This window comes from Bradyrhizobium sp. NAS96.2 (assembly GCF_001908235.1).
Taxonomy (GTDB): domain Bacteria; phylum Pseudomonadota; class Alphaproteobacteria; order Rhizobiales; family Xanthobacteraceae; genus Bradyrhizobium.
The window spans coordinates 1-41,836 of sequence record NZ_LGHK01000040.1 but is presented as its reverse complement, the minus strand read 5'-3'; the positions used below and the strand labels follow the sequence as shown (position 1 = coordinate 41,836).

Annotated in this window: 43 protein-coding genes and 4 pseudogenes; 19 read left to right on the top strand and 28 right to left on the bottom strand. The window is 62.6% G+C overall.

The features are described 5' to 3' along the window. Positions 1 to 268: 268 nt before the first annotated feature. The gene (locus tag AC628_RS10875) at positions 269 to 751 is read right to left on the bottom strand and encodes an MmcB family DNA repair protein (RefSeq protein WP_074126838.1); all 483 of its coding nucleotides are present in this window, start codon (positions 749 to 751) and stop codon (positions 269 to 271) included. Positions 752 to 959: 208 nt separating this feature from the next. On the opposite strand from AC628_RS10875, the gene AC628_RS10870 reads away from it, so the two are divergent. Next, a complete protein-coding gene (locus AC628_RS10870) occupies positions 960 to 2,078 on the top strand; it encodes a vWA domain-containing protein (protein ID WP_074126837.1) in 1,119 nt (372 codons plus the stop codon). 111 nt (positions 2,079 to 2,189) lie between these two features. After that, positions 2,190 to 3,881 carry an alpha-amylase family protein gene (locus AC628_RS10865; protein ID WP_074126842.1) on the top strand — a complete coding sequence of 564 codons (1,692 nt, stop codon included), beginning with the start codon at positions 2,190 to 2,192 and terminating at the stop codon, positions 3,879 to 3,881. Here AC628_RS10865 and AC628_RS10860 read toward each other — a convergent pair. Both AC628_RS10860 and AC628_RS46105 read right to left on the bottom strand, forming a co-directional pair. Further along, positions 3,878 to 4,156, bottom strand: a complete 279-nt coding sequence (locus AC628_RS10860) for a DUF3459 domain-containing protein (protein WP_245321129.1) — start codon at positions 4,154 to 4,156, stop codon at positions 3,878 to 3,880. The two genes, AC628_RS10865 and AC628_RS10860, sit on opposite strands and share 4 nt — an antisense overlap. 1,424 nt (positions 4,157 to 5,580) lie before the next feature. Further along, a pseudogene (locus AC628_RS46105) lies at positions 5,581 to 5,709 on the bottom strand (DUF3606 domain-containing protein); the annotation flags it as partial. 197 nt (positions 5,710 to 5,906) lie between these two features. Between AC628_RS46105 and AC628_RS10845 the strand changes: the two are divergent. Together AC628_RS10845 and AC628_RS42775 are read left to right on the top strand one after the other, a co-directional pair. Next, positions 5,907 to 6,866: a sensor histidine kinase gene (locus AC628_RS10845; protein ID WP_074126836.1), complete on the top strand. Its 960-nt coding sequence runs from the start codon at positions 5,907 to 5,909 to the stop codon at positions 6,864 to 6,866. Positions 6,867 to 7,523: 657 nt separating this feature from the next. Then, the gene (locus AC628_RS42775) at positions 7,524 to 7,754 is read left to right on the top strand and encodes a hypothetical protein (RefSeq protein ID WP_143201544.1); all 231 of its coding nucleotides are present in this window, start codon (positions 7,524 to 7,526) and stop codon (positions 7,752 to 7,754) included. A gap of 351 nt (positions 7,755 to 8,105) precedes the next feature. Here the strand turns inward: AC628_RS42775 and AC628_RS10840 are convergent, their stop codons facing one another. Together AC628_RS10840 and AC628_RS10835 are read right to left on the bottom strand one after the other, a co-directional pair. Next, a complete protein-coding gene (locus tag AC628_RS10840; RefSeq protein WP_074126835.1) occupies positions 8,106 to 9,977 on the bottom strand; it encodes a diguanylate cyclase domain-containing protein in 1,872 nt (623 codons plus the stop codon). A 257-nt stretch (positions 9,978 to 10,234) separates the two neighbouring features. Further along, positions 10,235 to 10,771 (bottom strand): hypothetical protein, encoded by a 537-nt coding sequence (locus tag AC628_RS10835; RefSeq protein ID WP_143201543.1) that lies wholly within the window; start codon positions 10,769 to 10,771, stop codon positions 10,235 to 10,237. Between the two features lie 41 nt (positions 10,772 to 10,812). Between AC628_RS10835 and AC628_RS45785 the strand changes: the two genes are divergently transcribed. Next, complete coding sequence (locus tag AC628_RS45785; RefSeq protein ID WP_283806551.1) at positions 10,813 to 10,935, top strand: hypothetical protein; 123 nt, start codon at positions 10,813 to 10,815, stop codon at positions 10,933 to 10,935. Between the two features lie 541 nt (positions 10,936 to 11,476). On the opposite strand, the gene AC628_RS42770 is transcribed toward AC628_RS45785, so the two are convergent. Further along, a complete protein-coding gene (locus AC628_RS42770; RefSeq protein WP_143201542.1) occupies positions 11,477 to 11,770 on the bottom strand; it encodes a hypothetical protein in 294 nt (97 codons plus the stop codon). Positions 11,771 to 12,205: 435 nt separating this feature from the next. Between AC628_RS42770 and AC628_RS42765 the strand changes: the two genes are divergently transcribed. Continuing rightward, complete coding sequence (locus AC628_RS42765) at positions 12,206 to 13,027, top strand: SCO family protein (protein WP_143201541.1); 822 nt, start codon at positions 12,206 to 12,208, stop codon at positions 13,025 to 13,027. On the opposite strand, the gene AC628_RS42055 is transcribed toward AC628_RS42765, so the two are convergent. The 6 genes from AC628_RS42055 to AC628_RS10805 are packed head-to-tail and all read right to left on the bottom strand — an operon-like array spanning position 12,972 to position 20,018. Continuing rightward, a complete protein-coding gene (locus AC628_RS42055; protein WP_083632770.1) occupies positions 12,972 to 14,066 on the bottom strand; it encodes a hypothetical protein in 1,095 nt (364 codons plus the stop codon). The two genes, AC628_RS42765 and AC628_RS42055, sit on opposite strands and share 56 nt — an antisense overlap. Next, positions 14,063 to 14,590 (bottom strand): c-type cytochrome, encoded by a 528-nt coding sequence (locus tag AC628_RS10825; RefSeq protein ID WP_074126841.1) that lies wholly within the window; start codon positions 14,588 to 14,590, stop codon positions 14,063 to 14,065. Before AC628_RS10825 ends, AC628_RS42055 begins: the two co-directional genes overlap by 4 nt. Next, complete coding sequence (locus tag AC628_RS10820) at positions 14,590 to 15,120, bottom strand: DUF3341 domain-containing protein (RefSeq protein WP_074126833.1); 531 nt, start codon at positions 15,118 to 15,120, stop codon at positions 14,590 to 14,592. Before AC628_RS10820 ends, AC628_RS10825 begins: the two co-directional genes overlap by 1 nt. Then, positions 15,113 to 16,468 (bottom strand): NrfD/PsrC family molybdoenzyme membrane anchor subunit, encoded by a 1,356-nt coding sequence (gene nrfD / locus AC628_RS10815; protein WP_074126832.1) that lies wholly within the window; start codon positions 16,466 to 16,468, stop codon positions 15,113 to 15,115. The genes AC628_RS10820 and nrfD overlap by 8 nt, the downstream gene beginning before the upstream one ends. Next, on the bottom strand, positions 16,465 to 19,365 hold the full coding sequence (locus AC628_RS10810) for a TAT-variant-translocated molybdopterin oxidoreductase (RefSeq protein WP_074126831.1): 2,901 nt from the start codon (positions 19,363 to 19,365) through the stop codon (positions 16,465 to 16,467). Before AC628_RS10810 ends, nrfD begins: the two co-directional genes overlap by 4 nt. Continuing rightward, complete coding sequence (locus tag AC628_RS10805; protein ID WP_074126830.1) at positions 19,362 to 20,018, bottom strand: cytochrome c3 family protein; 657 nt, start codon at positions 20,016 to 20,018, stop codon at positions 19,362 to 19,364. Before AC628_RS10805 ends, AC628_RS10810 begins: the two co-directional genes overlap by 4 nt. A gap of 116 nt (positions 20,019 to 20,134) precedes the next feature. Here AC628_RS10805 and AC628_RS10800 point away from each other — a divergent pair, with 116 nt between their 5' ends. Genes AC628_RS10800 through AC628_RS10780 form a run of 5 tightly spaced genes read left to right on the top strand, consistent with a single transcriptional unit; the run spans position 20,135 to position 23,977 of the window. Then, positions 20,135 to 20,488 (top strand): hypothetical protein, encoded by a 354-nt coding sequence (locus tag AC628_RS10800; RefSeq protein WP_074126829.1) that lies wholly within the window; start codon positions 20,135 to 20,137, stop codon positions 20,486 to 20,488. A 40-nt stretch (positions 20,489 to 20,528) separates the two neighbouring features. Then, positions 20,529 to 21,467, top strand: a complete 939-nt coding sequence (gene coxB, locus AC628_RS10795) for a cytochrome c oxidase subunit II (RefSeq protein WP_074126828.1) — start codon at positions 20,529 to 20,531, stop codon at positions 21,465 to 21,467. Continuing rightward, positions 21,464 to 23,068 carry a cytochrome c oxidase subunit I gene (gene ctaD / locus AC628_RS10790; RefSeq protein WP_074126827.1) on the top strand — a complete coding sequence of 535 codons (1,605 nt, stop codon included), beginning with the start codon at positions 21,464 to 21,466 and terminating at the stop codon, positions 23,066 to 23,068. Before coxB ends, ctaD begins: the two co-directional genes overlap by 4 nt. Then, a complete protein-coding gene (locus AC628_RS10785; protein ID WP_074126826.1) occupies positions 23,061 to 23,705 on the top strand; it encodes a cytochrome c oxidase subunit 3 in 645 nt (214 codons plus the stop codon). The genes ctaD and AC628_RS10785 overlap by 8 nt, the downstream gene beginning before the upstream one ends. Beyond that, positions 23,702 to 23,977 (top strand): cytochrome C oxidase subunit IV family protein, encoded by a 276-nt coding sequence (locus tag AC628_RS10780; protein ID WP_074126825.1) that lies wholly within the window; start codon positions 23,702 to 23,704, stop codon positions 23,975 to 23,977. The genes AC628_RS10785 and AC628_RS10780 overlap by 4 nt, the downstream gene beginning before the upstream one ends. Before the next feature lie 2 nt (positions 23,978 to 23,979). Here the strand turns inward: AC628_RS10780 and AC628_RS10775 are convergent, their stop codons facing one another. From AC628_RS10775 to AC628_RS10755, 5 genes and pseudogenes are all read right to left on the bottom strand, one after another. After that, the gene (locus AC628_RS10775) at positions 23,980 to 25,209 is read right to left on the bottom strand and encodes a c-type cytochrome (RefSeq protein ID WP_074126824.1); all 1,230 of its coding nucleotides are present in this window, start codon (positions 25,207 to 25,209) and stop codon (positions 23,980 to 23,982) included. Beyond that, on the bottom strand, positions 25,202 to 26,980 hold the full coding sequence (locus AC628_RS10770; RefSeq protein WP_074126823.1) for a GMC family oxidoreductase: 1,779 nt from the start codon (positions 26,978 to 26,980) through the stop codon (positions 25,202 to 25,204). Before AC628_RS10770 ends, AC628_RS10775 begins: the two co-directional genes overlap by 8 nt. 3 nt (positions 26,981 to 26,983) lie before the next feature. After that, the gene (locus tag AC628_RS10765; protein ID WP_245321128.1) at positions 26,984 to 27,679 is read right to left on the bottom strand and encodes a gluconate 2-dehydrogenase subunit 3 family protein; all 696 of its coding nucleotides are present in this window, start codon (positions 27,677 to 27,679) and stop codon (positions 26,984 to 26,986) included. A 166-nt stretch (positions 27,680 to 27,845) separates the two neighbouring features. Beyond that, positions 27,846 to 28,455, bottom strand: a pseudogene (locus AC628_RS10760) (cysteine hydrolase family protein). Positions 28,456 to 28,567: 112 nt separating this feature from the next. Further along, complete coding sequence (locus tag AC628_RS10755) at positions 28,568 to 28,771, bottom strand: CsbD family protein (protein WP_074126821.1); 204 nt, start codon at positions 28,769 to 28,771, stop codon at positions 28,568 to 28,570. A gap of 176 nt (positions 28,772 to 28,947) precedes the next feature. Between AC628_RS10755 and AC628_RS10750 the strand changes: the two genes are divergently transcribed. The 8 genes and pseudogenes from AC628_RS10750 to AC628_RS10715 all read left to right on the top strand — a co-directional run bounded on the left by AC628_RS10750 (position 28,948) and on the right by AC628_RS10715 (position 35,895). After that, a complete protein-coding gene (locus AC628_RS10750) occupies positions 28,948 to 29,436 on the top strand; it encodes a YciE/YciF ferroxidase family protein (RefSeq protein ID WP_074126820.1) in 489 nt (162 codons plus the stop codon). 11 nt (positions 29,437 to 29,447) lie between these two features. Beyond that, positions 29,448 to 29,984, top strand: coding sequence for a DUF4142 domain-containing protein (locus tag AC628_RS10745; RefSeq protein WP_074126819.1), 537 nt, complete (start codon positions 29,448 to 29,450; stop codon positions 29,982 to 29,984). 106 nt (positions 29,985 to 30,090) lie between these two features. Further along, positions 30,091 to 31,299: an MFS transporter gene (locus AC628_RS10740; RefSeq protein WP_083632768.1), complete on the top strand. Its 1,209-nt coding sequence runs from the start codon at positions 30,091 to 30,093 to the stop codon at positions 31,297 to 31,299. 184 nt (positions 31,300 to 31,483) lie between these two features. After that, positions 31,484 to 31,787: pseudogene (locus AC628_RS45215) on the top strand (plasmid stabilization protein). Positions 31,788 to 31,856: 69 nt separating this feature from the next. Next, positions 31,857 to 33,644 (top strand): thiamine pyrophosphate-requiring protein, encoded by a 1,788-nt coding sequence (locus tag AC628_RS10730; RefSeq protein ID WP_074126818.1) that lies wholly within the window; start codon positions 31,857 to 31,859, stop codon positions 33,642 to 33,644. Positions 33,645 to 33,771: 127 nt separating this feature from the next. Continuing rightward, positions 33,772 to 34,524 carry a DUF72 domain-containing protein gene (locus AC628_RS10725; protein WP_074126839.1) on the top strand — a complete coding sequence of 251 codons (753 nt, stop codon included), beginning with the start codon at positions 33,772 to 33,774 and terminating at the stop codon, positions 34,522 to 34,524. Between the two features lie 198 nt (positions 34,525 to 34,722). After that, on the top strand, positions 34,723 to 35,385 hold the full coding sequence (locus tag AC628_RS10720) for an MgtC/SapB family protein (protein WP_349510110.1): 663 nt from the start codon (positions 34,723 to 34,725) through the stop codon (positions 35,383 to 35,385). A gap of 78 nt (positions 35,386 to 35,463) precedes the next feature. After that, positions 35,464 to 35,895 carry a CBS domain-containing protein gene (locus AC628_RS10715; protein WP_074126816.1) on the top strand — a complete coding sequence of 144 codons (432 nt, stop codon included), beginning with the start codon at positions 35,464 to 35,466 and terminating at the stop codon, positions 35,893 to 35,895. A 205-nt stretch (positions 35,896 to 36,100) separates the two neighbouring features. Here the strand turns inward: AC628_RS10715 and AC628_RS43885 are convergent, their stop codons facing one another. From AC628_RS43885 to AC628_RS10670, 11 genes and pseudogenes are all read right to left on the bottom strand, one after another. Further along, the gene (locus AC628_RS43885; protein ID WP_168193346.1) at positions 36,101 to 36,256 is read right to left on the bottom strand and encodes a hypothetical protein; all 156 of its coding nucleotides are present in this window, start codon (positions 36,254 to 36,256) and stop codon (positions 36,101 to 36,103) included. A 67-nt stretch (positions 36,257 to 36,323) separates the two neighbouring features. Continuing rightward, on the bottom strand, positions 36,324 to 36,551 hold the full coding sequence (locus AC628_RS10710; RefSeq protein ID WP_074126815.1) for a DUF6894 family protein: 228 nt from the start codon (positions 36,549 to 36,551) through the stop codon (positions 36,324 to 36,326). A 14-nt stretch (positions 36,552 to 36,565) separates the two neighbouring features. After that, positions 36,566 to 36,733 carry a hypothetical protein gene (locus AC628_RS43880; protein WP_168193345.1) on the bottom strand — a complete coding sequence of 56 codons (168 nt, stop codon included), beginning with the start codon at positions 36,731 to 36,733 and terminating at the stop codon, positions 36,566 to 36,568. A 58-nt stretch (positions 36,734 to 36,791) separates the two neighbouring features. Next, a complete protein-coding gene (locus tag AC628_RS42760; RefSeq protein ID WP_143201539.1) occupies positions 36,792 to 36,971 on the bottom strand; it encodes a hypothetical protein in 180 nt (59 codons plus the stop codon). Positions 36,972 to 37,372: 401 nt separating this feature from the next. Next, positions 37,373 to 38,716, bottom strand: coding sequence for a PQQ-dependent sugar dehydrogenase (locus AC628_RS10700; protein ID WP_074126814.1), 1,344 nt, complete (start codon positions 38,714 to 38,716; stop codon positions 37,373 to 37,375). Then, positions 38,706 to 39,188, bottom strand: coding sequence for a DUF2231 domain-containing protein (locus tag AC628_RS10695; protein WP_074126813.1), 483 nt, complete (start codon positions 39,186 to 39,188; stop codon positions 38,706 to 38,708). Before AC628_RS10695 ends, AC628_RS10700 begins: the two co-directional genes overlap by 11 nt. 93 nt (positions 39,189 to 39,281) lie before the next feature. Then, positions 39,282 to 39,611, bottom strand: a complete 330-nt coding sequence (locus AC628_RS10690; protein ID WP_074126812.1) for a four-helix bundle copper-binding protein — start codon at positions 39,609 to 39,611, stop codon at positions 39,282 to 39,284. 9 nt (positions 39,612 to 39,620) lie between these two features. Then, positions 39,621 to 40,181 (bottom strand): type 1 glutamine amidotransferase domain-containing protein, encoded by a 561-nt coding sequence (locus AC628_RS10685; RefSeq protein ID WP_074126811.1) that lies wholly within the window; start codon positions 40,179 to 40,181, stop codon positions 39,621 to 39,623. Between the two features lie 83 nt (positions 40,182 to 40,264). Next, entirely contained in the window at positions 40,265 to 40,468 is a 204-nt protein-coding gene (locus AC628_RS10680) for a hypothetical protein (protein WP_074126810.1), read from the bottom strand. A gap of 66 nt (positions 40,469 to 40,534) precedes the next feature. After that, positions 40,535 to 41,620 carry a YihY/virulence factor BrkB family protein gene (locus AC628_RS10675; RefSeq protein ID WP_074126809.1) on the bottom strand — a complete coding sequence of 362 codons (1,086 nt, stop codon included), beginning with the start codon at positions 41,618 to 41,620 and terminating at the stop codon, positions 40,535 to 40,537. Between the two features lie 2 nt (positions 41,621 to 41,622). Beyond that, positions 41,623 to 41,836: pseudogene (locus tag AC628_RS10670) on the bottom strand (hypothetical protein); the annotation flags it as partial.

The following is a 41,836-nucleotide window of genomic DNA, read 5'->3' as shown; positions in this document are numbered from 1 at the left end:
CGAGACCTTGGAAACAGCGATCGCAGACGCCTTCCACACCTTCACACCGCAAGAATGCTCAAACTACTTCCAGGCCGCGGGATATGGTTCAGCGTGATCGGAATCTGCTCTAGCCATCCTACAAGCACGTCCCCCGTCATCCTGAGGTGCGAGCGGAGCGAGCCTCGAAGGATGAACGGCCCGGCTTGTGGCCGTGCACCCTTCGAGACGCGCTACGCGCTCCTCAGGATGACGGGTCGAGTGCTTGAGGATGAACGGATCACTGTCCCTAAAACTCGTGCCCTTGTGGATCGACCAAGCGGTTGATCCGCTGTGCCGCCGCCATCGCAAAGCGCACCGTCATCACCTTACGCGTGGCCGCCGGCAGGCGATGCTCCGGCGCCTCGCAATGCAGATGCGCGCCATAGGCGTCGGCGATGATCAGGCCGGTGTCGGCCGGGAAGATCTCGCACGGCAGATCCTGCGTGAAGGCGAAGAACAGCCGGTCGCAATGCATCCGGTAGTCCTGCCATTTCTGGTCGGCGCGCAGATCCTCGAGCGATGACTTGATCTCGACGATCCAGATCTCGCCGCGCTCGTTCAGCGCCACCAGATCAGCCCTTCGGCCGGACGGCAGCGGCAACTCGCTGATGCAGGAAAATCCCAACGATCGAAGGAGCCTCGCGGTGCCGCGTGCGATCGCAAGCGCGGTCTCCGACTGACGTCGGTCGGGCGCAGGCACGAGCGCGATCTGGCGGGCGGGTGACTCCATCCAAGGAGATTAACCGATTCCATCGAGCATGATCCGGAAAAGTGGAATCCGGTTTTCCGTCAAGATCATGCTCGCAGGAATAGAGCCCAACGGCAGCGCTGGAATCGGCCGCAAATTCGCGAGGAAGCCGCCTTGATTCCGGCCTCAAGCCACCGCGAAGCCGGTGGAACCTGGGTTCCGAGGGACGAAACCACTGCAGGAGAGACCCATGCGGTCGCGCATCACACTTCGCTCGTTCGTCTTCGCTCTCGCAACCCTGCCGCTAACAGCCGGACTGTCCTCGGCCATCGCCAAGCCCGTGGTCGAGGTCGCCTTCGTGCTCGATACCACCGGCTCGATGGGCGGATTGATCGAGGGCGCCAAGCGCAAGATCTGGTCGATTGCTACCGCGATCGTCGATTCCAATCCCGACGCCGACATCAGGATGGGCCTGATCGCCTATCGCGACATCGGCGATGACTATGTGACGAAGAAGGTCGAGCTGACCCGCGACATCCAGGACCTCTACGCCAATCTGCTGGAATTGAAGGCGCGCGGCGGCGGCGACTGGCCGGAGAGCGTCAACGAGGCGCTCGACGTCGCCGTCAACAAGATGCAGTGGACGCAAGGACGCGACGGCACGCGGATCGTGTTCCTGGTCGGCGACGCCCCGCCGCACATGGACTATGCGCAGGACACCAAATATCCGGTCACGCTCGCGGTCGCCAAGCAGCGCGACATCATCGTCAACGCCGTGCTCGCCGGCAACGCGCAGGATACCGAGCGGGTGTGGCGCGATATCGCGCAGCACGGCAACGGCGAGTTCATCCCGATCCCGCAGGATGGCGGCCAGATCGTCACCATCGAGACGCCGTTCGACGAGGCCATCATCATCCTGCAGCGCCAGATCAACGGCACCGTGATCCCCTACGGCCCGCGCGCGCTGCAGAAGCGCACGGAATCCAAGACCCAGCAGCTCGCAAGCGTCGCCGCGGCCTCACCGGCCCGGGCTTCGGAGATGGCGAGCTTCATCAACAAGCGCGCCAGGCTGACGTCGGAGGCGGTGACCGGAGACGGCGACCTCGTCGCCGACGTCGCGGCGGGCCGCAACGAGATCACCAAGGTCAAGGAGGAGGACCTGCCCGACAACCTCCGCGCCATGAAGCCGGAGGCACGCAGCGCCGAGATCGACAAGCAGATCGCCCAGCGCAAGGCGCTGAACGAGAAGCTCGCCGCGCTGGTCGCCAAGCGCGACAAATATGTCGCCGAGCACCGCAAGAGCGCGCCGAAGGCGTCATCGTTCGAACGCGCCGTCGAGGATACGCTGAAGGCGCAGATCAGGCAGTAGCAACACAGCTTGGAGTGTCATCCCGCAGCTTGCGGGATGACACTCTGGCAGGAACCCGTCGCCGCCTCGCCGCTTATCTTCCGGCCCTCGCCGGAGAGGATATATAGCCTGATGATCGACGACCTCTGGTACAAGAATGGCGTGATCTATTGCCTGTCCGTTGGCACCTACATGGATGCCAACGGCGATGGCGTCGGCGATTTCGGTGGCCTGCTGCGGCGTCTGGATTACCTGGACGGGCTCGGCATCACCACGATCTGGTTGATGCCATTTCAGACTTCGCCCAACAGGGACGGCGGCTACGACATTTCAGACTATTACGGCGTCGATCCGCGCTACGGCACGCTGGGAGATTTTGTCGAATTCACCCATGGCTGCCAGCAACGCGGCATTCGCGTGATCATTGACCTCGTCGTCAATCACACCTCGGATCAGCACGCCTGGTTCAAGTCGGCACGGAGCTCGAAGGACTCGCCCTTCCGCGACTGGTATGTCTGGTCGGACAGCAAGCCGGCGAACGCCAACACGGGCATGGTGTTTCCCGGCGTTCAGAAAACGACCTGGACGCACGACAAGCAGGCGGGCGCCTGGTACTTTCATCGCTTCTACGATTTCCAGCCGGACCTCAACACATCGAACCCGCACGTGCAGGCCGAGATCCTTAAGATCATGGGATTCTGGATCCAGCTCGGCGTCTCGGGATTCCGCATGGACGCCGTGCCATTCGTGATCGCGACCAAGGGCGCATCGGTGCGCAAGCCGATCGAGCAATATGACATGCTGCGATCGTTTCGCGAATTCCTGCAATGGCGTCAGGGCAACGCGATCATCCTCGCCGAAGCCAACGTGCCGCCCGAGACGGATATGGAGTATTTCGGGCGCGACGGCGACCGCATGCAGATGATGTTCAACTTCCACGTCAATCAACATCTGTTTTACGCGCTGGCATCGGCCGACACAAAACCGCTGGCGAAGGCACTGACGGCGACCAAGCCACGGCCCGCGACCGCGCAATGGGGCCTGTTCTTGCGCAATCACGACGAGCTCGACCTCGGCCGCCTCACCAAGGCGCAGCGCGAGACGGTCTTCAAGGCATTCGGTCCGGACAAGAGCATGCAACTCTACGACCGCGGCATCCGGCGGCGCCTTGCGCCCATGCTGGGCGGCGACAGGCGGCGCCTGGAGCTCGCTTACAGTCTGATGTGCACGCTTCCCGGCACGCCCGTAATCCGCTACGGCGATGAGCTCGGCATGGGCGATAATCTCGACTTGCCGGAGCGCACTTGCGCACGCACGCCGATGCAATGGTCGACCGAGCCGCACGGCGGCTTTACCGAGAGCGATCGGCCATGTGTGCCTGTGATCGACGAGGGTCCCTATGGCTATGAACACGTCAACGCAGCCAAGCAGCGCCGCGATCCGAATTCGATGCTGAACTGGACCGAGCGCATTATCCGTATGCGCAAGGAAGTCCCCGAGATCGGCTGGGGAGACTTCAAGGTTATTAGTACCCGAAGTCCTGCCGTACTGGTCATTCGTTACGACTGGCGTAACAACTCGGTATTGTTCGTGCATAATTTCGCGGAAAAGCCGCTTGAGGTCTCGTTCAATGTCCGGCTGCCTGACGACGCCGGCAATCTTCTCGTGAACCTCCTGACCGAGGATCACAGCCGCGCCGACGATACCGGGCGTCACAAGCTCCTGATCGAGGCCTACGGCTATCGCTGGTACCGGGTCGGCGGGCTCGACTACCTGCTCAAGCGCAGCGACATTGACACCAACGAGCCGCGCGCAGCACGTTAGTCGTCCTGATACGGCCCCAAGATCACGCCCTCGTTGGAGCGCAGGTCGAGGACGCCTTCGATCTTTTCGCCCTGTCGGTCCATGAAGGTCGACAGCAGAACCTCGTTGCTGAAGCCGATCGCGCTGGAGGAGACCGACGCGCGGGCTGCGCCGAAATTCAGCGCGATCATGGCGACGCCTTCGGCGTTACGCCGCCGGTAGAGCAGGACATCGCCATGCGCCGTTACCGGCTCATAGCTGCCATGGACGAGCTGCGGCAGCATTCGCCGCAGCACGATCAACGCCTTGTAGAGATTGAGGATCCATGCCCTGTCCGCCTCGAGGCTTGCGACGTTGTCGCTTGCAAAATCCGGCGCCAGCGTGCGCGGGATGCAGCCCGCTCGGCGTCAGCACGGCGATCGCAACGATATCCTTTCGTGCCAGGAACTCATCCATGTCGTAGTGGGCCGCGACGGAGAACTTCCCTGCAACCGCGTCAGCACGCGCGGATCGGGGTCGCAGACCGCAACCAGGCTAGCTCCCTCGATGTGATTGCCACCCAGGAGATCGGAACGACGCTTGGCGATACGCCCGCGGTGACTCGAGTACTACAAGAGCGGGACCTTTGTGAGAATGAACCAGGCCGGAAAAGATCTGTTCGACTAAAGTCGATGGTCTACAATTCACATAGTGAAATGACCACCCAGTCGACAGGGAGCTCAATTGGCGCATTGCACTAGCCAATCGGGGCACACGATGAACAATGCCGAACTTGCTATGCAAGCCAGGTTCCTCGTTCGAATGGGAACCAAGGGCTAGATGGTCTATGACCGAGAACGGAAGGTTCCTGCGCTGCTAAAGAACGGCGATCTGGCGGAGAAACTCACGAGGGAGCGGGCCGAATTCGTAAAGTGGCATCTCCTGATTCAGGAAAGCCAGCGCAAGGCTCAATAATTCGACAGAGAGACTGACCGCACCTATTTTTCCCAGAGGTTAGGAGCGCGATGGCAAGACCGTGCGCGTCAGCTCCAAGTCCGGGCTCGACTGGACCTGGCGCTTCCCTTAGATCGTCGATAGCGCGCTGCAGCTGAAGGCGCACGGAGCCTGGCTCTGTCCGGAGATTTCGTCCAGGACGCCGGTTCAGGAATCGACGGCTAACGTGGCTTCGCAAATCCGCCGCAAGATACCTAGGCGCGTTATGGAGGGGCTGGTAGGCTTTGCCCTTGCGAGGAAGGCAATAGTGATAGTTTATTTTTCGTGCCGAGGCTGCGGCGCTGTTTATTCTGCGATCCAAAAGCGGGGGCCCCCTCACGTGATCAATTCTGGCCTCTTTAGCTGCGAACGTTGCGGGACCGTCATACATCATTGGTCGGGGATCTATGGTTATGGCGACTGGAAACGCGTCGGGCATGGAGGCGATGGAAAAGAAGCGCTTCGGTAGAACGGCCCCAGCGCCAGGATAAACGCCGAGGCCGATCTTTGTCCCATCTCTTCACTAGAGCGAGACTTAAACCGCGCTGGTCTCCCCTCGTGCCCAAAAAAGGCTCCAGCGAGGGACTGTGCTGGAGCCCTAAGATAGCCGGAACCGCTGAGCCTCGAGGTGAAACGCTGAGGCCATTCCACCCGTACAACCACCTGAGGTCAGCCTTGTTCCTTGCAGCTGTTCGAGCAGTTCCGGCCGGGTATCGGCTCCGCTTCTTCGCCGCGGAGCCGAGTCGACGCGCTCAACGCGCTTCCGGCTGTTGCCGACTTTCTTGACAGCCTTCTTCACCGACGCAGCGGATTTGCCGGTCTTCTTGCTAGCTTGGCGTGAATGCGCTTGGACTCGCACCTCAGCTCCTCCACTGATCGCGTAGTGGCGTTACCTCTTGGATTTCTGCTGGGATTTCTTTCGAGACGAACCCACGCTTTGTTGAATCGTTCCTAGGGCGCAGGTCGAATGCTGGCGCAGCGGCAAGACTCGTCTGCCTTTAGTCTGGACACAGCAGGCGCAGGCGCTGGTGTCATGCGACAGGAACACGTCGTCTAACTGCTTCGTTGCCTTGCATGGACCGGCTTCTGGTTCGTTTCATGTCCGTTACGCCCAGATACCCGATCTGGGCACGGTATCTTTTGAGCCTGGGGCTGGTCGGCTTGGCTTTCGTCACGAAGCTGCTGCTGGATGACCAGTTGAGGCCCCATCCGCTGGTGTTGTTCATTCCAGCCATTTTCCTGGCCTCAGTCATCTTCGATCGCGGCTCCGGCTTCCTTGCCACTGGCGCGAGCGCCGCGCTGGCCCTGCGATACTTCATGCCGCCGCCTCTGAGCGCCGAGGTCCTGCCGCTGTTGATTTTCCTGGCAAGCGGACTGTGCATCGCGGCCGTGACGGAAGCCTTGCGCACCGCCTTGGAGAAGCACTCGGAAGCGAAAGCCTATGCCGACGTGCTGCTGATGGAGCTGGCGCATCGGACCAGGAACGATCTCGCTACGATCATGTCGATCCTGCGGCTGCAAGCGCGATCGGACTCCAATCCTGCCGTGCAGGCGGCGATCACCTCGGCCTTGGCGCGCATCGAGGTGGTCGCGAAGGTCCATGACAGCCTGCGCCACACATCCGTTAATAGCACGGTCGATCTCGCGGCCTATCTGCAGGCGTTGTGCGGAAGTCTCGCGGACTTCCACCGGGGTTTGCGCCCGATCGCGATACGGGTGACTAGCGACGAAATCGCCGTGAAGAGCTCCCAGGCTGCGTCGATCGGCTTGATCGTCAACGAGCTGGTGACTAACGCCTTCAAATACGCATTTCCGGACGGACGATCGGGCACCGTGGAAGTCGATGTCCGGAGTAGAAGCGAGCAGGTAGCGATCACGGTACGGGATGATGGGATCGGATGCCCGGCGGAGGCCAAGGGCGGCTTGGGGACGCGCCTGATCAACCTGATGACCGCGCAGATGAAAGGCACCATGACCAGGACGCCCATGGCGAAAGGTTGCGAGGTGGAAGTGGTGGTCGCCCTCGAAGACTGATCACGGAGGTTCGCGGATTGCCAGCGGTCGGCTGGCCTTCCGCAACTGCGCGACCGCCGTCACCAGTTGAGTGAACGGCTTCTCCGAAGAACGCTCCTGGGCACACCCAGGTGCCAATTTGGGGCGCACGACCTGCAGGGCCGGGCCCGCTCGGTCGAAACGAGGACCGCCCCTCGAAGGCCGGGGTCGCTGCGCTGGCCTACCGATCGATCCATCCCGGACTTTTGCTGGCGGGGCACGGCCGATCGTGCGAGCGTTGTCTTCCGAAGGCGGGATCAGGATTTCGTCGACGCCCGCACCAAGCTTTCGATCCATCTGCGGGCCGCCGGCTCGTTCGGCGCGCCGTCGCATTGCGCACAGACGTATCTTGTCCTCCGGAGCCAGCCTCATCAGGCACGGCTATCACAGCCTGCCGCACAAGGCGCACGCCTTTCGAACCGGACACAACAACGCCATCTGACTTGCCCTTCGCAACGAGGTTGGGATCTCGAGCGGCCACAGCGCACGAGGATCGGAAGGCAGGCCGCAAGAAGTCGCGCGCCAGCCGATTCGAAAGCCGACTGGCCGATGGTTCGGCGATTTGCCAGCGCACCTATCGACTTCGCGCTCCGGCTGAGATCAAATCCAACACGCGGTACTCGTACGAGTGGGGGCACTTTGAACCGGCTGTGGAAATTTATTGAACAAGGCCCTACTGGCGAAGGGCAAGGCCGAAGCGCATACGCTTTCGAAGCAGCGATTTTGCCGGCGCCCGCCGCCGGCATGAATTGGCATGCCGTCGCAGATTTCAGTGCCGCGGAAGAGCTGCTCCGGGATCCCGGCCTAAAAGCGGTTTTCAAGACGGCTCTCGATAACGGGTTCGCGGTGCTCTCCCAGGCCAAGGATTAGCTGCGCTGCAGCACCGATTTGCTTGATTATCAGTGGCTAAATGGAGCAGGCGAATACGGCGGACCCGGCGCCTACGAGTAGGAATACGATGCGCCTTACCGCTGGGGCGGCGGTTACACCACGCCTAGTATTCGCACCATCCGCTTGCTTTATAGCTATCGGCGCGCCCTGCGGAAGGTCGGCGCGCGGCCGCGTACAGCTGGACAAAATGACACACCCGGCTGAGCGGACGACGCGCAATGTCCGGATAATTTATCCGACCTTCGAATCCCCGCGCCAACAAGGTCGCGATCGACGTCACAGGTTCTCTCCCCAAATTCTCAATAAAAGCCTCATTTCCTGGATTGCTTTTCAAGCTCGTATCGATGTGGGCCAGGCGATCACCTGTCCTGACATTACGAGCCGATCGCGTCCGCACTCCTTGGCGGCGTAGAGTGCCTTGTCCGCGGCCTCGATCAATGACGCGCAATGTAGCTTGTCGCTGGCGGGCAGGTGTGTTGCGCCGCCAAGGCTCAAGGTGATCAGCCTTGAAGGCGGGTTGAGCGCGTGCAGGATACCAAGGTCGCGAATCGCCTGCCGGATTCGCTCGCCGACCTGCGCGCAGCCTGCTGCGTCGGTGTTCGGCAACAGTAAGGCGAACTCCTCGCCGCCATACCGCGCCGCCACGTCCGCGGGGCGCCGGGCCTGCTCGCTCAAGACTCTGGCGACGGAACGAAGACAGCCATCGCCGGCTTGGTGTCCGTACTGGTCGTTGAATTTCTTGAAGTGATCGACATCCAAAAGCAGCAGCGACAAGGGCGTCCCCTCGCGTTTGGCCCGTTCCCACTCTGATTCTAGCTGCTCGTCGAAATGTCTGCGGTTAGCCAGGCCCGTCAGGCCATCCGAACTGGCGAGAACCGCGAGCTTGTCTTCCAGGTCCTTGTGCTCTGTCATGTCGCGCGAGATAGCCACCACGCCGTCAATCTCGCCGCTCTTGGGATTGCGGGTCACGCGCAGGGCGGTTTCCAACCAGATCTCACCCTTCTCGCGATGCCGATTGCGATAGATGATCCTGGCCTCTTCGGCTTGGCCGGTCCGCAAGAAGGAGACCGTCTGCTCAACCTGGGGCAGGTCGTTAGCATTGACGCCGGCGAGAGCCGGGGTGTCCAAGAGCTGGTTGGGTGCCCAACCAAGAAGCCGAGAGCTTGATGGCGAAACATATCGGATTCGTCCCTCAAGGCTTATGCGCGTGACCATGTCTCCCGAGTGCTCGGCAAGGAGGCGGAAATCCGCTTCCTTTGCACTAATCGCCGCCGCCATTTTCTGGCCTCGCCGCAGCTGGCGCACCAGCAAGAGGCCTGCGCTACCGAGTGCGCCGATGAGAGCCACGACCACAGCCATGCGCGACAGCGCTGCCCTGCGCCAAGGGGCCAGCACGTCATCCTCGGATTGTGTGGCGACGACGATGACGGGGTAGCGATTACTCAGCTTGTAGAAGCTCAGGCGCTGGACATCGTCCAGAGGCGATCTGAAATAATAGGCCCCCTCAGCAGGCCGCTCCCGGAGATTCCTGAAGAGAGGAGCGCCGGACAGGTCGCGGCCCGTGTAGCTGCCGTCATCGGGGCTCCGCGCGAGAATAGTGCCGTCCGCCGTCGCAAGAGCGATAGAGCCGTTAGGACCAATGTCGAACCCGTGATAGAATTGCAGAAAATAGCCGACGTCGATCGTCGTGAGAGCCACGCCGGCAAAGCTGCCGTCGGGATGATTGAATCGTCTCGACGCCGTGATGATCCATTGTCCCCCGGACCTGCTCTTCACCGGGCGTCCAATATAGGTCCCCCGCTCGGCGGAGGCCCGATGATGCTGAAAATATTCGCGGTCGCTGTTGTTGAGGTTGGTGAAAGTGACCGGCTCGCTGGTCGCGAGCCAACGGCCGGTCTCATCGTAAACGAACACGCCATGAATGCGGTTCACGGCTCTGCGCCGGGCGAGGAAGGCCTGGACCTTGGCGACGGCCGCCGGGCCGGTTCCCTCCAGCTCGAACTGGTTTACGAGCACGTTGAGAACGGTATCGGTGAGTTCGAAGGTGTCCTCGGCGTGCTGCGTCAGTGAGCGAGCCAGATTGGCCATGTCCGTTTCGGCATTCTTCAACTCGAGCTGTCGCGAGGACCACTCGCGCCAGCAGCTGAGTGCAATGATCGCGACGCAAGCCAGCGCCACGAATGCCGCGGCTGCGAGCGTCATGTGCGCCTTGCCAGGATCGCCACTTTGGCCGGTCAAATCGTATCCTCCCACCCGCAGTTTTTCACGTGCCAGTTAAGGCACCCTTGCCGGATGAACCGGTTGTGGCCGATATCCGGGTTCCACCGGACGGGTCTCGGAGGACAGAGCCGAGGCACTTCAGATGCAATCGCCCGCCTACGCTTCCACTGAAGCAACCCGATCATTTACCCGCGTCAACGGCCCCATCAGCTTCGACAGTATCCGGACCAGCGCGTCGCTCAGCCTTGCAGCCTCCTCGGACCGGGTCTCCTGATACGGCGGGCGGGCGGCGGGATCGGCGCGATGGCATCGGCAGAGTCCGCGAGCCGACGCAGCGGCGCACTGAGCCACTGGGCGGCACAAAACAGCAGCACCAGCGCGGCGACGGCGCCAGCGCCGACAATGACCCAGAATGACCGAATCACCTCTCGCGTTGGCGCCATGGCATCATCGGCATTCAGCCGAACCAGAAGAGACCAGCCGAAGCTCGAAAGGTCCGCCAAGCCGACGGTCGGAACGATCGCAGTGAGGTAGTCCTTGCCGTCGGGCCATCGTTCGCTCGGAAACGCGGTGATAACTCGGCTGGCCGCGAAGGGGGAGCCGATGTTCAAGGGCTTGTTGACGAGATTGGGCGGGCCGAACAGAATGGTTCGATCCCGTGAAAGCAGCAGCACATCGATTCCAGGCGCAGCCATGCCCTCTTCTACCCAGCTCAAGTTCGGATGAGCACCGATCACGCCAGCAACCGCGCCCGCGTGCCGCAGCGGTGCGGCCAAGTCGATGAAGCGCTGGGGTTCGGGAGACGCAGGCAACATCCGTGAACTGGAGCGCCAAGGCCGTCGCTGATGCGCTCGTTAAGCTCCGGTTCGACGCGATCGAACTGGCACGGGTGGCGATCCGCGCGGCGGGCGGCGATGTCGTGCCGTTCCGGACGCCATGAATGGCGGATGATGACTCCGTCCGGATCATCAAACACGCGCGAGTCGGAATTGCCGACAGCGGGAGCTAGAGGTCAGGCTGCCGGATCGGAGCTTCTACTTCTATTGGGACGACAACGAAGGGCGTCACTCGATCCGAGGAGTTACGACAGCCACTAAGCGCTCGAAAAAGCCAAGGCGCTCGCTCATGCAAAGCGGGATAAGACCGATGGCTGAGATCGAGGTCTATACCGCCCGCTACGAGCGCGAGCATGGGCGCCCGCCGGCCTGACGCCGGTTTTGGCAGTTCACCCTGGTCTCGGCGACCGGGGGCCTCCTCGTCTATGAGATCAAGCTCAACGAGCAGATGATCTACCCTGCAGCGCTGGCGCGCGCCATCGCGACAGCCGAACAGAGGAAGGCCTACCGGATCATCTTGGAACCGTAGGCGGCACCGCGACTCGCGTGGCGGATGTTCCTTAAGTTGAATTGGTTAGACCTGTTTTAAATTGCTTCCGCTAGGCGTTTGGGGCGACACCATGTACGAGTAGAAGGCCTACATAATTAGGCCCGACGGCCATATTGTTCACCGCATCGACCTATTTTGCGAGACTGAGAGCGACGCACGCCTGCACGCAAAGCAACTCGGGCCACGCCGTAGAGCAATGAGAAGGCAATCGCAGGATCGTTAGCTTTGAGCCCAACGAGTAAAGCTGGCCTCAGTCTGCCCCAAAAGAAGCTGCCCTTCCAACATGCCTGCTGGCCGATCTTTTCAGGCTCCGAGTTTTCGGTCTGGCCGCAATTGAAGCATTCAAACAGACACCATTCGCGGCCCTCGTCATCGACGCTGTGCTTCATGGTTGCCATTCCCTTTCCGCAAGCTGGACACGGCGGCCAGTTGGGAGCGCCTCTGATCTTGAAAGCTCCTCGATGCATCGGTGGCGACCCGCCGTCTGATGATCGCCGGCCGCGCGTTGACTGCAGCCTCAGTGCGCCCGATCTTTGGGCGATCTCGTGCTGCGTCAGACGGGTCTCATGGATCAATTGTATTAGTCGCTGCAAGCACCACGCGCGAGGCACTGTTGCGTCGAGCACGACGGATGGACGAGGCGCGTGAGATGAGTAAGTTCCTCAAGTCATCTCGCTGCGGTTAGCTCCCTCTAGACAACAAGCGATCCGCCAAGTCGTCCGCCGGTTGCTGGCCTTACAAACGCCGGTGAACAGGGCGGCGCAGCTCCCCTGGAACCAATGGGCCCCGCTGTGGTTTCCCAAACCAGGATCCGAAGGCTGCTCATGGCGCTCGTTTGGCGAATCGCACGTTATGTCATCTCGACATGGGCGGGAGTGTCCGTCACTCTCGCAATCATCGCCTCGGGTGCGCATGCGACTCTCGACCGCTCGCAACTGGAGCACGCCGGGCTCGCGGCCTACGCGGGCCAACAATTGCCGTTGCAGGTGACACTTACAAGCGAGGCGAACGAGACCAGACAGTTGAAGAACTGGCTTGGTGACGTACCCACCATTTGGATCAGTGCGGACTACACATGCACCACCCTCTGTGGTCCACTGATATCCGTCGTATCAAATGCGCTCGCTGATAGCGGGCTCAGAGCGGGAACTGACTTCAGGTTGATCGTGTTCGGCCTCGATCCGAAAGACACGGCGGAAGATGCTTTGGCAATGAAGGCCGCGCAACTCAGCCCTCGTGACGATCTGCCAGATCAATCGGTCTTTCTGCGGGGGTCTTCGGCAGATACGAGCGAGTTGTTAACCGCGCTTGGCATCCGGACAAGCTATGATGCGGAGCGAGATCAGTTCGCTCACCCAGTCGCAGTATTCGTTGTCACGCCAGAGGGCCGGATTGCGCGCGCTCTGTCTGGTATCGCTCTCGATCCAGAAACTTTTCGGGGAGCGCTTGTCGATGCCGGTCATGGCCGGGTGGGCGGATGGTCAGATCGGGTTCGCCTGCTGTGCTATGGCTTCGATCCCGCAACCGGTATCTACACGCCTGCGGTCTGGCGGGTGCTGGCTGGTGCCGGCGTGATCACGATGATCACGCTCATCGCGCTCGTGGCGCTTCTGATCCGGCGGGACGCCTCGCCCAAGCCTGGCTGAAGAGGCGCCGGTCATTCGTCAGCCCTCGCTCGAAGGCCAGCCACAGCAGCGCCCCAACGAACAGCACCGACGCAAGCAGCATCAGGGCGGTCGTCGGTGGCGCGATATGGTGGATCGCCGGCAGGATCAGAATGGCGGCCTCGCACCAGCGCATCAGGAGCGTCAGCCCGCAGAGCATCATGAGCGCGCGGGGGCCGGACCGAACCCTCGCGCTCAGCAGCGCGAAGAACGGCAGCACGAACTGTCCGAGCGCGACACCGGCAAGCAGGTATTGCCACCCGTGTTCCGACCGGGCCTCATACCATGACACCTCGTCCGGGATATTGCCCGACCAGATAACTATGTACTGCATGGCATGAAGGTAGCCCCACAGCAGGATCAGCGAGAGCAGCAGTCCGCTGTAGCCCGCGCTGCGGCCGATCCAGCCTGCCGAGAGCAGGCTGATGCCGAGCACGAACGCGAAGCCGCCAAGCAGCGTAAAGCTAACGAAAAGGAGGCCGTAGACCGATGAATGAAAGTTCGGCTCGAGCGATTCCATCCAGTCGATGCCGGCGAGCGACACGGTCAAGGCGTAGGCGATCAATCCTGCCGACGCGGCGCGCACCATGGCGGCGTCGTTGCGCCATGCCCAGCGGAGCCACATCGCGAAGCCGATCCAGAGTCCAAAGTAGATCGCGCCGCGCAACACGAAAAACCAGGGTGCAAGATAATACGCCTTGAACGGCGGCAAAGCCGACGGTTCGGCCATTGCCGGATAGAGCTGCTTCAGGAAAAGCAGGATGGGCAGCGACGCCAGGGCGATGACCGGTAACGTTGCCGTCGCGGCGACGAACTGCACGTAGAGCGCCTCGGTCCAGGCGCGGCGGACGAGATAGCTCGTCATCCACAGCGCCAGCGCTCCGATCGGGACCGCGGCCCACGTCACCCAGGCCACGAGATAAGCCGCCGCCGTCGAACGGCCATCAAGGATGAAGCCCGCCGCGAGGGTCAATCCCGCAACGAAGAGAACGAATATCCTCATGTCGCGGCGCACGCTCATGGCTGCTCCGTGAGCTTGGTGCGTTGATCTGGCGGCACGTCCTCGATTGAGGCGCGGCGGCTGAGCTGCAGGGCGCGGATATACGCCACGACGGCCCAGCGGTCCTTGGGGGGCACTCGCGCGGCGTAAGAGTACATTGCGCCATACCCGTTGGTGATAACATCGAAGAAGTGCTGATCGTCAGCCGCAATCAGACGATCGTCGTGGTAGCTAGTCGGGTGCGGCATCCCGCGATGCACGATGATGCCATCGCCGTCGCCGCCCGCGCCGTGACATGGCGAGCAGAAGATCGAAAACCGCTGCCGCCCGCGATCCAGCAGCTCGGCGGACAACGCGGGTTTGGTTGTCGCCGCCCTCTCCCCATCCAGATCGTCGCGCGCCACGGTGTTGGCGGGCGGGGCGCGCAACACGCTGCCGCGGAACAGCGGCGCCCGGGAATACTCGCTGTATTTCGGCTGCACATCCATGTTCTGGTCGCAGGCTGCGAGCGACAAAGCGAATGCAATGGTGAGCGCCAATCTGATCATGGCGGCACTCGCTCCACCGATGCAGCGCCCGCACCGGCCAGGAACACCGCGGTCTCCTGCTCGTCGAACATCGGATCCTCACTTTTGACGCAGAGAATGAAGCGATCCTTGCTGGCGAGGTGGAAGCGCGCCGCCGCGAAGATGGGATGGTTGAGGCGCGGCAGGCCGTTCTGCCAGAGCATGGCGACCACCATGGCGACCGCGGAAAACAAGATCGTCAGTTCGAACGTGACCACGGCGAAAGCCGATAATGCGTAGACTGGCCGGCCGCCAACATTCAGGGGATAATCGTAGTTCACGAAGACCTGCATCAAGAGCGCTGTACCCCCTCCAGCAAAGGCGCTGATCAGGCCGACAAGAGAGATAGTTGGGCGCTGAATCTTCAGGATACGCGCCAGGCCCTCGACGGGAAACGGCGTGAACGCGTCGAGCTCGCGATAGCCGGCCGCGCGCGCTTGTCGTGCGGCAGCCAATAATGCCTCCGAGCTCTCGAATTCTCCGAGCATTCCATAGGCTCGCTCAGCCATGATGCCCTTTCTCCTTTTCCTCGTGGAGAAGCTCCTTGGTCTCGAAGATCGAGATCATCGGGATGATGCGAATTGCGATCAGGAACGGCACCAGAAACAGGCCGATCGTGCCAAGGTAGGTTGACCAGTCCCAGAAGGTCGGCGTGAACTTGCTCCACGACGACACCAGGAAGTCGCGATAGAGGCTGGTGACCAGGATCATGTCGCGTTCCAGCCACATCCCAACCGCAACCGAAATCGAGATCAGGAGCAGCGCCCATCCGGAGCGGCGCACGCCCCGCCACCACAACGCCTGTAGCGGCACGAAGTTGAAGAGCACGGCGCCCCAATAGGTCCAGGCGTAGACGCCGGCGACGCGATCCAGCAGCGTCCGCATCTCATGCGCTTCGCCGGAATAGAGCGCGTCGAATACCTCGAAAACATAGCCGTAGCCGGTCATCAGTCCTGTCGCGAGCAACACCTTGCCGAGAACGTCGAGATGGTCATCGGTGACCAGGTTTCGGAGCCCGAACCAGGAGCGCAGCGCGACCGCGATGATGGCGACTACCGCAAAGCCGGAGAACGCCGCACCGAGCACGAAATACGGCGGGAAGATCGTCGAGTGCCATCCCGGGATCTGCCCGGATGCGAACAGCAGCGACACCTCGCTGTGAACGGACACGACCAAAGGCACGGCGAGCGCCGCGGTTACCCGATAGGCCTGCGACCAGCGTAGCCAATGTATCGCGGCGCCGCGCCAGCCGAGCGAGGTGATGCCGAAGAAGATCTGCCAGCCGCGCTTGGTCGCACGGTCCCGCGCGGCGGCAAGGTCCGGGATCAATCCGGTGTACCAGAACACCAGGGAGACCGTGAGATAGGTCAGCACCGCCCAGATGTCCCACTCCAGCGGGCTGCGAAACTGCGGCCAAACACCCATCGTCGCGGGATAGGGAAACATCCAGTAGACGTACCAGGGCCGGCCGAGGTGCAGGATCGGGTAGATGCCGGCGCAGACGACAGCGAACAGCGTCATGGTCTCGGCGAAGCGGTTGAGCGAGTTGCGCCATTCGCTGCCGGTCAGCAGCAGCAGCGCCGAGATCAGCGTGCCGGCATGGCCGATACCGAGCCACCAGACGTAATTGTGGATCGCAAACGCCCAGTTGACGGGGATGTTGATGCCCCAGATGCCGACCCCGCGCGTGAACAGCTCGGTCATCGAGATCATCAGCAACAACAGCAGAGCGCTCGCGAAGGCCATCGCGATCACCCAGCGACGCTCCGCGGGGAAATGCAGCGGAATGCCCGTGAGCTGATCGGCGATGCCGGCCATGGTCTGGCGCGTCGGCAGGATGTCGTTGCGATCGCTCATTCCTGCCCGCTCCCCGAGCCGTCATCCCGCCAGCGCGCCAGATAGGTCGTGCGGGGCCGCGTTCCTAGCTCTTCCAGCAGAACGTAGTGCCGGCCATCTCGCTTCAGCCGGGCCACTTCCGAATTGGGATCCTTGATATCGCCGAACACGATCGCCTTGGTCGGACAGGCCTGCTGGCAGGCGGTCACGACCTCGCCGTCGCGCAGCGGACGGCTGTCCTTGTCCGCTGTGACATGGGCCGCCTCGATGCGCTGGACACAATAGGTGCATTTCTCCATCACACCGCGCGAACGCACGGTCACTTCGGGATTGTGCGCAGCCTGCGTCGGGGACTCGGCAGGCGCCCGGTAGTCGAAGAAATTGAAGCGCCGCACCTTGTAGGGGCAATAGCTCGAACAGGTCCGGGTCCCGATGCAGCGATTGTAGACCATCTGGTTGAGCCCTTCCGGGCTGTGCGTCGTCGCATGCACCGGGCATCCCATCTCGCAGGGCGCATCCTCGCAATGCATGCAGGGCACCGGCTGGAAGAAACTCCTGGGTTCCTCGATGCTGCCGTCGTAATAGCGGGCGATCCGCAGCCAGTGCATTTCACGGCCGACCTTGACCTGGTCGGCGCCTACCACGGGCACGTTGTTCTCGGCCGTGCAAGCCGCGACGCAGGCATTGCAGCCGATACAGGCATCGAGATCGATCACCATGCCCCAGGCATTCTCGGATGACGCCCAATTGGGATAGAAGCTCGCCTGCTCGGACAATGTCGGCTTTGCGACGTCGCCCGGGTTCACTTCGCGGACGAAATCAAAACCTTCCATGCGGTGATGTAGCTGCGTCACCGCGAGCGTTTCAGTGCCATCGACCTTGCGCAGGCTGCCCTTGGCGAGCCACGGCTGATCTGCCGGCCGCACCTGGTAGGCGTCATAGCCGCGACCATCTCCGACACGCCCTGCCCGCGTCCGGCCATAGCCGAGATAGAGCGCAACCGTGTTGCCGGCCTGGCCCGGCATGATCCAGACCGGACCGGTGACGCTGCGCTTGCCAATTCGCACCTCCACATGATCGCCGCTGGCGATCGGGATGCGCTTCGCCAGATCGGGAGCGATCGCGACGACATTGCTCCATGTGACTGTCGTTAGAGGCTTCGGCAGTTCCTGCAGCCAGCCGACATTGGCGAACTGCCCATCCCAAACCGTCGGGTCGGGCCGGAACACGATGTCGACCGCACCTTGCGTCGGCGGCGCAGTGACCGCTGCGCTGCTGGGCCTGGCGTCCACAAATGCCGCAGCGCCCTGGACGAATCCATCATGGAGCGCCTGCTTCCAGCGTGTTGAAAATGCGTCGCCGAACGCGGCCTGCCAGGTCTCGCGCACGGCCGCATCGGAGGCGGGATTGATCTCGCCAAGCAGCATCGCGAGGATCTGATGGATGGTTCTCACGTCATAGAAAGGTGCGATTACGGGCTGGATGATGGTCGCCGTACCATCGACCGCTCGCGCGTCGCTCCAACTCTCAAGCGCATGCGCAAGGGCCAATTGCCACTCGCAGAGCACGCCGGTTTCGTCGCGCTGCAGGCCGACATGAAGCGATGTCCGCACGCGCTGCAGAGCTCCCGCTGCGTTGAGCTCGCCGGGAACGCTGTAGGCCGGATTGCAGTCGATCACGATGACGGAATGGACCTTTCCCGCATCGATGTCGGAGATCAGTTCAGCAAGCGTCGCCGCGCCCGCCGGGCCGGCGATCGGATCTGTGAACTTGAGCGTCTGCCCGGCATTGCCAAGGGCATCATTGATCTGCGCAGCGCAGATCGCCGCGGCCTCGCCGCCGACTGCGCCGGCGACAACCAGCGACTTGCCGCGCGCCCTGCCGCAAGCGTCAGCTGCGCGCCCGATCCAGTCGCGCTCTCGATCCGTGAGTTCTCCGGCGGCAGCGCCGGAAACGCCAAGCGCCTTTGCCAACGCTTCGGCGAGAACGGGCATGCGCGAGGCATCGGCGATCAGCCGGTTGCCCGCCATCGCGCCGGTCGCCGACGGCACGCTCTCCGCCATGAACAGGCGGTTGCCCGGACGATCGGCAACTCGATGCCGGGAGGTTGCCCAGCCCCGCGCATTGCGCACCTGATCGAGGCCCGGGCCTAGAAGGTCACCGTCGAGACTGACAATGACATCGCATTGCTCGAGTGCGTAATGCAGGTCCAACGGCTTTCCATACGCGGCGGTCACGAGTGACTGCTGCGCGGAGCCGCCGGTCGGAGCATGGAGATGAACGCGCGCTTTGGGGAATTGCTTCAGCAGCGCATCGAACTGCCGCAACAATGTTGGCGACGTGATCGGACCGACCAGCAGCCGCAGGCCCTCTCCTCCATCCTTGGTCCATCCCTCGCGGAGGACGCCGATTGCCGCAACCACATCCTTCCAGCTCACCGGTTCGCCGCGGCGCGTCGGTGCTTGGGCACGGTCGGGATCGTAGAGCCCAAGCACCGCGCTCTGCATGAAGACGTCGCTACGGCCTTGGGTGACGGGATGATCGGGATTGCCGTCCAGCTTGGTCGGACGTCCCGAATAGGTCGTCGCGAGCACCGGCTGCGCATATCCGTCAAAGACCGTCGCGGTCGCATAGATACGTGGAATTCCGATCGTCGCGTCGTCGGGTTGATCGACGTAGGGCAACGCGGCTACGAATGGGCTCTTCTCGCAACCGGCAAGCCCCGCGAGCGCGAAGGATGCTCCCATTAGCTTGAGAAACTCGCGCCTGGCGGTCGGCGAAAATTGTTGCGCGGCCGGATATTCTGCATCGACGAAGGCCTGGAACGCTGGATCATCAGACAGTTCCTCGACGCCCGACCATTGGCCGCCTTGTCGCGGCGCGACTTGATCGCGGTAGGGTCGAGCGTCGCGCTTCATCGGTGACACACGGAACAGTGGGTGAGTTCGCCAAAGCGGATCTTTTCATGCGCGGCGATCGCCTCGCCTTTGGCGCGCGCGTCGACCGGCGGCGTCCACGCCATGTCGGTGATGTGCTCAGGCGGCCGTAGCCTCGGTGCGGGATCGCGATGACAATCCAGGCAAAACTCCATGGTGAACGGTTTGGCGCGATACGTCAGCGCCATCTTATCGATGCGGCCGTGACAGCTCTCACACCCGACGCCCTTGGCAATGTGGATGTCATGGCGGAAATAGACGTAGTCCGGCAGCTTTGCGACGCGCGTCCATTCGATCGGCATGTGATGAGCAAGGCTCTGCCTGACTGGTTCCAGCATCGCGGCGTTGGTCCAGATCTGGGAGTGGCAGGTCATGCAAGTTTCCGTCGATGGCAGGCCGGCCTGGGGGCCTTGTTCGACATTGTTGTGGCAGTAGCGGCAATCGATCCCAAGTTCGCCCGCGTGGTGACGATGGCTGAACGGCACCGGTTGCTGCGGACGGATATCGGTCGAGGTCATGTAGGTAGACCGCGCGAAGCCGATGATGCCAACCGTGCCACCGGCCATCAGCGAAAGACTTCCAACGAGGAACAACCGCATCCACGTATCGGCGGCGGGTGAAAAGAGCTGAGCCATCCGGGCCGACCAACTGGCGGATACCTGACCGACAATCTCGCTCCGGTTGATTGGTTCCTAGCTGAGGAACACCGGGACCCGCTCCGCATTGACAAGGGGCGCGCAAGGACCCGAACATGGCTCAGACCGGCGGCTTCGACTTCGAACGGTCGGACATCGCGACCAATGCCGTCGGCTGGATCGCGGCCGGTCTCGGCGCCTTCGTGCTGGTCGTTCCGCTCGCGATGCCGCTGATCTTTCCGCAATCGTTGCGCTACGCCAGCCCCGCTGCGCGACCGGCGTTGGCCTCGAAGGCTCCAGCGCTGGAAATCGCGCCGTCTGACGAACTCGCAAATGCGCGCCGCGACGATGCCGAGATCACCGGGACCTATGGCTGGGTCGACCGCGGCCGCGGGATCGTGCGCGTGCCGGTCAAGCGCGCCACCGAAATGCTGCTGCGAAAGGGTCTGCCGGGATGGCCAACCCCATAAATTGCGATCCTTCCCGCAGGTCGCCGGTGGTGGCCTGAGGATGTGGCGCCAGTGGATTCCGTTCTGGCACCCCGGCGTATCCCCGGAAGGCGGCGACGTCGACCTGCTGTTCGGCGGCCTTCTGATCGCCAGCGCACTCGTGCTGGGCCTGCTGTTCTTCCTCCTGGCGCTATTCTGCGTGCGGTATCGCGCCGGCAACGACGTGGACCGCGAGAACCATGAGGCGAAGAGCTGGCGCTGGGAGGTCAGCTGGACCGCGGCCTCGCTGCTCTGCTTTCTGGCTCTCTTCGTCTGGGGGGCCAGCGTCTACTTCGAGCTCTACCGCAGGCCACCCGACGAACTGACGGCTTTCGTGGTCGCCAAGCAGTGGATGTGGAAGGTCCAGCATCCCGGCGGTCAATCCGAGATCAATGCGTTGCATATGCCGGTCGATCGTCCGATCCGAGTGGTGATGGCTTCCCAGGACGTCATTCACAGCTTCTTCATTCCTGCGCTCCGGCTGAAGCACGACGTGGTCCCCGGCCGCTACCAGGATCTAGAACTCACCGCGCAGAAGACCGGGCACTATCACCTGTTCTGCGCCGAATATTGCGGCACCGCGCATTCCGGAATGATCGGTGAGGTCGTGGTGATGGAGGAATCCGATTTTGCCAACTGGCTCGCACAGCAGGCGCCTGCAAGCGCGCTTGCGGATGAAGGCGGCGCGCTGTTTCGCCAGCTCGGATGCAGCGGCTGCCACAGCGTGGCCAGCAAGATCCATGCGCCGCTGCTGGAAGGCATCTACGGCAGCCCTGTCCCGCTCTCCGACGGCAGCACCGTGATCGCCGACGACAAATACATCCGCGACTCCATCCTGCTGCCGCGCAGCCAGATCGCCGCGGGTTACGAGCCACTGATGCCATCCTTCGAGGGCAAGGTCACCGAGGATCAGCTGCTGCGCCTGGTCCTTTACATCAAATCGCTGGGCCGACAGCCATGACGGAACCCGATTACCTCAACGCCAACTACACGCTTCGTTCGTGGTTCTTCACCACCGACCACAAGCGGATCGCGATCCTCTATTTCGCAAGCCTCACGCTGTTCTTCTTCATCGGCGGCGCGGCGGCGACCGCGATGCGCATCGAACTCGCCACCCCACAGGCCGATCTTGTCAGCGACGACATCTACAACCGCCTGTTCACGATGCATGGCATCATCATGGTGTGGTTCTTCCTGATCCCTTCGATCCCCAACACCCTCGGTAACTTCATCGTGCCGCTGATGATCGGCGCGCGCGACCTCGCCTTCCCGAGGCTCAACCTCCTGAGCTGGTACATCTTCATGCTGGGCGGCAGCGTGACACTGTTTGCGATCCTCGCCGGCGGCATCGATACCGGCTGGACTTTCTACACCCCTTTCTCGACACTCTATTCCAACAGCTACGTCATGGTCGCCGCCGCCGGCGTCTTCATCGCCGGGTTCTCGTCGATCCTGACTGGCTTGAATTTCATCGTCACCATTCACCGCCTGCGTGCGCCAGGACTGACCTGGTACCGACTGCCGCTGTTCATCTGGTCGCTCTATGCGACATCGGTGATCCTCGTGCTCGCCACGCCGGTGCTGGCGATCACCCTTGTGCTGATCGCGGTCGAGCGCTTCTTCGGCGTGGGCTTTTTCGACCCGCGCATCGGCGGTGATCCGCTGCTGTTCCAGCATTTGTTCTGGTTCTACTCGCACCCGGCGGTCTACATCATGATCCTGCCCGGCATGGGCGTGATCAACGAACTAATCTCATGTTTCTCCCGCAAGCAGGTGTTCGGCTACAAGTTCGTGGCCTGGGCAAGCCTTGCGATCGCAGCACTCGGCTTCCTGGTCTGGGGCCACCATATGTTCGTGACCGGGCAATCCCTGCTCGCGAGCCTCGTGTTCTCCTTCATGAGCTTCGTGGTCGCGGTCCCCTCGGCGATCAAGGTCTTCAACTGGACCGCTACCCTGCACAAGGGATCGCTGCGGTTCGATGCGCCGATGCTGTACGCGCTGGCCTTCATCGGGCTGTTCACGATCGGCGGCCTGACCGGCCTGTTCCTCGCCTGCTTGGCCTTCGACGTCCACGCCACCGACACCTATTTCGTCGTCGCGCATTTCCACTACATCATGGTAGGCGGCATGGTGACCGCCTATTTCGGCGGATTGCACTACTGGTGGCCCAAGATCACGGGCCGGCTCTACTCGGAATACTGGGCGCGGGCCGCCGCCATCCTGATCTTCCTCGGTTTCAATCTGACATTCTTCCCGCAATTCGTGCTCGGCGCCGAGGGCATGCCGCGGCGCTACCACGTCTATCCGCCTGAATTCCAGGTCTGGAACGTGCTGTCGTCGGGCGGCGCCACCATCCTGGCCGCCGCCTACCTGCTGCCGTTGCTCTACCTTGGCTATTCCGCGTTCTTCGGCTCGCGCGCGCCGGCCAATCCCTGGGACGCGCCGGGGCTCGAATGGCAGACATCGTCGCCGCCGCCCGAGCACAATTTCGACGTCCAGCCTGTCGTGACCCGCGCGCCCTATCAATACCGCAACTTCGAGGCTGAACCACAGAATGCCTGATAGCCCCGCCGTCGCTCCGCAGTTTGCTTCCGTCAGCCATCGCGATGAGACCGCCGAGCTCGGCATGTGGGTCTTTATCGCGACCGAAGTGCTGCTGTTCGGCGGTCTCTTGCTCAGCTATTTCGTCTACCGGCACGCCTATCCGCAGGGCTTTGCCACGGGGGGCCGGCACACCGAGATCGTGATCGGAACGGCGAACACCGCGATCCTGCTCACCTCCAGCTTCCTGGTCGCCTGGGCGGTCGAGATCTTCGCGGCGGAGACGCGCAGGTTGACCGCTGGGCTGCTTGCCGCCGCGATCTGCCTCGGGCTTGCCTTCATCGTGCTGAAGGGCATCGAGTATCACGGGGAGTACGAGGAACATCTCGTGCCGGGCATCGATTTCCGCTTCACAGGGGACCTCGCCAACGGCGTCCAGCTGTTCTTCATTTTCTACTTCATCGCGACTGCGATCCACGCCCTCCACATGATCATCGGTATCGGGCTGTTGGCGGTGCTCGCGCTGCTTTGCCGTGGCGCCCCTTCGACCCGACACCGCGCGGCACTACATAGCGCGGCGCTGTACTGGCACTTCGTCGACATCGTCTGGATCTTCCTGTTTGCGCTGATCTACCTGCCAGGGAGATCGACCTCATGACGCAACGGCGCCCCTCGCTTCCGCTTGTCGCCGCCTGGCTCGGCCTGCTGGGCCTGCTCGCGCTGACCGTGACGATGGCCTATGTTCCGCTCGGCGCGGCGAATGCCGTGGTCGCCCTCAGCATCGGCATCACCAAGGCCGCATTGGTCGCCGCCATTTTCATGGAGTTGCGGCATCGGGATGCGCTGGCCCTGTTGTTCGCCGGCGCCGGCCTGTTTTGGCTCGGCATCCTGCTCTGGCTCGGCCTGATGGATTTCCTGACCCGCACGTGAGGTCAGTTGGTTCGGGCGTGGAGCGCCGCACGCTCCGTCTTGACCTGCTCCTCGCTCACCGCTGGTCCTTTGCCCCAATGGTTGCGAATATAGCTGGCGACGGCCGCGACCTGCGCGTCGTTGAGCTGCCAGCCGAAAGCCGGCATCGCCGGCCCTGTTGGCTCCCGATCGGTCGCCACGCTCTGCGCGCCCTGCAGGATCACCCGCAACACCGTCGTCGGGTCGCCGGTATCGACCGTGGCGGCGTGCGAGAGATCAGGGATCAGGTTCGGGACGCCGGTACCGTCGGATTTGTGGCACGCAGAACAGAGGTCCTGATAGATCGCGCCACCGGCAGTGAGCACCTTTTGATCGACCGAGCTATCCGCCGCAGCCTTTGGCCCGCTGACATCCTTGAGATACGTCGCCATCGCCTTGACATCAGCGTCACTCAGCTTCGACGTCGAGAGATCCACGACCTCTCCCATCAATCCTGCGGCGGCCGCAAAGCGATTGTGACCGGTCTTGAGATATTGCGCGACATCGTCTGTCGACCATGATGCGAGCGGTCCCTCCCCGCTGGTGATGTCGGGCGCGACCCAGCCCTGTAGCGTATAGCCCTGCAAGGGAGCGGATGACTCGTCGCCACCAAGCAGCGTCTTGGGCGTATGGCAGGCGCCGCAATGCCCCGGCCCCTGCACCAGATACGCGCCCCGATTCCATTCGTCCGATTTCGAGGAATTGGCATGAAACTCACCCGGCGCGAAATACAGCTTGTCCCACGCGGCCATCATCAGCCTGATGTTCAGCGGAAACGGCAGTCTGTTGCTGGCAATAGCATTGTGCGTCGGCGCGACGGTCGAGAGATAGGCTCGTATATCCTTGACGTCCTGGCGCGACATGCGAGTGAAGTAGGGGTACGGCATCGCGGGATATAGCCGCTTGCCGTCCCGGCGTATGCCGTGACGCACGGCCGCGTCGAATTCCTCGTCGCTCCAGGCACCGATCCCGGTCTCGCGGTCGGGTGTGATATTCGGAGCGACCAACACACCGAACGGTGTTTCGATCGGCCGTCCACCGGCAAAGCGTTGTCCGCTGCCTGGCACGGTGTGGCAGCTTCCGCAATCAGCAGCGTTTGCGAGATAGCGGCCGCGCTCGACGGCCGCAAAATCCTGCAGTCCCGCGCTGACGGCCGCCCCGCCGCTTGCAATGAGCGCGGCAACCATCAGCGCGAGCAGCTCGCTTCTAACCATTGATCAGCTGTCCTGGGTTCTTGAGATATTTCCCGTGGATTGCGTCCGCGGCCCAATAGGCCAACGCCGCAACCGTACCGGTGGGATTATAGCCTGCGTTCTGCGGGAAGGCGCTTGCGCCCAGCACGAACAGGTTCGGCACATCCCAGCTCTGCAAATAGCGATTCAGCGCGCTGGTTGCGGGATCGGTGCCCATGATTGCACCGCCGCACAGATGCGTGGTCTGGTACTTCGTGATGTCGTAGGGCCCCTTGCGATACTCCTTGTGCACCTGCCGCGCGCCCATTGCCTGGAAGATCTCGGCGAACTTGTCGGTCAAGAACTTGTTCTGCTTGATCTCATTGTCATGGAAATCCATCGTGATGCGTGCCAGCGGGCGGCCGAATCGGTCCTTGTAGGTCGGATCGAGATCGACATAGACATCGCGGTAGCTGTACATGCTGCCGTGCACGCCAGTGCCGGGCTTCAGGGCGCTCTGGTAGTTCTCCTTGACCGCCTTCTTCCACTGCGCGCCCCACAGCGGCGTCCCCGGCGGCACCGGCGTGGTCTCGATCGGCCGGCCGTTGGTCTGCACCTGGCCCATATAGCCGCCGCCGACGAAGCCATGCGGCCCGTGATCGAAATTGTCGCCGTTGAATTCGTCGATGCAGGTTCCGATCGCTCCCGAGGCGATGAAGGGATTGAAGACGAATTTGGCTGGGTCGAAGAAGCTGACGACGTCGGAGGTCGTCTGGTGGGTGAAGTTGCGGCCAATCACACCAGTGTTGGCCTGGGCATCGTAGGGCTTGCCGATCCCGGACAGCAGCAGAAGCTGTACATTGAAGATCGTATAGGCCGACAGCACCACGAGGTCCGCCGGCTGCTCCCATTCGTTACCGTCGGTATCGACGAAGGTAACGCCGGTGGCGCGCTTGCCGGTGCCGTCGAGGTCGATCCGCACCACCTCGCTGTTGTCCCGCGCCGAAAAGTTCGGCTTGCGGATGAGCGCCGGCAGGATCGTGGTCTGCGGCGAGGCCTTGGAATAGTTGCCGCAGCCGAACCACTCGCAGAATCCGCAATAGGTGCAGGGCCCCAGGCGAACACCGAGCGGATTCTGATAGGCGCGCGACATGTTGCCTGATGGCTGGGGAAACGGCTTGTAGCCGAGGTCATGGGCTGCCTTGGCAAACAGCGTGGGGCTGAATGGCTGATCCTGCGGTGGATTTGGATAGGGCCTAGAGCGCGGCCCCTCGAAGGGATTGCCGCCCTCGATGATCTTGCCTTTGACATTGCCGGCCTGCCCCGACGTGCCGCACAGATACTCGAACCTGTCGTAATGCGGCTCGAGCTCGTCATAGGTGATGCCCCAGTCCTGGATCGTCATATCCTCTGGCAGGAAATTGGCGCCGTAGCGTTCGGTCAGATGTTTACGAAGCACGAAGTCCGATGGCAGAAACCGCCAGGTCTCCGCATTCCAGTGCACGCCACCGCCCCCGACCCCATTGGGCGGCATGAACGCGCCCCAGCTGCGGATCGGCAGCGCTGTCTGGCTCATCTTGTTGCGGAACGTGAAGGTGGTCTGGTCCGGACGGAGAAACAACTCGTGGCGGATCCGGTAGCGCAGCTCGTCCGCGGCGTAACCGGGCGGAAAATCGGTCGCGGTGTTGCGCCACGGGCCGCGCTCGATGGCGACCACATCGAGCCCGGCTCCGGCGATCTCATAGGCCATGATCGAACCGGTCCACCCCAGACCGACGATCACGACATCCTTGCGCGGCAACTTGCGGGCCATCGGTCAGCGCTCACGATTTTTGGGTGTCCAGTCGGCGCGGCCGGCGATGCTGACCGGTGGATAGGGATAACGTTCGTTGTGCCGCTTCACCCAGTCGCGGTAGTCGTAGCGAATGCCGGGGAAGCCGATCATCTTCCAGCCGACCATGTCGCGGTTGCCGCCATGGATCGGATCAGAGAAGAACCCTTCCGGGACGTCCTTCAACAGCGCGCTGAAGAACCCCTGCCCATCGACGCCATCGAACTTGGCCTCGCCCGCCTCGACCTTCTTGAGGGCCGCGTCCTGCTCGTCGGTGCTCAGCTCGGCAAACGGCTTGCCGCCATGGCTTGAGCGGCAGAAGGTGTCCAGCCCGGCGAGGCCCTTGCGATAAAGTTCGGCATGCGAGAGCTGCGATTGCGGCCCCTGTTCCTTGGCGCCCTTGATGTAGGGACCGAGCGTGTACAGCCCCTCATTGGCGCCATAGCCGCCCTTGAGCTGCCGATCGATGAACACGGCGCAACCGGCTTCCTTGCCGCCCGGTGTCTCGGGATCGGGCGGGATGATCCGGTCGACGATCGCTTCCATCGCCCGCGCCTCGTCAGCGGTGAAGAATTGCCAGGGTCCCAGGCGCTCCATCTCCGGCGCCGAGTTCGGGTGTGGCGCCCACGGCACGCGGTCGTGGATCAGCGCCGCCCGGCTCAGCGAGGTCGTGCTTACCAAGGAGGCTGCAAGCGAAAGTAGGAACGATCGACGCCGCATGAAAAGGCCTATCGCGCCACTTTCCGGCAACGTGAGCGCCGTTCGCTGGTTCCTATGCTGCGGCTGTTACGTGAAGATGCCTTCGGACTATGCGGATTCCAAGTTCCACCGACTGCACGCATCCGCATCAGTCGTTGAGGCTCCACATCCGAAGGATGTCGGCTGTGGACGCGACCTCGATCTGAATGCTGAACCGTTGGGCGTAAAGCTGCAACAGCGCGTCATGGCTCTGATCTGAAGAACTGCAAAGCGCGTCCTCTGCCATGATGACCCGGTACCCTATGTCGATCGCCGCCAGCACGGTGGCGAGCACGCAAACATCGGTCTCGCCGCCCGAGACGATCAGCGTATCCACTCCATGTGCGTCCAGATGGGCTTGCAGGCGCCCATTGCCGAATGCGTTGTAGATCTGACGGTCGATAATGGCCGCCGGCGGCACACAGGCGGCGAGCGGGGGCACCAGCTCGATCAACCCGGGATCAAGCCGCTCACGGGTTACGGATTCCCATTTCTCGTAATAGGCCCGCCATATCCCGCGCGCGTCGTGCTTTGAGCGCGGTGGAATAAAGCGGGTGAAGACGGTGCGCTCAGGGGCGTGCCGCGCCAGCTCAATCATGCGCGGCAGCACGCGATCCATCCACGGCGTAGCCCAAGGCGCCCCCCGGCTCGAATAGCCGCTGCATGTCGACGCAGAGATGCACCGCATGGGAACCAGGTGGACTGAGAAGCTGTCCCATCGCTCCGACCTGCTTGTACCGGCATCATCCGCCGCGCATCGGCTCACGATCCGGCTCAGGCGCGGCGCAAGCAAAAAAGGCCTCGCCGAGGCGAGGCCCGAGGTGCATATGGTCACCACTTCTGGCGGCCGTACCAGTCGTTCACTTCCTTGGCGGCCTGATCCTTGGCATAGCCGTAGCGCTGCTGCAGACGGCCTTCGAGCTGGTCCCGTTTGCCAGCGATCACATCGAGGTCGTCATCGGTGAGCTTGCCCCACTGCTCCTTGACCTTGCCTTTCATCTGCTTCCAGTTGCCTTCGACACGATCCCAATCCATCGCGGTTCTCCCTTGAAACATGAGACCGTCCAACGGATACGCCACCGCTTCGTTCCTTGAGAGCCTTGCGGCAAAGCTACGCAATCGTCGGGCGCCTACGCGCCGCCGCAGATAGGAACGAGACCTCGGAGCGCAGGTTGTGGGTACATATCAACCCGCAGTTACGGAGCAAACCCATGCCGGAGAAAGACCTCAGCGCCCTCTTCCTCGATACCCTCAAGGACATCTACTACGCCGAAAAGCAGATCCTCAAGGCGTTGCCGCGGATGGCGAAGGCCGCCGGGTCCGACCAGTTGCGCGCCGCGTTCGAGAAGCATCATGACGAGACCGAAGGACAGATCGAGCGGCTCGAGCAGATCTTCGACTTGATGGGCAAACCTGCGCGCGGCAAGAAATGCGATGCCATCGAGGGGATCATCGACGAAGGCAAGGAGATCATGGAGGAGTACGCCGGCACGCCGGCGCTCGACGCGGGCCTGCTCTCGGCGGCCCAGGCGGTCGAGCATTACGAGATCGCCCGCTACGGCACTTTGAAAGCCTGGGCAGGCCGGCTCAGCATGAAGGACGCCGTCAAGCTCATCGACCAGACCCTGGCCGAGGAAAAGAAGACCGACGAGACGCTTACCAAGCTTGCCGTCAGCGCCATCAATGCCGAGGCGGCCTGAGGAGGCGAGCGATGAAGCAAACCATTCTGGCAATTGCAATCGGTTGTGCGATCGCTTCGCCCGCGCTGGCCCAGTCGGTGGGTGAGAAGAGCGGCGTCAACTCCGTGCTTGGCGTCGCGCCGAAGACCGAAGACTTCATCAAGGAGGCCGCAACCAGCGACATGCTGGAGATCGAGGCGGCCAAGATCGCCCAGCAGAAGGGGAACGCCGCCGAGAAGAAGTTCGCCGATCAGATGGTGACCGACCACACCAAGACCTCCACTGAGTTGAAAGAGATGGTCACCGGCGAGATGAAGTCCGCGCTGCCGACCGGTCTCGACGACAGCTCCCAGAAGAAGCTCGACGTGCTGCGCAACACCAAGGTAGACGATTTCGCCAGCGAATACGATCCGATGCAGGTCAGCGCCCACAAGGACGCAGTCTCGCTGTTCGAACGCTACGCCAAGGGCGGCGACAATCCGAAGCTTAAGGATTGGGCCGGCAAGACCTTGCCGGCGCTCCAGCACCATCTCGCAATGGCGCAGGACCTCGACAAGAACCGCAAGTAGCCATCGACCGCCGGCAGCCGACCGATCCGGTTGCCGGCGACGTCGCCTGGAACGAACGCTCCGATCGCGGATGGCCCCGCTATCCTGGCTTCATGAGGCAATTCGAATGGCGCACTTCGCCGCCCTGCGCACCCATTCGCTGGAATTTCGGAATACTGCCGCGCTCGCAGCGGTGGGGATGCTGGTTGCCACAGCCTTCGGCCTCAGCACCCTAATCACGCCGCTGTACCTGATCTATCAGAAGGCGTTTGGCTTCTCGCAGATCACCTTGACGCTGATCTATGCGGCCTACGCGATCGGCAATATCGCAGCGCTGCTGCTGTTCGGCTGCGCCTCCGACCGGGCCGGCCGCCGGGTGACGGCATTGTCGGCGATCATGGTCCTGATCGTCGCCGCTTTGGTCTTCCTGTTCGCCCGCGGCGTCACCTGGCTCTATATCGGCCGCATCCTCAGCGGTCTTGGTATCGGCCTTGCCAGCGGCACCGGCAATGCTTGGCTCGCCGAGCTGGCCGGCGAAGCCGACAAGGGACGCGCCGCCATCATTGGCACTAGCACCAATTTCCTTGGTATTGGTCTCGCCGCGCTACTGTCGGGGCTGCTCGCGCAATATGCCCCCTGGCCGCTACACCTGTCGTTTGTGGTCTATCTCGTCGCCGTGTGCGCAGTTGCCGCGCTGATCTGGTTCACCCGGGAAACCGTGCAGCATCCGGATCCCGGACAGATCGAGATGCGACCGAAGCTGGCGCTGCCACGAAAGATCCAGGCTCAATTCGTGGCCCCTGCCATCACCGGCTTCGGCTTGATGGCGCTGGTTGGCTTCTATGCCTCATTGATGCCGTCGATCCTGTCGCACGATCTTCACATCGAGAACCGCGCCGCCGGCGGGGCGCTGCTGTTCGAACTCGCCATTGTCGTCGCGCTGGTCATCGTGGCCACGCAGACGCTCACCAGCCGGACCTCGATGCTCTGGTCGCTGGCGCTGATGATCCCGGCGGCGGCCGCGATTGCCGTCGCGCAGGTTTCGGCGTCTCTTTTGGTCATGCTGGCGGCGACGATTGTCGTCGCAGTGTCGACTGGGCTCGGTTATCGCGGCAGCCTCCAGGTAGTCAATGAGCTCGCACCTGCGGATCAACGTGCGGCGGTGGTATCGACCTATTTCGTCTGCTGCTTCATCGGCAATGCGGTGCCGGTGATCGGCGTCGGCGTGCTGTCGACCCTCACCAATACTACGGTCGCCGACATCGCATTCGCTTGCACGATTGCAGCGTTCGCTGCGGTCGCGCTGGTCTTCGGCCTGCTCCACCGTTCGGGATAGGAACGGCTTGCCCCTTCGGCCGTTCAGCCTTCAATCATCCGCCGGGCGAACCGGTATGCCGGATCGTCAGCGGAATCACCGAGCGCCGCTTGCGAGGATGTCGACCCGTTCGCAACGCCCTCCGGGTGTGATTGGGATTGCCGGAATCCCGAAATGAAGCCGCCAAATAAACAAGGAGATGCACATGCCGCGTGGTGACAAGTCGAGCTACACCGACAAGCAGAAGCGACAAGCCGAGCACATCGAGGAGGGCTACGAGAAGCGCGGCGTCGCGAAGAACGAAGCCGAACGGCGTGCCTGGGCGACCGTGAACAAGGAGACCCACGGCGGCAAAAAGGCCGGGTCGGGCCGTGGCAAGGAAGAGGATCACGCCCCCCTCGCGCAAAGGCGGCAGGCTCGGCGGTGCGGCATCCGCGAACCGTTCCGCAGCGGAGCGGTCGCGTTCAGCAAAGAAGGCGGCGCGGACCCGAAAGCGACGAGCTGCCTGACTCCGGGAGATGCAATGACAAGCGGGCTGCCGCCAGGTTCCGCTAACGACACTGCCAAGGTGAGTTGCCATGCCTCAGACAGTCAGCGATTTCGTCGTCCACCGCCTTCACGACTGGGGCGTACGGCACATTTTCGGCTATCCCGGCGACGGCATCAACGGCGTATTCGGTGCACTCAATCGCGCAGGCGGCCGTATCGAGTTTATTCAGGCGCGTCACGAGGAGATGGCCGCCTTCATGGCGTCCGCCTACGCAAAGTTCTCCGGGCGTCTCGGGGTGTGCATTGCGACCTCAGGACCGGGAGCCTCGCACCTCACGACCGGCCTCTATGACGCGCTGCTGGACCACCAGCCGGTGCTCGCGCTCGTCGGTCAACAGGCGCGCAACGCGCTCGGGGGCCAGTATCAACAGGAGCTCGACCTGGTCTCGATGTTCAAGGACGTCGCCAGCGCCTATGTGGCCCAGGCCTCCTCGCCCGCCCAAGTCCGCCATTTGATCGACCGCGCGGTGCGGATCGCGCTGGCACGACGTACCGTGACGGCCGTCATCCTGCCGAACGACCTTCAGGAGGAAGCCTACGAAGACCCGCCCCGCGCCCATGGCACTTTGCGCTCTGGCATCGGCTACGCTCCACCCCGTATCGTGCCGCACGAGGTCGAACTCGACCGCGCCGCTGAGGTTCTCAATGCCGGTAACAGGGTCGCCATGCTGGTCGGCGCCGGCGCACTCGGCGCGACCGACGATGTCATCGCCGTGGCGGACCGGCTCTCGGCGGGGTGCGCAAAGGCACTGCTTGGCAAGGCCGTGTTGCCAGACGATCTCCCCTGGGTCACGGGCTCGATTGGGCTGCTCGGCACCGAGCCGAGCTATGACCTCATGATGGAATGCGACACGCTGCTGATGGTCGGCTCCGCCTTCCCCTATGCCGAATTCTTGCCCAAGGAAGGCAGCGCCCGTGGCGTTCAGATCGATATTGACGCCGGCATGCTGTCGATCCGCTTTCCGATGGAGGTGGGTCTGGTCGGCGATGCAGCCGAAACGCTGCGCGCCCTGCTGCCCCGCCTGAAGCAGAAGCCCGCGGACGGCTGGCGCAAATCGATCGAGGACAATGTTCGTGAATGGTGGACGACACTGGAGGATCGCGCCCGGCAACCCGCCAAGCCGGTCAATCCGCAGCGGGTTACGTGGGAGCTGTCGCCCCGGATCCCCGACCGCGCGATCATCACCAGCGATTCCGGATCCTGCGCGAACTGGTTCGCGCGGGACCTCAAGATGCGGCCTGGCATCAACGCATCGCTCTCTGGCGGGCTGGCATCAATGGGAGCGGCCGTACCTTACGCAATCGCTGCCAAATACGCCGCGCCCGACCGTCCCGTGATCGCGCTGGTCGGCGACGGTGCAATGCAGATGAACAACATGGCCGAGCTGATCACGGTCGCAAAATACTGGCGGCAGTGGAAGAACCCTCGCTGGATCGTCTGCGTGTTCAACAATGAGGACCTCAATCAGGTCACCTGGGAGCAGCGGATTATCAATGCCGATCCCAAGTTCGAGGCGTCACAGCGCATCCCTGACGTCTCCTATTCGCACTTTGCGGAGATGATTGGGTTGCGCGGGATCTATGTCGATCAGCCTGACCTTGTCGGACTGGCCTGGGAACAGGCCCTGGCGAGTGACGTTCCGGTGGTGCTCGAGGTGAAGACCGATCCGGAGGTGCCGCCACTGCCGCCGCACATCACGCTGGAGCAGGCCAAGAACTTCTCCATTGCTCTGGCCAAGGGCGATCCGAACGAAGTCAGCGTGATCCGCGGCGCGGCGAGGCAGGTGCTGGAGACAATACTGCCCGGCAAGAAATGAAGCGGCCGCGTGCGCCTTGGCCTGGGCCGCCGATCGCGGACCGCCGAACCTTCGCGAGTTGCTGCTCGCGCCGAGCATCGGCGTCCGCGGCGCATCCGACCGGGAAGTTCAAAGTTCGGATCATTGCATGGCGCGCGTCCTGATTGGTACATCCGGCTGGCACTATCCGTCGTGGCGCGGCCCATTCTTTCCCGAGGGATTGCCGCTCAAGCGGCAACTCGGCTACTACGCGACCCAGTTCCGCACCACCGAGCTGAACGGGGTCTTCTATCGCACGCCGACGAAAAAAGCGGTGGGAGGTTGGCGGGACGCGACAGATGCGGACTTTGTCTTCGCTTGGAAGGCTTCGAAATTCATTACGCATTGGAAGCGCCTCTCCGAAAACTCAATCAACAGTCTCGAATTGCTGGAAGACCGCCTGTCGTTGCTGCGCAACAAGGCCGGTCCGATCCTGTTTCAGCTGCCACCGAATTTCACCGTTGACACCGACCGGCTGGCGTCGTTCCTCAAGCTGCTGAAGCGGCGCCGGCGCTATGCCTTCGAATTCCGTCATCCCAGCTGGTACCAGCCGCCCATCTTGAAGCTGCTGGCGGCACGCAATATCGCCCTCTGTATTTCCGATCATCACGACGCGCCAGCGCCGTGGAAGCGGACGGCCGATTTTGTCTATGTCCGCGGCCACGGCCCGGGCGGACGATACCGCGGCCATTACAAGTCCGCCGAGCTTTCGGAATGGGCGAAGCGCATTCGCGGCTGGAAGCGGCAGGGATGCGACGTCTATGTTTATTTCGATAACGATCAGAAGAGCGCGGCGCCGGCAGACGCCAGAGCCCTTTGCAAGTTGCTCGGATCGGCCAGTTCGCATCCGAGCGGGCCATAGGAACGATTATTTTCGTCCCGCATTGGCTTTCGAGAGAATGGAACCGATGCGATGCCGTTCGATAGGCAGAAATCCATTACCCCGAACTACACGCCCAAACGGCTAGGCAAGGACCCCTCCTCTACCAACGCGTCCTAGCGCACGGAGCGGGACATGCCGCTTCATCCTACCTGGACCGATATCGCAATCCGCCTCGCCTTGACCGTTCTCGCCAGCGCCATTATCGGCTTCGACCGTGGTGCTCGGGGGCATGCCGCCGGCTTGCGGACGACGATCCTGGTTGGCCTTGCCGCGTCGCTATCGATGATCCAGGCCAACCTCCTTCTCTCGCTCGACGGAAAGGGTTCGGGCTCTTTCGCGGTCATGGACCTGATGCGGCTCCCGCTCGGTATCCTGACCGGCGTCGGCTTCATTGGCGGCGGCACGATCCTCAAGAAGGGCGACCTTGTCACCGGCGTGACCACGGCGGCGACGCTCTGGCTGATTACGGTAATCGGCCTTTGCCTCGGCGGTGGACAACTCGCGTTGGGCTGCGTCGCAACAGCCATCGGGGTTGTCACCCTTTCGGTTCTGAAATGGGTCGACGTGTCAATCCCGCGGCGCCATCGGGCGGCTCTGACCGTCAGCTGCGAAGCCAATTTTGACGTCATCGACGTGCTGCCAAAATTGATCAAGCCGCTGCACTACAGCGGCCGATTCCAGGAACAGCGACGCCACGACGGCTCCGCCGACGCAGATTATCACTTTGAGATCTCGTGGCGGCGGCCGGAAAACGCCGCTCCGCCGGTCGATCTACTGCGCGTCGTCGAGAAGCACTTTGTCGTCAGGTCGTTCGAGTTGACCACCGAGAACGGCAAGTAAACGCCGCACAAAGTTCGGAACGCCGCTCCGGACCGCCTCGTTAGGCCGGTACGCAGCCAGCCAAATGGAGAGGCGATCATGAAGATATCCGACGCAATGACACCCGAGGTCCAGCTGTGCACCCCCGACGACACGCTCCGCGACGTCGCCGAGGCCATGGGAACGCTGGGGGTTGGCATGCTGCCGGTTGCCGACAATGAACGTCTGGTCGGGATGATCACCGATCGCGATATCGCAGTCCGTGGCATCGGAACGGGCCGCGGTCCGGAGTCACGAGTCGGCGACATCATGACCGCTGAAGTGAAGTATTGTTTCGAGGATCAGGAGATCGAGGACATCGCCCAGAACATGGGAGCGATCCAGGTCCGGCGCCTGCCCGTGCTGGACCGTGACAAGCGCCTGGTCGGCATTATTGCGCTCGGGGATATCGCCCAGATCCAGCCGAACGACGGCACGGGCGCGGCTCTCGGTCAAATCTCCCGGCCGGCGACCCAGCACGCGCAAGTCTAGCTATCCGATTTCATGGCTCCGCCTCGCGTCTGTGGTTCACGGGGCGGAGCGTCAAGGGGGAGTCAATGGCCGACTACATGCCGTGGATCGCAATAGCCGCCGGGATCGCCGCGCTGATCGTCATATTGCTGCTCTGGCGCGCCCACTATGTCAGCTCCGATTGAGCGGCTCCTGCCTCCGATCGGCGATCGGGGTGGCGGCTGCATCACGTCTCGTTCCGCTCGTATCGCTTGCGGACGATCTCGTCGCCCGACCGAACGGCGCGCCTGTTGCGAAAGTGATACTGCAACACTGCGAAAATCAAGGCCGTCAGGAGTATGAGCGCTCCGATGCCATAGAAGATTTCCAGGCCCTTATCCATCGGTCTCTCCAAGCGTTGCCGAACCGAAGTGCCGGCGGATGTCCTGCCGGTCCGCTAGCCGGGGACATCATCCGCTCTTCTCGGCGCTGTCGATACTCTCGCGGTGAATTTCGCGGGCGTCGACACCAAGGACCGAGACAAAATATCCGCGCCCCAGATATTCCTGCCGGGTCTCGGCAAGATCGATGGCAAGGCGTTTTGCGGTCGCAATAGCCTGGTCTCGATCGTCGACCGGCCGGCCGGTCTGGTCGATGACACGCTTATCGTTGACGATCGCGAAGTGAAAGGCAGCCATCCGTTGCTCGCCGATTATTGCGTGTTCGATTCATGCCACTTTTCCAGGTCGGGCTTCTTGTCGTCGCCGGAGCGTTGCTCCTTCTCGGGATTGCCCTTCCAGGGCTTGTCGGTTTGCGCATGTGAACCCCAGTCGCTCGAGCGGCCGGAATCCTGCGTCACAGGTTTTGGTTTTCTTTTCATGTCGATCTCCTCAGGAACAGAAGCGCAGACCTAGCGGTGGGTTCCTAAACCACCGCCGTCAGGGACCGCCCGCGACAGCGCCCGCGATCACCATGATCAGCGCGTCCAGATCGATCGTGCCGCTGACCGCCATTTCCCCGGCATCCTGCACCCGGAGCACATCCGGCCCGTTGGCGGCCTGCCGCTTCAATTCGCCGATAATCGCTTCCCTGAGCTGTTCCTCGAGCATGTTCGACACTGTTAGCCTCTACGAGTGAACCTTGTCGCGGCCGTGCACCTGCGCCGGCGGCGCAGTGGCTTCGACCGCCGTGAATGGCTCGAGAATGCGATAGCGGTGCTCCGCCCCCGCGGGAACCAGCCAGGAATCGCCCGGCTGCAGACGGATGGTCTGCCCCTTCCACGGTCAATTCGGCCGCACCACTGATGGCATATCCGACCGTCTCGTAGTCGCGCCGATCGGTAACACCTGGTTGCGGCTGTTCGCGATCCCAGAGCCGCATCGCAACGCGTTTGCCCGACACGAGGTAGGTCTGGCCCATCTCCCCCTTCGAGGACGTGCTGATAGATACTTTCTTGATCGAGCTGTCGCTCATGGCGTTCTCCAATTGCTTGTGCGCGGGTGGAAACGCCAACGGATTGTCAGAGCCGGCCGGAGGCGGTCACACGCCACACCGTATTGCCGACGTCGTCTGCGATCAGCAGCGCGCCGGACTTGTCGATCGCCAATCCCACCGGCCTGCCGCGGGACTTTTCATCGTCGCTCAGAAAACCAGTCACGACGTCCTGCGTGGGTCCATTCGGATGGCCGTCGGCAAACGGCACATAGACGACCTTGTAGCCGTTGAGCTGCGGCCGGTTCCAACTGCCGTGCTCGCCGATGAAGGCACCACCGCGATAGGATGGCGGCAGCTTGTCGCCGGTGTAGAAAGCGAGCCCCAGCGGCGCGACGTGCGAACTCAACGCATAGTCGGGGACCGTGGCTTTCGCGACCAGGTCCGGTCGCGGCGGCTGCACGCGCGGATCGACGTTCTTGCCGAAATAGCTATAGGGCCAGCCGTAGAAGCCGCCATCCTTTACCGACGTCAGATAGTCGGGCACGAGGTTGGGGCCGATCTCGTCGCGTTCGTTAACGACGGTCCACAGCGCATGGCTCTGCGGCTCGAAGGTCAAACCATTCGGATTGCGCAGCCCGCTGGCGAAGATCCGCGAACGGCCGGTGGCGCGGTCAACCTCGAGGATGGCTGCGCGGTTCTTCTCCGCCTCGATACCATTCTCGGTGATGTTGCTGTTGGAGCCGACGCCGACGTAGAGCAGCGCGCCGTCGGGGCTTGCCACCAGGCTCTTGGTCCAGTGATGATCGATCGGCCCGCCCAGAAGCTGGGTCAGGGTCTGCCCCGGTTCGGTGATCTTGGTCTCGCCCTCATGATAGGGGTACCGGACGATGGCATCGGTGTTCGCGACATAGAGATCGTTGCCGACCAGCGCGACGCCGAACGGCGAATGGAGATGGTCGAGGAAGACGCTCTGCGTCTCCGGCTTGCCGTCGCCGTCCGCATCGCGCAGCAGCGTGATGCGATTGCTTTCGCCGGTATCGCCGCCGGAGGTCGCCCACGACTCCACCCATTTCATGATGAAGTCCTTTGGCCGCTTGATCGGCTCCGTCCCCGGCGCCTTGGATTCGACGACCAGGATATCGCCATTGGGAAGCACGTAGAGCGAGCGCGGATGCTGCAAGCCGGTGGCGAGCGCATTGATCTGCAGGGTATCCGGCACCCTGGGTTTCTCGCCCTGCTTCCATCCGACCACGGCGGCGACGTGCATCGGCGGCAGCAGATACTGCTCCAGCGCGGGCAGATCGGGGCGCGCGCCGATCTGGGTCTTGGGATCAGGCGCTGTCTCCTTGCTGCAGCCGGCCACGCACAGCGTAGCCATTAGCAATACCGCGAGCTTACCGGCCGTGTTGTGTGTCAGATCAATCTGCATCGCCGGCCACTCCGACCCGATATCGATAGACCATCGCCCAGCCGAGCCAGCCGGTGCACAACATGACAAGAACCGTCAATGCCGACAGCACCAGCCCGGTGGGCACTACCGAGGTCCAGGCGTCACGGCTGTGGACGAAGGCATTGAACAGCGCGAGCAGCATCACGATCACGTTGCCGACCATATGCAACCATGCATACGGCAGGCCGCGGATCAGACGGCTGCTCAAGAAGTCGATCAGGCCGGCGATCGCGGCAAGACCGCCCATGATCAGCCCAGCAAACAACAGCCAGGCCGAAAAGTTGGCCCATTGCATCTCGGCCGTCGCCCAATAGGCGATGTCTGTCACCAGTGTTCCGACGAAGCAAACGATCGGAAACGGGACCAGCATGGGATGAATGGGGTGCATGCCAATCCTCGCCGTCGTGGCCGGATTGACCGAATGCGCCGTGACTGTGACGACCTCTTGCATCGACGTGGCTCCGAAAGGTCCTCAACGGCGCCTTCGGAGCGATGTTCCTAAGCGCAACCGGCTGGCGCCATCTCTGCGAGAAAACGCCGGCGGTCAGCCCGCCATCTTCCGGCAGGATTCCGCGCACGCACGGCACATCGCCACGCATTCGTCCATGCCGCCGACGCGTTCGCAATCCTCGGCGCACTCGCTGCAGATCTCCGCGCATTCGCGGCAGGTATGCTTGTGATGCGGGGTGTTGATCAACATGAAGTGAGCAGCAGTCCGGCACATCTCCGCGCAAGCCATCATCAGACGAAAATACGTTGGCTCGACATGCTTGCCGCCGGTGACCAGGCAATGGTTCATCGCGGTACCGAGACAGGTCCTGTAGCAGGACAGGCAGGTCTCGACGCATCGGTTCATTTCCTCCGAGAATGCCATGACCGTACCTCACGCTGCGCTTCGCTTGAGGTGCCGCCCTTCCTTCACCTCCTCAATGATCTTGGCGCTGAAGGCCTCGAGATCACCGGGATTTCGAGAAGTGATGACGCCCTGATCCACGACCACTTCGGCATCCTCCCAGGTCGCGCCGGCATTCATGACATCCGTCTTGATCGACTTGTACGAAGTCATCTTGCGGCCCTTGGCGATCCCGGCTTCGATCAGGAGCCAGGGCGCATGGCAGACCGCGGCGACGATCTTTTTGGCGTCGAAGATATCCTTGATGAACTTCAACGCCTTGGGCTCGACCCGCAGCAGGTCCGGATTGATCTGCCCGCCGGGCAGCACGATCGCGTCATAATCGCCGGCAGTAGCCTGATCGAGTGTCTTGTCGACCTTAACCGGGCGCCCCCAATCCTTCTTGTCCCACCCTTTAATCTCGCCCGCGGCAAGCGACACCACATCGACCGTGGCACCGGCCTTCTTTAAGTGATCACGCGGCACCTCGAGCTCCGACTGCTCAAAACCGTTCGTTGCGAGGATCGCGATTTTCTTGCCTTTCAAATCCATAGACAACTCCATTAGCGCTTGCTTGAAAGGTTCTGGATCGGCGCATTACGGCCGCGGTCACCCGGCGCGCTGCCTGGTGGACATCACGCCGCCGTCAGCAGCCGCCGCAGGTAGTTGAGCCCATCGAAGGTCAACTTCGACTCGCTCACCTCGCCCTGCGCAACTTCCTCCTCGAGGAAGGTCTCCAGCTGCGGAAGAGCGCGATCGAACTTGTCCGCGATGCCCATCAGCTCGCAGGTTTCCTTGATGCGCTCGATCGGTTTTTCCAGCACGCTGATCTGAACCATTCTGGCTAAACCCCAGTCATGGAGTTGGTTCCTACGCAAGTTGCTGCATACGGCGCAGCGGCCTGGCTAAGGCGCCTTGCCGACTGTGTCGGCCATTTTTGCGCCGCGCGCGCCGAGCGGCTTGCGGCGGCCCTCAGTCGAATCGATCGCGGTCTGATGCTCGATCTCCGAGTTCAGCTCTGCGCCGCACAGCACGATGATCGCGGACATCCACATCCAGGTCATCAGGCCGATGGCTGCGCCGAGCGAGCCGTAGGTCGCGCTGTAATTGCCGAAATTCGCAAGATACCAGGAGAGCAACGACGACCCGATCAGCCATAAAACTGCCGCAGCGACCGCGCCGACGCTGAGCCACTGCCAGCGCGGCTCGGTTCGGCTGGGGCCATAGCGGTAAAGCACGGCGAGCCCGGCAAGCAGCAGGAGCATCAGGATCGGCCACCGCCCGAACCGGACGATGAGTTCGGTCCGTGTGCCCAGTCCAACCTGCTGCAGCAGAAGCGGGACGACGACCACCGCGCCGACCATCAGCATGATCGAAATGAGCGCTGCGATCGTGAATGAGAGCGACATCAGATTGAGCTTGATGAAGCCGCGTTTCTCCTTCTCCTCATAGACGACGTTGAGCGCGTCGAACACCGCCTTCATGCCGGCATTGGCGCTCCAGATCGCGATCAGCAGACCGATCACAAAGGTCAGTCCTAGCGTCGAGGTGCCCTTCGCGAGCACGCGGGAAATCTGGTCCTGGACGATGGCGAATGAGCCTTCCGGCAGCATCAGTGCGAGGCTCCGCAGATTGGAAGAGATCGTCGACGGATCGGCAAACAGACCGTAGCTCGAAACCAGGGCAGTGATGGCCGGGAAGATCGCCAGCAGGCCGTAGAACACGACGCCGGCGGCAGTCGCCAGCAGCCGGTCCTCGTCGATCTGCTGATAGGTTCGCAGTAGAATGTCCTTCCAGCCGGCGGCCGGAATCTGCAGCGGCGTCTCAGCCAGCCGGCCACGGTCCTGCGTTTCAGCCAACGCGGGCTCGAGGCCCCGCTCCTGTGCGACCGGCGTTTCCGCGCGGCACACGTATCGATAGACCGCCAGCGTTGCCAGCGCTGTCGCTCCAGCGAGCATCAGGTCGTTCGACCAACTTGAGCGCGGCGCCATCGCTAGTCCTGGACGGCGTCCGGCCGACGCCTGAAACATGATGCGGCGAACCAGCCGACCAGCAGGACGGCAGCGCCGGCGGCCAGTGCCCGGGTCGTGGTATCGGCGCTCGCTCCGGTCCGTGAGGTGGCGATCAGGCGAGCCGCGACGGGCACCGCGATGGCACGCTTGAGCATGTCGGCTTGCCGGCTCGGGCGCGGCACGGCCGGCGCGGGG

What these genes read in the sequence shown, in the direction of transcription:
- AC628_RS10875 (WP_074126838.1), bottom strand. Translation starts at nt 751, where the DNA reads ATGGAGTCACCCGCCCGCCAGATCGCGCTCGTGCCTGCGCCCGACCGA.
- AC628_RS10870 (WP_074126837.1), top strand. Translation starts at nt 960, where the DNA reads ATGCGGTCGCGCATCACACTTCGCTCGTTCGTCTTCGCTCTCGCAACC.
- AC628_RS10865 (WP_074126842.1), top strand. Translation starts at nt 2,190, where the DNA reads ATGATCGACGACCTCTGGTACAAGAATGGCGTGATCTATTGCCTGTCC.
- AC628_RS10845 (WP_074126836.1), top strand. Translation starts at nt 5,907, where the DNA reads ATGGACCGGCTTCTGGTTCGTTTCATGTCCGTTACGCCCAGATACCCG.
- AC628_RS10840 (WP_074126835.1), bottom strand. Translation starts at nt 9,977, where the DNA reads ATGACGCTCGCAGCCGCGGCATTCGTGGCGCTGGCTTGCGTCGCGATC.
- AC628_RS42770 (WP_143201542.1), bottom strand. Translation starts at nt 11,770, where the DNA reads ATGAAGCACAGCGTCGATGACGAGGGCCGCGAATGGTGTCTGTTTGAA.
- AC628_RS42765 (WP_143201541.1), top strand. Translation starts at nt 12,206, where the DNA reads ATGGCGCTCGTTTGGCGAATCGCACGTTATGTCATCTCGACATGGGCG.
- AC628_RS42055 (WP_083632770.1), bottom strand. Translation starts at nt 14,066, where the DNA reads ATGAGCGTGCGCCGCGACATGAGGATATTCGTTCTCTTCGTTGCGGGA.
- AC628_RS10820 (WP_074126833.1), bottom strand. Translation starts at nt 15,120, where the DNA reads ATGGCTGAGCGAGCCTATGGAATGCTCGGAGAATTCGAGAGCTCGGAG.
- nrfD (WP_074126832.1), bottom strand. Translation starts at nt 16,468, where the DNA reads ATGAGCGATCGCAACGACATCCTGCCGACGCGCCAGACCATGGCCGGC.
- AC628_RS10810 (WP_074126831.1), bottom strand. Translation starts at nt 19,365, where the DNA reads ATGAAGCGCGACGCTCGACCCTACCGCGATCAAGTCGCGCCGCGACAA.
- AC628_RS10805 (WP_074126830.1), bottom strand. Translation starts at nt 20,018, where the DNA reads ATGGCTCAGCTCTTTTCACCCGCCGCCGATACGTGGATGCGGTTGTTC.
- AC628_RS10800 (WP_074126829.1), top strand. Translation starts at nt 20,135, where the DNA reads ATGGCTCAGACCGGCGGCTTCGACTTCGAACGGTCGGACATCGCGACC.
- coxB (WP_074126828.1), top strand. Translation starts at nt 20,529, where the DNA reads ATGTGGCGCCAGTGGATTCCGTTCTGGCACCCCGGCGTATCCCCGGAA.
- ctaD (WP_074126827.1), top strand. Translation starts at nt 21,464, where the DNA reads ATGACGGAACCCGATTACCTCAACGCCAACTACACGCTTCGTTCGTGG.
- AC628_RS10785 (WP_074126826.1), top strand. Translation starts at nt 23,061, where the DNA reads ATGCCTGATAGCCCCGCCGTCGCTCCGCAGTTTGCTTCCGTCAGCCAT.
- AC628_RS10780 (WP_074126825.1), top strand. Translation starts at nt 23,702, where the DNA reads ATGACGCAACGGCGCCCCTCGCTTCCGCTTGTCGCCGCCTGGCTCGGC.
- AC628_RS10775 (WP_074126824.1), bottom strand. Translation starts at nt 25,209, where the DNA reads ATGGTTAGAAGCGAGCTGCTCGCGCTGATGGTTGCCGCGCTCATTGCA.
- AC628_RS10770 (WP_074126823.1), bottom strand. Translation starts at nt 26,980, where the DNA reads ATGGCCCGCAAGTTGCCGCGCAAGGATGTCGTGATCGTCGGTCTGGGG.
- AC628_RS10755 (WP_074126821.1), bottom strand. Translation starts at nt 28,771, where the DNA reads ATGGATTGGGATCGTGTCGAAGGCAACTGGAAGCAGATGAAAGGCAAG.
- AC628_RS10750 (WP_074126820.1), top strand. Translation starts at nt 28,948, where the DNA reads ATGCCGGAGAAAGACCTCAGCGCCCTCTTCCTCGATACCCTCAAGGAC.
- AC628_RS10745 (WP_074126819.1), top strand. Translation starts at nt 29,448, where the DNA reads ATGAAGCAAACCATTCTGGCAATTGCAATCGGTTGTGCGATCGCTTCG.
- AC628_RS10740 (WP_083632768.1), top strand. Translation starts at nt 30,091, where the DNA reads ATGGCGCACTTCGCCGCCCTGCGCACCCATTCGCTGGAATTTCGGAAT.
- AC628_RS10730 (WP_074126818.1), top strand. Translation starts at nt 31,857, where the DNA reads ATGCCTCAGACAGTCAGCGATTTCGTCGTCCACCGCCTTCACGACTGG.
- AC628_RS10725 (WP_074126839.1), top strand. Translation starts at nt 33,772, where the DNA reads ATGGCGCGCGTCCTGATTGGTACATCCGGCTGGCACTATCCGTCGTGG.
- AC628_RS10715 (WP_074126816.1), top strand. Translation starts at nt 35,464, where the DNA reads ATGAAGATATCCGACGCAATGACACCCGAGGTCCAGCTGTGCACCCCC.
- AC628_RS43885 (WP_168193346.1), bottom strand. Translation starts at nt 36,256, where the DNA reads ATGGATAAGGGCCTGGAAATCTTCTATGGCATCGGAGCGCTCATACTC.
- AC628_RS10710 (WP_074126815.1), bottom strand. Translation starts at nt 36,551, where the DNA reads ATGGCTGCCTTTCACTTCGCGATCGTCAACGATAAGCGTGTCATCGAC.
- AC628_RS43880 (WP_168193345.1), bottom strand. Translation starts at nt 36,733, where the DNA reads ATGAAAAGAAAACCAAAACCTGTGACGCAGGATTCCGGCCGCTCGAGC.
- AC628_RS10700 (WP_074126814.1), bottom strand. Translation starts at nt 38,716, where the DNA reads ATGCAGATTGATCTGACACACAACACGGCCGGTAAGCTCGCGGTATTG.
- AC628_RS10695 (WP_074126813.1), bottom strand. Translation starts at nt 39,188, where the DNA reads ATGCAAGAGGTCGTCACAGTCACGGCGCATTCGGTCAATCCGGCCACG.
- AC628_RS10690 (WP_074126812.1), bottom strand. Translation starts at nt 39,611, where the DNA reads ATGGCATTCTCGGAGGAAATGAACCGATGCGTCGAGACCTGCCTGTCC.
- AC628_RS10685 (WP_074126811.1), bottom strand. Translation starts at nt 40,181, where the DNA reads ATGGATTTGAAAGGCAAGAAAATCGCGATCCTCGCAACGAACGGTTTT.
- AC628_RS10680 (WP_074126810.1), bottom strand. Translation starts at nt 40,468, where the DNA reads ATGGTTCAGATCAGCGTGCTGGAAAAACCGATCGAGCGCATCAAGGAA.
- AC628_RS10675 (WP_074126809.1), bottom strand. Translation starts at nt 41,620, where the DNA reads ATGGCGCCGCGCTCAAGTTGGTCGAACGACCTGATGCTCGCTGGAGCG.